Consider the following 57,476-nt stretch of genomic DNA (forward strand, 5'->3'; position numbering starts at 1 on the left):
CGCCATCGCGGCCATGAAGCGCGCCGGCTACAAGGAGCTGCCGCCCATCACCGGTCAGGACGCCGAGCTGGCCGCCGTGCAGCGCATCCTCACCGGCGAGCAGTACATGACCATCTACCTGGACATCAGGAGAGAGGCGGAGAAGGCCGCCGAACTGGCCGTCGCCCTGACCAGGGGCGAGCAGCCCGCCGCCACCTCCAAGGTGAACAACGGCATGGCCGACATCCCGGCCTTCCTCCTCGACCCCATCGCGGTCACCGCCGACAAGATCAAGGACACCATCGTGAAGGACGGGTTCTACAAGGCCGACCAGATCTGCACGGCCGAGGTCAAGGCCGCCTGCGCGAAGGCGGGCATCGAGTAGATGATCGCGGCGACCGGGATCTCCAAACGGTACGGAGCGGTGCGGGCGCTCGACGGGGCAGGGCTGGAGCTGCGTCCCGGCGAGGTCGTGGCGCTCATGGGCGACAACGGCGCGGGCAAGTCGACGCTGGTCAAGACCATCTCCGGCGCGGTCGTGCCGGACGAGGGCCAGATCACGGTGGACGGCGCGCCGGTGCGCGTCGCCACCCCGCACGACGCGCAGGCGCTCGGCATCTCGACCGTCTACCAGGACCTCGCGCTCTGCGAGAACCTCGACGTCGTGGCCAACCTGTTCCTCGGCGCCGAACGCCGCCGCTGGTCGGTGCTGCGCCACCTGAGCATGGAACGCGCGACCCGCGACCTGCTCGCCCAGCTCGACGTGCGCATCGGCGACATCAGGGTGCCGGTGTCGACGTTGTCGGGCGGCCAGCGGCAGTCGGTGGCCATCGCCAGGGCGCTGCTCGGCGAGCCCCGCCTGGTCATCCTGGACGAGCCGACCGCCGCGCTCGGCGTCGAGCAGACGGCCCAGGTGCTGGCGCTGATCCGGCGGTTGCGCGAGCGCGGGCTCGCGGTGCTGGTCATCTCGCACAACCTCGCCGACGTGCGCGAGGTGAGCGACCGGGTGGTGGTGCTGCGTCTCGGACGCAACGCCGGTGAGTTCCGTACGGCCGAGGCCTCCCGCGAGGAGATCGTGGCCGCGATCACAGGAGCGGGCGAATGACGGCGATGCCGATCACGGTGACCGGACGGCTGCGCCAGGGAGAGGCCGGCGCCTGGCCGGTGGTCGGCGGCCTGGTGGCGATCACGATCGTGTTCAGCACGCTCAACGAGCGTTTCCTGTCGCCCGAGAACCTCACCAACCTGGCGCTCCAGATGGCCGCCACGGGCACGATCGCGCTCGGCGTCATCATGGTGCTGCTGCTCGGCGAGATCGACCTGTCGGCCGGCTCGGTCAGCGGCCTGTGCGCCACGATCATGACGATCGCGCACGTCAAGCAGGGCTGGAACGCCCTGCTCGCCATCCTGCTGGCGCTGGCGGCCGGCGCGGCGATCGGGCTGCTGCACGGGCTCATGCTGACCAAGCTGCGGATGCCGTCGTTCGTGGTCACGCTGGCCGGGCTGATGGGCTGGCTCGGGCTGCTGCTCTACCTGCTGCGCCAGGGCGGGACGATCAACCTGCCGTTCAACGGGTTCATCTCGGGGCTGAGCGACACCTGGCTGCCGGGATGGCTGTCCTGGGCGCTGGTGGTCGGGCTGGCGGGCGGTCACGCCGGGATCGCCACGCTGGCCAGGCGGGCGCGGCTGGCCGCCGGGCTGCCCGTGGCGCCGGCCTGGCAGGTCCCCGTGACGGCGGGCGGGCTGGCGGTCGTGCTCGGCGCGGCGGTGGCGGTCATGTCGGCCGACCGCGGCGTGCCGCTGCTGCTGGTGCTCTTCGGCGCGCTGGTGGTCCTGCTCGACCTGGTCCTGCGGCACACCACGTTCGGCCGCCACCTGTACGCCGTCGGCGGCAACGCCGAGGCCGCCAGGCGCGCGGGCATCAACGTGACCAGGATCAGGATCCTGGCGTTCGTGCTGGCCTCGACGCTGGCGGCGGCCGGGGGCGTGCTGGCGGCCAGCCGGCTGTCGGCGGTCAACCAGGGGTCGGGCGGCAGCGACATCCTGCTCATGGCCATCGCCACGGCGGTCATCGGCGGCACGTCCCTGTTCGGCGGACGGGGCCGGGCCTACGCCGCGCTGCTCGGGGTGCTGGTCATCCAGTCGATCACCAACGGCATGTACCTGCTGAGCGTGGACTCCTCCGTCCGGTTCATGGTGACGGCCGGCGTGCTGGCCCTGGCGGTGGCGATCGACTCGCTGGCCCGCAGGGGCGCCGCGCGGTGAGCCGGGTCCTGGGCATCGACGTCGGCGGGACCAAGGTCGCGATCGGGGTCTCGGGCTCCGACGGGCCCGTGGTCGCCGGCCGCACCCGGCTGGAGACCGGGCCGGACACGCTCGTCCGGGCCCTGGCCGCCGCGCGCGCCCTGGACGGGCGGCCGGCCGCGGTCGGCTTCTCCACCTGCGGGGTGATCAGGGACGGCGTGGTGCGCCTGGCGCCGAACGTGCCCGGCTGGGAGGGGCTGGAGCTGCCCAGGCTGCTGCGCGAGGAGTTCGGCGCGACGCCGGTGGCCATCGACAACGACGTGAACGCGGCGGCGGCGGCCGAGCTGCGGTGGGGCGCGCTGCGCGGCGTCTCCACGGGCGTCTACCTCAACCTCGGCACCGGCCTGGCGGCGGCCCTGGTGGTCGGCGGCCGGGTGGTGCCCGGCGCGCACGGCGCGGCGGGCGAGATCGGCTACCTCCAGGTCACACCGGGGCAGGCGGCCTTCGCCGACGGGCGGGTGCCGCTGGAGGAGCTGGTCTCCGGCGGCGGGCTGGCGGCCAGGGGCGGCGCGCTGCTCGGCCGCGCGACCACGGCGGAGGAGGTGCTCGCCGCGCGTTCCGGGCCGCTGGCGGAGCTGGTGGCGCAGGCGCTGTCGGTGCTGACCATGACCGTGGCGAACCTGTGCGTCACCCTCGACCCCGAGGTGCTGGTCGTGGGCGGCGGCATGATGGGCGCGGCCGGGCTGATCGTGCCCAGGCTGGCCGGGGAGGTGCGGCGCGCCGTGCCGTTCCCGCCGGAGATCCGGCCCGGCCGGTTCACGGACGACGCGCCGCTGCTCGGCGCGCTCGCCCTGGCCCACGCCGCGGCGCGGGCCTGAGGGCGGCGCTACCGGGCGGAGTTCTGGGGGGCGCCGCCGTTGTCCCTGCGGTCGAGGGCGGTCTGCAGGGCCTCGGCGGCCTCGTTCTCGTTCTCTTCGGTACGGTTCCAGGCGTACATCTCGTACATGTCGCTCATCTCGTTTCGCTGGCGCGTTCCAGAAAAGGGGGCGTCGGACCCCGGTCGCGAATCCGACCGGGCCTGCTCTCGCGGGTCCGGGTCACGGACCGGGCGAAGGGAAGGGACTGACCGGCCGACGGCATCACCACTCACCGCGGCGGGTCGTCGGCCTGCCCTAACAGGCCCCGCCGCGGCAGGTAATGAGTACGAGAACCTGGCGCATTTCCACCCACGGTACCCGGCGGCTGTGTCGCTGTCTCGTTGGATGTCCTACTATCTCGCATTCTGAGACAAGAAAAGGCCGTCACCCGGAACGGTCCAGGTGACGGCCTTCCCCGCGATCGGGGGCTCAGTCCTCAGGTCGCGAGGTCAGTCCTCCAGGTCGACCGAACGGCCGCTCTCGGCGCCGATCTCGTCCGCGATCTGGTCGATCACGGCGGCCGGGATGGCCGAGTCGACGGTCAGCGCGATGAGCGCCTTGCCGCCCTTGACGTCGCGGGCCACCTGCATCGAGGCGATGTTCACGCCGGCCTCGCCGAGCAGCCGGCCGACCACGCCGACGACGCCGGGACGGTCGGTGTAGGCGAAGAACGACAGGTGGGCCGTCGGCTCGATCTCCATCTCGTAGCCGTTGACCTCGACGATCTTCGTGATCTGCCGGGGGCCGGACAGCGTGCCGGAGACCGAGATCTGGCGGCCGTCGGCGAGCACGCCGCGCACGGTCACCACGTTGCGCCAGTCGGGGCTCTCGGAGCTGGTCACCAGCTCCACGCTGATGCCCCGCTCCTTGGCCAGCAGCGGCGCGTTGACGTACGTGACCTGCTCCTCGATCACGTCGGCGAACACGCCCTTGAGCGCGGCCAGCTCGATGACCCGCACGTCCTGGGAGGCGATCTCGCCGCGGACCTCGACGTCGAGCTTGGTGGCGACCTCGCCGGCCAGGGCGGTGAACACCCGGCCCAGCTTCTCGGCCAGCGGCAGGCCCGGCTTGACGTCCTCGGCCACCGCGCCGCCCTGGACGTTGACCGCGTCGGGCACGAACTCGCCCGCCAGCGCCAGCTTCACGCTCCGCGCGACCTGCGTGCCGGCCTTCTCCTGGGCCTCGTGCGTGGAGGCGCCGAGGTGCGGCGTGGCGACGACCTGGTCCAGCTCGAACAGGGGGCTGTCGGTGCACGGCTCCTTGGCGAACACGTCGAGGCCGGCGCCCGCGACGCGGCCCTCCTTGATCGCCGAGTAGAGCGCGGCCTCGTCCACGATGCCGCCGCGGGCCACGTTGATGATCCGCACCGACGGCTTGACCTCGTGCAGCTCCTTGTCGCCGATGAGCCCGAGGGTCTCCTTCGACTTCGGCAGGTGCACGGTGATGAAGTCGGCCTGCTTGAGCACCTCTTCGAGGCTGAGCAGCTTGACGCCCATCTGCGCGGCGCGGGCCGGCGGCAGGTAGGGGTCGTAGGCAATCAGCTCGACGCCGAACGGCTGGAGCCGCTGCGCCACGAGCTGGCCGATCTTGCCCAGGCCGAGGATGCCGACGACCTTCTCGTCCAGCTCGACGCCGGTGTACTTGGAGCGCTTCCACTCCCCGTTCTTCAGCGCGGCGTGGGCCTGGGCGGTGTTGCGGGCGCTGGCCAGGATGAGCGCGATGGTCTGCTCGGCGGCGCTGGTGATGTTGGAGGTCGGCGCGTTGACGACCATGACACCGGCCTTGGTGGCGGCCTCGACATCGACGTTGTCGAGGCCGACGCCGGCGCGGGCGACCACGCGCAGCTTCGGCGCGGCGGCGATGGCCTCGGCGTCGACCTGCGTGGCGGAGCGCACGATCAGGGCGTCCACGTCGGCGAGGGCGGGCAGAAGCTGGGAACGGTCCGCTCCGTCGGTGTGGCGGACCTCGAAATCGGCGCCGAGCACGGCGAGGCCGGCCTCGGACAGCTCCTCTGCGACCAGAACGACGGGCTTGTTCACAGGCGTGGATCCTTAGGGGCATGCGGCGGGCTGGAGGGACACGTCGCTGGGCCCCTCGGATCCCTCAGAGTCTATCCGCGCTTGTGAACGCGTTCACGAGGGACCCACGATTTGAGACGGCCCCGCCCCGTGTCGCGAGGCCCTGGACGCGGCTCCGGTACCCAGGCGGCAGCAAAGTCATCCACCTTGCACACATCTTTGTCTTGATCGGGGGATTTGTTGGCCATTAGCCTGATAAGCCGTGGCCGACTACCTATGGTTCGTCATATGAGCATCGGGAATCCTGCGCTTGCCGACGTGCTCGCACAGCATGGCACGCCCCATCGCCTGCTGGCGGCCCTCGCCGACGGTGGAGTCCTGGTGGCAGTGCGACCAGATCGATCGGTCGTCCTTGGGACGACCCAGGCGGGTGACCGGGTTCTGCTCGGGTACACCAGCCCTGCTACCTACGCCAGGCACCGCGGCAGCCATTCCCTGTCGGTGTGCGACGCCGACACCATCCTGGACATCCAGCGCGTCACCGGCGTGCCGGAGATCGTGATCGACGCCGCGGGCCCCGCAGCCGCGGCCGTGCCCATCGACGATCTCCAGCGCTTCCTCACCGGCACGCGTTCGGGGCCCACACCCGTGCTGTCGGGGGCGGCGCCCGCCGCCTACGCGACCGGCGCCATGGCCACCGTCTCGCGTGTGCCCGCGCTGGCGCAGGTGGCCCCGCCCACCCCGCAGGCGCCCGCGCTGCCGTGGGTCCCCGCGCCCCGGCCCCACCTGTCGGGGCCGATGCAGCAGGTGGACCCCGGATACCGCCGGTGCACGCACCCGATCCTGCCGGCGCTGCGGCAGGCCATCGCGCAACTGCTGGGCGACTTCCCGCTCGTGCACCACGTGTGGATCTCCGAGGCCGGCACCGCGTCCGGGGCGACCGGGATCATGCTGCACGTCAAGGTGCACATGTCGGCCGCCGAGGACGTCGTCCGCGACCTGCACCGCCTGGTACGCGCCCGCCTGCCGCAGTTCGCGGCCAGCGGCGCGCCGATCCTCATGGCCAGGGTCGCCGACGCGCGCAGCGAGCGCCGGATGATCGAGATCGGCGCGCACGTGGTCTGCGCCAACGTGCGCGAGTAGCCGACGCGGGTGAGCAGTTGGGGGGCCCGGGAAACTGGGCCCTACCGAACAAGCCCTCGCTCGGCTTGAATGGGCCTCATGATCACATCGCCGGTGAGCGCGCCCACGGTCTCCAGGGGCGTGCGCCTCGGCTACGGTGTGGGCTCCTTCTGCACGGCCACGGTCAGCGCCGTGCCCGGCCTGCTCCTGCTGTACTACATGACCAACTTCCTGGCCGTGCCCGCGTGGCTGGCCGGCGTGGTGGTCACCGCGCCCAAGGTCTGGGACCTGATCATCAACCCGCTGGTCGGCCGCTGGTCGGACCGGACCGTCTCGCGGATGGGGCCGCGCCGCCCCTGGCTGCTGGCCGGGTCGCTGACGCTGCCCGTCGCGTTCTTCCTCGTCTTCGCCGGGCCGCCGCTGACCGGGGTCCCGGCCGCCCTGTACGTCGGGCTGTGCTTCATGGCGACGGCGACCGCGTACGCGCTGTACGAGGTGCCGTACAAGGCCATGCCCGGCGAGATGACCGACGACTACCACGAGCGCACGTCGCTGCTGCAGTGGCGGATGGTCTTCATCGGCGCGGCCACCGCGATCAGCGGCGTGCTGGCCCCGTTGATCGCCACCGGCCAGGGCGAGGAGGGCACGCTCGGCAGCTACCGGCTGATGGGCCTGACGATCGCCCTCATCCTGCTGGCCTCGATGCTCGGCTCGTTCTTCGGCACCGCCCGCGCCCCCATGACCGGCGCGCCGGAGGCCGACCACGGCGGGTGGCGCGAGCAGCTGGCGGCGATCAGGGGCAACCGGGCGTTCCTGTGGCTGACCGTCATGGCCTGCCTGCAGATGCTCGCCGTCAGCATGATGCTGGCCGCGGCGCCGTACTTCGCGTCGTACACGCTGGGGTCGCCGAAGAGCACGCAGACGCTCTTCGCCGCGCTGGTCGGGCCGATGCTGCTGACCATGCCGCTGTGGGTGTGGCTGGCCCGGCGCTTCGACAAGCGCGGCGCGATGATCCTGGCCGCGCTGCTGTTCGGCGGCGGCACGGCGGCGGCCATGGCGACCCCGCTGTTCGGCCCCCTGTACGCCCACCTGACCATCCTGCTCGTCGGCATCGGCATCGCCGGGGTCGAGCTCATGCTGTTCTCGATGCTGGCCGACGTGGTCGCCGCGGACGCCGCCGAGTCGGGCAAGCGGCGGGCCGGCGTGCTGACCGGGCTGTGGACGGCCATCGAGAGCGGCGTCAGCTCGTTCGGAGCGCTGATCTTCGGGGTCATCCTGTCGATCGGCGGGTTCGTCGAGTCCGACGCGAGCACGCCCGTCCGGCAGCCGGACAGCGCCGTGACCGCGGTCCTCATCGGGCAGACCGCGGTCCCGGCGCTGATCATCTTCCTGTCCGTGCTGGTGACGATGCGCTACCGGCTCAGGCCACCCGGCGGGCCAGCACCAGGCGCGTCCGGGTGAACAGCCCGGCCACCAGGGCCGCGACCAGCGGCAGGCCCAGCACGACCACGGCCAGGAACGACCAGGGGACGTCGATCGTGCCCGGCCCCTCCAGCAGCGCGTTCATGCCGCCTGAGCCCGTCCCGGTCATCGGCCAGGTCAGCGCGACACCGGCCACCGCGCCGGCGACGAGGCCGACCGCCGCGCCCAGGCCCGCGATGTAGGCGGCCTGGGCGGCCACCACCAGCCTGCGCACCCGGGGCGCCGCGCCGACCGCCGACAGGTTGTTCAGGTCGGGGCGCATGTCGGCCGCCGCCAGCCCGGTGGCCGCGAACGTGCCCCCGAGCACCAGGACCAGCGCCGCGCCGAGCAGCACCAGGAGGACGAGAGCGCGGTCCGCCGCCCTCCCCCGGTCGGCGTACAGGTACACGTTGCCGTTCACCTCACCCTGCAGGTCGGCCTCCATGCGCCGGTCGTCCTGCGGCGGGGACGCGGTGTAGAGCACCCGCTCGACCGTGCCGAGCCCGGCCTTGGCCAGCGCCTGCGGCGGGATCACGGCGCCTGCCTGCCGGGGGTCGGCGCCGCTCGACACCACGGCAGGGATCCGGATCCGCTTGCGCTCCTTGACGGTGTCGGAGTCCAAGTCGCTCACGGTCAGCTCGATCATGCCGTCGCTCACCACGTCCGTGCTGAACGCCACGGCCTTGCCCGCCGCCAGCGCGGCGGCCGCCTGCGGGTCCCGGCGCTTCTGGAGGAAGGCGAGCAGGTCCGCGCCGCCGATCGGCGGGCGGTCGTAGAACCGCTGGGCGCATGCCGGCTCGCACGTCCGCGGCACGGTCAGCCAGAGGTCCCTCCCCTTGGCGTCCGTCACCTCGTGCCCGGTGACGATGTCGGTGCCGGGGAAGCGGGCGCGGACGGCGTCCTTCAGCCGGGCCCACGTCTGGCCGTCCAACGCCGTGGCGCCGCCGATCACCGTGGTGCCCAGCGGGAACACCGTGACGTTCCGCTCCTCCTGCTGGGTGTACGCGCTGCTGCTGCCGATGCCGATCGCGACCGCCCCCATGGTCGCCGCCATGACCGCGGCGGTGGCCGAGGCCGTACGGACGCGGTGGCGCGCGGCGTCGCGCACGGACAGGCGCAGCGGCAGCGGCAGCCGGGCGGCGATCCGCGAGGTGGCCTGGACCAGCCACGGCGTCAACGCCACCATGCCGAACACGAACGGCACGAAGGCCGCGATCATCGTCACCTGGCCCCTGGTCATGGCGTATCCGATCGCGCCCAGCCCGGCCGTCACCAGCACGATCCCGAGCAGGGGGCGCCGGGCGCGGCCCCGCACCTCGGCGGCCCGGCCGGCCAGCACCTGCGCGGTGTTCTGCCGGCTCGCCTGCACCGCCGGCACGATCGCCGCGATGAGCCCGCTGACCAGGCCCAGCGCCGCCACCCCGAGCACCGGCAACCACGGCACGTCGGCCGGCCCGTGCGACCAGTCCAGTTCCCTGGCCAGGACCGACTCGACGAGCAGGCCGGGGCCGATGCCCAGGACGACGCCGAGCACGGCCGCCGCGCCGCCGAGCACCAGGCCGTCGGCCAGCACGATCAGGCGCAGGTGCCGGGGCGAGCCGCCCTGTGCGGAGATCACCGCCAGCTCCCTGCGCCGCCGCCGCAGCCCCACGGCGAACGCCGGCCCGGCCAGCAGCACGGTCTCCATGACGACGAACACGATCACCACGCCGAGCTGGGCCAGGTCGCGCGTGTCGTTCACGTTGCCTCGGGAGTCGTCCCCGCGGGCGTCGAGCACCGCGCGGGAGGTGACGCCGAGGCCCGCGTCATTGAGCTGCGCCATCTTCGACCGCATGACCGGACCGGCGGTGTCGACCAGCCAGCCGCTGCTGTTGCCGTCGTTCTGGTGGTTGAGCAGCCCCTCCGGCAGGGCGGTCAGCTCCAGGTTGCCGGGCCGGTTGGGGTTCTCGGCGACGCCGACCACCTGCACGGTCCGGTCCGGCCGCCGCACGGTGAGCGTGTCGCCCACCCGGACGCCCAGGTCGGCCATCTTCGGCGAGATCGTCACCTCGCCGGGCGCGGCGGCGTACCGGCCCTGGTGCAGGGTGCGCATCCCGGCCGTCATGGGGTCGCGCAGATCGACCTCCACGACGTCCGCCTGGTTGAAGCCGTCGGGCAGCCGGACGTTGGCCTGGCTCGTCTGGTAGCGCAGCAGGCGGCCGGGGAGCAGCGTGTTGATCTCCGCGGGCGTCCACGGCCGCTGTGAGGTGCCGCTCTTCGGCTGGTACGCGGAGTCGCCGCTGTCCTCCTGCCGGACCGGGGTGCGGTACGGGAAGGTGAGCAGGCTGGCGTCGGCCGCCCCTAAGCGCGAGACCGCCCGCTCCTTCGGGGTGAGGCTGGTCGTGGCGGCGCCGGTGAGCACCGCCGTGATCACCAGGACGGGCAGGCCGATCATCACCATGATCAGGGCGCTGCGGCCCTTGAAGCGCCACGCGTCCCTGCGGGAGATGCGCAGGGCGGCCAGGAAGGCGCTCATCGCGAGCTCTCCATCCGCACCGCCGACGCCTCGGCGATCAGGCCGTCCCGCAGGTAGACCACCCGGTCCGCCCAGGCCGCGTAGCGCGGCTCGTGGGTGACCAGCAGCACCGCCGCGCCCTCGTCGCAGCGGTTGCGCAGCAGGTGCAGGATCTCGTCGCCGGTGGCCGTGTCGAGCGCGCCGGTCGGCTCGTCGGCCAGCAGCAGCCGCCGCTCGCCGACCAGCGCCCTGGCGATGGCCACGCGCTGGCGCTGGCCGCCGGACAGCTCCTCGGGAAAGCGGTCGGCGATCTGGTCGACGCCCACGTCGGCCAGGACGGCCAGCGCCTCCCGGCGGGCCTGGGCGGCGCGCACGCCGTCCAGTTCCCTGGGCAGCATCACGTTCTCGGCGGCCGTCAGGGACGGGATCAGGTTGAGGTCCTGGAAGACGTACCCGACGCTGCCGCGTCGCAGCGCGGCCAGGTCGCGGACCCCGGCCAGGTCGCGGCCCTCGATCCGGACCGTGCCCGACGTGGGCCGGTCGAGGCCGCCGGCCAGGTTGAGCAGCGTCGACTTGCCCGAGCCCGACGGGCCCATGACCGCGACGAGCTCCCCTTGTGCCACCTCCAGGCTCACGCCGCGCAGGGCGTGCACCTGGCCGTGCTCGCGGGTCACGTCCCGCAGCTCCATCACAGTCATTGGTTCTTCTCCTTCACAACGGCCTCGCAGTGGTCGAGCCAGCGCTGCTCGGCCTCGGCCTTGAAGATCATCGATTCCAGGACGAGCCGCTGGGCGAGGCCGTCACCGGCGGCCCTCTTGGCCCTGGTCAGGTCCTGGAGCGTGCGCATGGTCGCCATTCGCTGGGCCAGGATGACCGCGCCCACGTCCACGTCGGTGGCGGCGACGGCCATCGCGATCTTGATGGCGAGTTCGTCCCGAGGCCGGTCGGAGTGGTCGACGGGGGTGCTGAACCATCGCTCCAGTTCCTCCCGACCGGCCTCGGTGATCGTGTAGACGGCCCTGCCCTGCTCGTCGGCTCCGCCCGGCGCCACCAGGCCGTCACGTTCCAGGCGGGCGAGCGTCGTGTAGACCTGGCCGATGTTGAGCGGCCAGGTCGCCCCCGTCGACGCCTCGAATTCCACCCGGAGCTGATAGCCGTAACGCGGCGTGCTGCTCAGCAGGGCGAGCAGTCCGTGTCTGATCGACATGGATACTGAGTATGCATACTGAGTATGGCCCTCGCAACTGATCCGCGTATTCTGGACACGGCACGCCGTTCAGGCCGATACTCGGGACATGAGCTCCACCCAACCGCCGTTCCGCGCCTCCGACGGGGAACGCGACCGCGCGATCGACGAGCTCAAGCACCGGGCCGTGGAGGGCCGGATCTCCCACGACACCTTCGTCGGCCGGGTCGACCAGGCACTGCGGGCACGCAGTCAGCACGAGCTCGACGAGCTGGTCGCTGACCTGCCGCGCCGGCCCACGATCAGGCAGCGGCTGACGGACGCGGTCTCGTCGGTGTCGGAACTCACCACCCGGCTGCAGGCGGCCTGGCGGCGGCCGCGGCTGCCGCGGCTGGCGCTGCCGGACGACGACCGGCTGCGTTACGTCGTCGGCCGGGGGTCGGCCTGCGACCTCGTCCTGTCGGACCTGACGGTCTCGCGCGTGCACGCCGAGCTGCGGCGGGAGGGCGACGGCGGCTGGATGCTGATCGATCTCGGCTCGCTCAACGGCACCCGGCTCAACGGGTGGCGGCTGGTGGGGCCCGTCCGGGTCAAGTCGGGCGACGAGATCTCCTTCGGCGACTGCGGCTTCCTCCTCGCCTCAGGCCACCCCTCCTCCTGACGCCCTTCTCCCACCGCCCCGCCCCGAGCTGGCTCCAGAAATACGGATATTTGCGGATTACACGGCGACTGCGCTGATTCATGCTCACATGCGATCCCCCAGTCCCTTGGAGACCACATGCGGCGCACCTCAGCCTCCCTCCTCGCGGGCACGCTCGTCGCGGCACTCGCGTGGGCGTCCGGCCCCTCCACACCGGCGGTCGCCCTCGACCCCTCGCCCGGCGTGGCCGACCTGACCCAGGACATCAACCAGATCCTCGGCGACTCCCGGCTCACGATCGCCAGGGCGGGCGTCGTCGTGAAGAGCGCCGCGAACGGCGAGCAGCTCTACGCCACCGACGCCGGCAAGCTGCTGACCCCGGCGTCCAACACCAAGCTGTTCACCTCGGCGGCGGCGGTGGAGACGCTCGGCCTGGACTACCGCTTCCCGACCACCGTGCTGAACGCCGGCCGCAAGGTCGGCTCGGTGCTCACCGGCGACCTCGTGCTGCGCGGCACCGGCGACCCGACCATGCTCGCCGAGGACTACGACGCGCTGGCGGCCAAGGTCGCGGCGGCCGGCGTCAAGGTCGTCACCGGCAAGCTGATCGCCGACGACACCTGGTTCGACGGCCAGCGGCTCGGCACCGACTGGGCCTGGGACGACGAGACCGCCTACTACGCGGCGCCGATCTCCGCGCTGACCGCCTCCCCCGACCGCGACTACGACGCCGGCTCGGTGATCGTCTCGGTCGAGGCGGACGGCGGCCAGGTCAAGGTCTCGACGACCCCGGCGACCGACTACCTGAAGATCGTCAACAAGGCCACCGTGGGCGCCGAGACCGACGTCCTCATCGAGCGGCAGCACGGCACGCGGACGGTGGTGATCACCGGCACGGTCGCCGACCCGTACCAGGAGTGGGTGGCGGTGGACGACCCCACGGCCTACGTGTCCTCGCTGTTCCGCAAGGCGCTGGCCGCGCACGGCGTACGCGTGCTCGGCCCGACGGCGACGGGCGCGGCCCCCGCCGGGGCGGCCGAGCTGGCCAGGCACGACTCGATGCCCCTGAGCGAGCTGCTGGTGCCGTTCCTGAAGCTGAGCAACAACATGCACGCCGAGATCCTCACCAAGGCCATGGGCCGCAAGGCCGCCAACCAGGGCAGCTGGTCCGCCGGGCTGAAGGTCGCCACGGACTTCGCGAAGGCCAACGGCGTCCAGGTGATCAACATGCGGGACGGCTCGGGCCTGTCGCGCCGCGACGGCTTCTCGCCGGGCTCGATCGTCCAGCTCCTGACCGCCGTGCGGGCCAAGCCGTGGTTCAGCACCTGGTACGAGGCCCTGCCGATCGCCGGCAACGCCGACCGTCTCACCGGCGGCACGCTGCGCAGCCGGATGCGGAACACCCCCGCGGCGAACAACGTGCACGCCAAGACGGGCTCGCTGACCGGCGTGACCTCGCTGTCCGGCTACGTCACCAGCGCCGAGGGCGAGCCGCTGGTCTTCTCGATCATGCTGAACCAGTACCTGTCCGGCTCGCCGAAGGACATCGAGGACAAGATCGCCGTACGGCTCGCCCAGTTTTCGCGGGCGACGGCGACCGACGTCACCGCCCAGCTCAAGGCCGCCGACCAGGGCCCGGCGGGCGACCTGGAGTGCTCGTGGCTGAAGCCGGCCCAGTGCTGACGAACCGGTGAACCCCCGCGGCGGCCTCCGGAAGCCCGTGGGCCGCCGCGGGTGACCCGGCTCGACAGGATGGTCATCACGATCTGATCACCTGGAGCTCCAGATATAGTCCACATTTTCACTACATAGCCGACATGGGCGCGCCAGAATGCGGATTCAACGCCGTGGCGAACCCCTGACCCCGGGAGCGCCGGGCCGTCGCCGGCCCCCACCCCCAAGCCGGTCGTCCCACCACACGCCCGGCACGCTCCCCTCCCGGCGGGCCCGCGCCGCACGTCCCCCCGCACACCGGACCGCGGCCGGGCCCGCCCCCCCTCCGCTGAGGACAACCCGAACCTTCGGCTTTCGGGGACCCGAACAAGGGCATGACAAAGGGGCCTGCCCCGGTGGGCAGGCCCCTTAGTCACGCAGTTCAGCCGCTGAGGAATTACTTCAGCTGACGGCGCACTTCGTGTCTTTGCTCTTGATCCCGAGGATCTGGCTCAGGATGTCGCCGGTCTCGAGGACGAGCACGCCGCTGGTGCTGTTGTCGACCTCGCCACGGGCGAAGATGTTCTCGTCACCGCAGACGAAGAGAACCCGGCCCGGGTCCTCGTCGGAGTGAGGGACGAAGGCCATGTGAGGGGTCGCCGCTAGAGCGGAGCCGCCGACCATGACCATCCCGCCGACGAGCCCGGCCAGGATGAGCCCTTGTCTGAACATATCGATTCTCCTTGATACCTATCGACTACTCTCCGTAGCTATCGGGAGGAGATTTGCCCTAGGCCCTCTTTCAACAAACGCCGCTATTTCTGTCTTTACCAGCGCAAATACGCGGCTTGGGGGAAGGGGTGACCCAGCTCGCCCTTCTTGACCGATCGGTGTACGCGCCAGAGGAATATCCGGCCCGGCTGTTACCGCGCGCTGACAGGAGGCGTCAGGGGACGGTGAGAACCACCGGGCCGTCAGCGGTGATGGCCACCGTGTGCTCGACGTGGGCACTCCTGCTGCCGTCGCCGGAGCACACCGACCACCCGTCCTCGGCCATGACGTACTCGTCGTCGCCGCCCGCCATCAGGCTCGGCTCGATGGCGATCACCAGTCCGGGGCGCAGCCGCAGGCCACGACCGGGGCGGGCCTCGTTGGGCACGAACGGCGACTCGTGCATGGCCCGGCCGATGCCGTGGCCGCCGAAGTCGTTCTGCATGCCGTAGCCGGCGCCCCGGCCGACCAGCGACATCGCGTGCCCGATGTCGCCCATCCGGCCGCCCGGCACGGCGGCCGCGATGCCCGCCGCCAGCGTCTCCTCGGCCACCCGGATGAGCTTGAGGTCCTCGGCGCGGCCGGGCCCGACGGTGAAGGTGACCGCGCCGTCGGCGTGCCAGCCGTCGATGTGCGCGCCGAAGTCCACGCTCAGCACGTCGCCCTCGCGCAGCCGGTACGGCGTGGGCAACCCGTGCAGCATGACCCCGTTCACGGACGTGCACACCACCCCCGGGTACGGCATGGCCCCGAACGACGGGTGGTAGCCGAGGAACGACGACCGCGCCCCGGCCTCATGCATGACCTCGCGGGCCACCTCGTCGAGCTGCAGCAGCGACACCCCCACGGCGGCCCGCTCCTTGACGGCGGCGTGCACGTTGGCCACGACGCGGCCCGCCTCCCGCATGGCGTCGATCTCCCCGGCGGTCTTGAGCGTGATCACAGTGGCCTCCCAGCCCTCGGCGCGATAACTATACCGGTATTATTATCACGCTTCCCGCGAGCTCGCAGCTGCGCCGCCACCCCGTTGACCAATCACCCAGAGTAATCGTTATAGTGCTCAGAGTATGCGTTTCGGACGGTTCTCCATGCTTGCTCTGGCGCTCGCGGCGGGGGCCGTCGACGCGCTGAGCTTTCTCGCGCTCGGACAGGTGTTCACCGCGAACATGACCGGCAACATCGTCCTGCTCGGCCTGGCGCTCGGCACCGGCGACGCCTCGCACGTCATCCGCTCGGGAATCGCCCTGGCCGCGTTCTGCCTGGGTCTGGCGATCGGCTTCACCCTGCTGGGCGGCACCACCCCCGCGGGACGCGCTCCCCCGCGGGAGCGGGAGCCCGCGGAGGGGCCGGCGGGAGGGCCGGTGGGAGGGCCGGCGGGGGTGCCGATCGGGGTGCCCGTGCGGCCGCTGGTGGTGCTGGTCGCGGAGCTGGCGCTGCTGCTGGTGGTGGCGGCCGGCTGGGCGGCGCGCGTGCTGCCGCACCCGGCGCTGATCGCCGCCTCGGGAACGGCGATGGGCCTGCAGAGCGCGGTCACGCGCTGGGCGGGCGGCCCCGGGCTGTCCACGACCTACGTCACGGGCACGCTGACCAGCCTGGCGGGCCGGGCGGTCGGCCCGCGCTCGGGGGTGCTGCGCCCGCTGGGTGTGGTGCTCTGCGTGGTCTCGGGCGCCGTCGTCGCGGCCTCGGCGCTGCGCGTGCACGCCGCCGTCACGCCGTTCATCGCCCCGGCCACGGTCGCGGCGGCCACCGCCGCCTGGGCCCTCACCGCGACCCACCGCACAGGACCGCGCCCCCGCGGCCGGCCAGCCCTGTAGCGGGACGGCGGGCGCCTTACGGCAGGTGAGCGCCGCCACGCCTCGCGACAGGTCAGCCCGGAAGCCTCGGGCCGGCGGGTTTGCGGTAGGTCAGGAGGTAGCGCCAGAAGAGCAGCCTGCGCAGGGAGAAGCCGGGCAACAGGGACGCCGCTTCCCGCCGTACCTCCTCGAAGGACATGTCCGGCGGCCGCACCGGCGCGGGCACGGACCCGGCACGCGTCCCGCCCATGCGCTCCCCCGCCGCCACCGCCACCCGGGCCGCCGCGTTCACCGGTATGGCGGCCAGGCTCCACGCGAAGTCGGCGGCCGTCCGCTCCGCGTAGCACCCGAGGACGGCCAGCACCCCGCCGGGCGCCAGCGCGTCCCGGAAGGCGGCCACGGTCCCGAACGGCATGTGGTGCAGGCTGGCCAGGCAGGAGATGTAGTCGTAGCGCCCCGCGGGCAGCTCCATGCGCGTGACGTCGGCGCACAGGAACCGCACCCCGCTCACCGGCGCCGACGAGGCGGCCTCGATCACCTCGGGCGCCGGGTCGACCGCGTCGACCTCGATCCCGAGCCCCGCCAGCCGCCGCGCGAACCGCCCGGTGCCGCAGCCGACGTCGAGCGCCGTCCGGGCCCCTTCGGGCACGAGCCGCGCCATCGCCCGGTGGTAGTGATCATTGTGATCGAAAGGCATCCCGGCATCATGCCATCGCCTTGCCGGAGAACCCCGGAAAACGGGCGAAAAGCATCGCCCGCCCGCTGACCGTGCAGCGGGCGGGCGACGTACGGCGGAAGGTCAGCCCTTCAGCCAGCTCATCATCGGACGCAGCTTCGCGCCCGTCTTCTCGATCGGGTTCTCGGCCAGCTCCTCGCGGTGACGCGTGAACTCCTTCTGGCCGCCGTCGAACTCCTCGACGAGCTGCCGGGCGAAGGTGCCGTCCTGGATCTCGCCGAGGATGCGGCGCATCTCCTGACGGGTCTCGTCGGTGATGACGCGCGGGCCGCGGGTGTAGCCGCCGTACTCGGCGGTGTCGGAGACCGACCAGTACATCTTGGAGATGCCGCCCTCGTACATGAGGTCGACGATGAGCTTCATCTCGTGGAGGCACTCGAAGTAGGCGACCTCGGGCTGGTAGCCGGCCTCGATGAGGGTCTCGAAGCCCGCCTTGATCAGCTCGGAGACGCCGCCGCACAGCACGGCCTGCTCGCCGAACAGGTCGGTCTCGGTCTCCTCGGTGAAGGTGGTGCGCAGCGCGCCGGCGCGGGTGCCGCCGATGCCCTTGGCGTACGACAGCGCCAGGTCGAGGGCCTTGCCGGAGGCGTCCTTCTCGACCGCGACGAGACACGGGACGCCGCGGCCGGCCTCGAACTGGCGGCGGACCAGGTGGCCCGGGCCCTTCGGGGCGACCATGCAGACGTCGACGCCCTCGGGCGCCTCGATGAGGCCGTAGCGGATGTTGAGGCCGTGGCCGAAGAAGAGCGCGTCGCCCTCGACGAGGTTGGGGGCGACGTGCTCGGCGTACAGGTGGCGCTGGATGTGGTCCGGCGCGAGGATCATGGTGAGGTTGGCCTCCTCCACCGCCTCGGCCGGGGTGACGACCCGCAGCCCGTCGTTCTCCGCCTTCTCGCGGCTCTTGGAGCCCTCGGGAAGGCCGACGCGCACGTCGACGCCGGAGTCACGCAGGGAGAGCGCGTGGGCGTGGCCCTGGCTGCCGTACCCCAGCACGGCCACGTGACGCCCCTGGATGATCGACAGGTCGGCCTGGTCGTCGTAGTAGATCTCGGTCACTTGAATAAAACCTTTCAGGCGGTACGGTCCAGTGCCCTGAGGGACCGGTCTGTGATGGAACGGGCGCCGCGGCCGATGGCCACCATGCCCGACTGGACGAGTTCTTTGATCCCGAACGGCTCAAGGACCTTGACGAAGGCCTCAAGCTTGTCGGGAGTGCCGGTGACCTCGATGGTCACCGCGTCGGCCGCGACGTCCACGCAGCGGGCACGGAAGAGGTTGACGAGTTCGAGGACGTGCGACCGGTTCTCGGCGTCCGCCTTGACCTTGATCAGCATGAGTTCGCGCTGGACCGACTGTGACGGGTCCAGTTCGACGATCTTCAGGACGTTGACCAGCTTGTTGAGCTGCTTGGTGACCTGCTCAAGAGGCAGCTCCTCCACGCTCACCACGATCGTGATGCGCGAGATGTCGTCATGCTCGGTGGGCCCGACGGCGAGCGAGTCGATGTTGAACCCCCGCCTGCTGAACAGCGCGGAGACCCGAGCGAGAACACCCGGCTTGTTCTCGACGAGCACGGACAGCGTGTGCCTGCTCATTGGTCGCTCACCGCTCCTCCTTCGCTCCGCGGGCGCTCCTTCGTCGCGACCGCTGCACTCAGTGCGTCGGGTTCGCTCCTACTCATCCTCGTTCTCCCACTTCGGCGCCATGTCACGGGCGATCTTGATGTCGTCGTTGCTGGTGCCGGCCGCGACCATGGGCCAGACCATGGCGTCCTGGTGGACGACGAAGTCGATCACGACCGGCACGTCGTTGATCTCCATGGCCTTCCTGATGGTCGCGTCGACGTCCTCGGCGCGCTCGCACCTCAGGCCCACACAACCATAGGCCTCCGCCAGCTTGACGAAGTCGGGGATGCGACGCGCGGTCTGCAGGTTGGTGTTGGAGTACCGCTCCTCGTAGAAGAGCGTCTGCCACTGGCGGACCATGCCGAGGTTGCCGTTGTTGATGACGGCGATCTTGACCGGCACGCCCTCCAGGGCGCAGGTGGCCAGCTCCTGGTTGGTCATCTGGAAGCAGCCGTCGCCGTCGATGGCCCACACCGTGGCCTCCGGCCGGCCCATCTTCGCGCCCATGGCGGCCGGGACGGCGAAGCCCATCGTGCCGAGGCCGCCGGAGTTGATGAACGTCCCGGGGTTCTCGTAGTCGATGAACTGCGCGGCCCACATCTGGTGCTGGCCGACCCCGGACACGTAGTAGGCGTCGGGCCCGGCGATGGCGCTCAGCCGCTCCATCACGTACTGGGGGGCCAGCGTGCCGTCCTCGAAGGTCTCGTAGCCCAGCGGGTAGGTCTCCTTGTAGCCGTTCAGGACGGTCCACCAGTCGGTGTAGTCACCCTTCTGGCCGGAGGCCTGGATCGCGCCGACGAGGTCGCTGATGACCTCCTTGCAGTCGCCCACGATGGGCACGTCGGCGTGCCGGTTCTTGGAGATCTCGGCGGGGTCGATGTCGGCGTGCACGACCTTGGCCTGCGGCGCGAACGAGGCCAGGTTGCCGGTGACCCGGTCGTCGAAGCGCACGCCCAGCCCGATGATCAGGTCGGATCTCTGCAGCGCGCCCACGGCCGAGACGCTACCGTGCATGCCCGGCATGCCCATGTGCTGGGGGTGGCTGTCCGGGAACGTGCCACGGGCCATCAGGGTGGTGACGACCGGGATGCCGGTCAGCTCGGCGAGCTGCAGCAGCTCGGCCGACGCGCCGGCCTTGTGCACGCCGCCGCCGACGTACAGAACCGGCCGCTGGGACTCGGCGATCAGCTTGGCCGCCTCGCGGATCTGCTTGGAGTGCGGCCTGGTGACCGGGCGGTAGCCCGGCAGCTGCATGACAGGCGGCCAGCTGAAGGTGGTCTGGGCCTGCAACGCGTCCTTGGAGATGTCCACCAGCACCGGCCCCGGACGGCCGGTCGAGGCGATGTGGAAGGCCTCCATGATCGTGCGCGGGATGTCCGCGGGATCGGTGATCAGGAAGTTGTGCTTCGTGATCGGCATGGTGATGCCGGAGATGTCGGCTTCCTGGAACGCGTCCGTGCCGATCATCGGCGCGGCGACCTGGCCGGTGATCGCCACGATCGGCACCGAGTCCATGAAGGCGTCGGCGATCGGCGTCACCAGGTTGGTGGCCCCGGGGCCGCTGGTCGCCATGCAGACCCCGACCTTGCCGGTGGCCTGCGCGTAACCCTCGGCCGCGTGGCCGGCGCCCTGCTCGTGCCGTACAAGCACGTGCCGGACCTTGGTCGAGTCGTAGAGGGGATCGTAGGCGGGCAGAATCGCGCCGCCCGGGATCCCGAACACGGTGTCGACTCCCACGTGCTCCAGCGCCCTGACCAGGGCCTGTGCACCTGTCATCCGTTCGGTCATCGGCTCGTTCCTTGCGTGGCTACTCACTTAAGGACATAAAAAATGCCCCTTCCCACCGGCGAGGGTGGGACTGGGGCGGCGCGCAGGTCGGAGTGCTTCGCTATCGGCCTGCGCGCCGGCGAAGTACTACGAGAATCTCACTGCGAAGCATGCCTTACACCATAGCCGCTCAGAACGCCCCGATGTCAACTTGGCGGGACGCGAGTCTCACACGGTGAGACTCGTGCGCATGAGACTGTCCACGCCGCGGGCCGCCATGGGACGCGCCACCAGGAATCCCTGACCCCTGGTGCAGCCCATCTCGCGCAGCAGCTCCAGCTGCTCGGGCCGTTCGATGCCCTCGGCCACCACGGTGAGCCCGAGGTCGTGGCCGAGCCGCACGATCGTCCGGGTGAGCAGGGTCAGCGTGTCGTCCCTGCCGAGCCCGGACACGAACGAGGGGTCGATCTTGATCATGTCGACCGGGAGCTGCCTGAGGAAGGCCAGCGAGGCGTAGCCGGTGCCGAAGTCGTCGATCGCCAGCCGCACGCCCAGCGCGCGCAGCTCCGACAGCCGCCTGATGGTCTCCTCGGCGTCCTCGACGAGCATCTCCTCGATCACCTCAAGGGTGAGCGCGGAGGCGGGCAGGCCGCTCTCGGCCAGCGCCTGCTCGACGGTCTCGACGAAGCGCGGCGCGGTGATCTGCCGGGCCGACAGGTTGAGCGACAGCCCGATGTCCCAGGACGAGGCCCGCCAGGACGCCACCTCGCGGCACGCCTCGCGCAGGATCCACTCGCTCAGCGGCACGATCAGCCCGGTGTCCTCGGCCGGGCCGAGGAACTGCTCGGGCGGCACGAACACCGAGCCGCGCCACCACCGCACCAGCGCCTCGACCGCGGTCACCCGGGACGTGGCCAGGTCGACCACGGGCTGGTACTCGATGGCGAACTGCTGCTCGATGAGCGCCCGCTGCAGGTCGGCGGCCAGCTCCAGGCGGCGCACCACGTCGGCGTGCATCTGCGCGGCGAACACCTCGACCCGCCGCCCGCCCAGCTCCTTGGAACGCGCCATCGCCACATCGGCGTTGCGCATGAGGTCGCCGGCGGGCAGGCCGTCCTCGGTGAAGGCCACGCCCACGCTCGCGGTCAGCGCCACGTCGCGGTCGGCGACCCGGAACGGCTCCTGGGAGACCGCGCGTACCAGGCGCTCGGCCATGTCCACGGCCATCTGGGCGTCGCCGCCGGTCTCCACGAGCACGGCGAACTCGTCGCCGCCCCACCGGGCCAGCGTGTCGTCGGCGCGTACGGCCCCGCGCAGCCGGCGGGCGGCCTGGCCGAGCAGGTAGTCGCCGCTGGCGTGCCCCACCGAGTCGTTGACCGAGGTGAACCCGTCGAGGTCGAGGAAGATCACCGCGACGTTGCCGGACGTGCGGCCGGACAGCACCTCGCGGGTGCGCTCCTCGAAGTAGGCGCGGTTGGGCAGCCCGGTGACGCCGTCGTGGAAGGTGAGGTGGGCGACCTGGTTGCGCAGGGCCTCCTCGTCGCTGACGTCGCGGGTGGTGACGAGCATGAGGTCGTCGCCGCCGATGTGGCGGGTGGCGACGGACTCGGTGGGCCGCCAGGTGCCGTCGGCGGCGCGTACCCGGCAGGCGATCATGCAGGCGCCCGGCGCGGCGCCCTCCTCGTCGGTGGTCATGGCGCGCATCGCGGCCTGGATGCCCGGGACGTCCTCGGGGTGGATGTAGTCGAAGATCGAGCCGCCGACCAGGTCCTCGGGCGGGTAGCCGTACGTGACCTCGACGCCGGCGCCGATCTCGTGGACGACGCCCTCGTAGTCGCACAGCAGCACCACGTCGCCGGTGCTCTCGGCCAGCTCCCTGAGCTGCCGCTCGCCCAGCGAGACCAGGCCGCGCAGCCGGATGGACGCCGCCGAGAGCACGAACAGGCGTACGAGCAGGAGCAGCACCACCGAGACCGCGACCACCACGACGCCGGTCACCGGCTGCGCGGCCCGGGATCCGGCCAGGTGGGCGAGCAGCGTGCAGGCGGCCACGGCGACGAGCGCGAGCGGCATCATCGCGACCACGTTGCGCACGACGGGACCGCCGACCGGCCGGGCCCGCGGCCCCCAGGGCACGGCGGCCAGCAGCAGCAGCGCGACGGGCACGAGCATGACGGTCCACATGGGCGGCGCGTCGCCGGCCAGGCGTGCCATGGCGGCCGACAGGCCGCCCACGGTCATGGTGGCCAGCACGCCCACCCCGGCCAGGCCGAGCAGCCAGGAGCCGGCCCGGCTGGTGAGCACCGAGGGGATCACCCCGCAGGTGACGAGCAACGCGATCATCGGCGGCACCATGGCGAAGGTGAACGTGGGCGCGTCGCCCGCGTCCTCGTAGTAGTGGCGCAGCGCCACCACCCAGCCGATGAGGAAGAGCGAGGCCGCGCACAGGTAGGCGTCCGTGAGATGCCGTAACACGACCTTGGCCGGGAACCTGCGGTCGGCGGCGATCAGCGCGCCGCCCGCGATGATCACGATGCCGAGCAGGACGAACAGGTCGGCGAAGCTGACGACGAAGCTGGTGGCGACCGCGCGGAGCGCCACGCCGGCGAGCCACACGACGGCGCCGCCGCCCATCCAGCGCGCGGCCATCGCCATCGAGCGGTGTTCGGCCGACCTGACCGAGGCGACCAGCAGCGAGGCGGCGGCGACCAGGGCCGCCACGCCGCCCGCCACGGCACCGGTCAGCACGGCCGGCCCGCCCGCGAGGAGCGCGGCGGCGAACGCCACCACTCCGGCCGCCCCTGCGGCGGCCAGCGGCGCCCGTGGATCACGCCAGCGGATCACAGTCGTTGCCCATCCTGTCTTGAACCCTGCACCAGTGACCGCCGAAGCCCGGCGCTCACATCGCCAGTGTGTGCGGTCACGGATGCGCGGGTGGTGACAACGCCGATGTCGTCACCGATCTGATAACCACACAGACCAATTTCCGCCAAGAGTTCCTTGACAGCGAGTCAGGAACTCCCTGCAGACGCCACGGTACGCACGAAAGGTCACGGACCAGCCACGTTCCGGGATCCTCTCAATACGAGTCGGTAATGACGTTCATCAACTCTTCACCTGCGAGGTAACGCCCGAGCTGCGCGCGGATCAGCCGGAGCGTGCGCCGCACGGAGGCGGGGGTGCTGCCCGCGATGTGCGGCGTGATCAGCACGCCCGGAGCGCTCCAAAGGGGGTGGCCCTCCGGCAGCGGCTCGGGCGCGGTGACGTCGAGCGCGGCGCGTAGCCTACCGGTTTTGAGCTCGGCGATCAGGGCTTCGGTGTCGACCACGCCGCCCCTGGCCGCGTTGACCAGGACGGCGCCGTCCTTCATCCGGGCCAGGAAGGCGGCGTCCACCATGCCGGCGGTGTCGGGCGTGGCGGGCACGAGCAGGACCACGACGTCGGCCGACGGCAGCAGCGCGGGCAGTTCCTCCATCGCGTGCACGCCCTCGCGCGCGCTCCTGGCCACCCGGACGACCTCGACCTCGAAGCCGCTCAGCCGCCGCTCGACCGCCGCGCCGATGGACCCGTGGCCGACGATGAGCACGGTGGAGTCGGCCAGCACGCCGGTGTGGTGGTACGTCCACTCGCCGCGGCGCTGGGCGTCGGTGAACCCGGGGAACTCCCGGAGCACCGCGATCATCGCGCCGACCGCCCACTCGGCGGTGCCGGCGTCGTGCACGCCGCGGGCGTTGCACAGCACCACCCCTTCGGGCAGGTGCGGCCGGTACGGCTCCACCCCCGCGGTGACGGTCTGCACCAGCCGCAGCGAGCGCATCCGCGCCAGCGTCCCCGGCACGTCGGGCACCACGACCAGCGGCGGGATCCAGACCTCGACGTCCTCGATGCCGTCCGGCATGGCCGAACCATCGTAGACAGCGCATTCGACGCCTGGAATGTCAGACAGGACATCCGCCGCCGCTTCGGACGGAACCCAGATCTTCATGCCGAGAACCTTACGACCCGCGGGGAAGTATGGAACACATGAGGAAGCTCTGGACGATCGTGCTCCTGGCCGCGCTCGCCGCCTGCTCGCCCGGCGGCGAGGCGCCGACGGCCGCGGACCCGGCGGCCTCCACCCCCACGACCTCCCCGACGGCCTCCACCCCCACGACCGGGGCCCCGACGGCCAAGGCTCCGACGGCCAGGGCGCCCCGCGCTCCCAAGGACGTGGCGACCGGTCTGGCCGTGCCGTGGGCGATCGCGTTCCTGCCCGGCGGGGACGCCCTGGTCACCGAGCGGGACACGGCCAGGCTGCTGCGCGTCACCCCCACGGGCAAGGTCACCGAGGTCGCCCGGATCGGCGACGCGCGGCCCGGCGGCGAGGGCGGCCTGCTGGGCGTGGCGGTCAAGGACCGGCAGGTCTTCCTCTACTACACCGCCGAGCGGGACAACCGGATCGTCCGCTACCGGCTCGGCGACGACGGCCTCGGCGACGAGCGGCTCCTCGTCCAGGGCATCCCCAAGGGCGGCATCCACAACGGCGGCCGGCTCGCCTTCGGCCCCGACGGCTACCTGTACGCCACCACCGGCGAGACCGGCGACCGCGGCCTGGCCCAGCGGCGCGACTCGCTCGGCGGCAAGATCCTGCGCATGACCGTGGACGGCGCCCCCGCCCCCGGCAACCCGTTCGGCACGCTCGTCTACAGCTACGGCCACCGCAACGTCCAGGGCCTGGCCTGGGACACCGCGGGCCGCCTGTACGCCTCCGAGTTCGGCGCCAACACCTACGACGAGATCAACCTGGTCCGGCCGGGCGCCAACTACGGCTGGCCGGTGGTCGAGGGCAAGGGGAAGGACGCCCGGTTCGTCAACCCCATCGTCACCTGGTCCACCGGCGAGGCGTCGCCGTCCGGCATGGCGTACGCGGACGGCGCGCTGTGGGTGGGCACGCTGCGCGGCCAGCGGCTGTGGCAGGTGCCGCTGGCCCGGGACGGCTCGCCGGGCGCGCCCGTGGCCCACTACACCGGCCGCTACGGCAGGCTGCGCGCGGTCACCGCGGCGCCCGGCGGCGGCCTGTGGGTGAGCACCAGCAACAAGGACGGCCGCGGCTCACCGCGTCCGGGCGACGACCGGATCCTGGCGGTCGCCACGTCCTAGCCGGCCGTGCCGCAGGTGAGCGCGGTCTGCGGCCGGTACTTGGTGACCAGCTTCTTGTCCTTCTTCACGATCTCGCCGTCCTTGTGGAACACGCGGGTGACGTCGATCGTGAAGCCCTGCTGGCCGGCGGCGGGCACGCAGCCCGGCTCGCTGCTGGTCGCCCGGCCGAACGGCTTGAAGTCGCGCCGCTCGGACTCGACCGCCTCGACCTTGTCGTACCGCTTGGTGCTCCACAGGGTGACGCTGACCGTCGTGGCGGTGGTGGCGGTCTTGATCAGCACGCCGTACTCGGAGTCGTTGCGCCACTTGAGGTCGCGGTCGGGGTAGAGCAGCGCCACGTCGCGCCCGGCCGGGTAGGAGGGCGCGTAGTAGTCCATGGGCTCGTGCTCGACCAGGTCGAAGCCGCCGAGGAAGGCCGCGTTGTACATGGTGGTGGCGACCTGGGAGACGCCGCCGCCGACGATGTCGACCATCCGGCCGCCGACGATCTGGCCGGCCCGGACGTAGCCGTCCTCGACCGTGCGCTCGCCGGTCGCCTCGTTGAGCGAGAGCGTCTCGCCCGGCTTGACCAGCCTGCCGTCCAGTTCCTGGGCCATGCGGCGGATGTTGGTGACGCGCGGCGGGCAGCAGTCGAAGGACGTGCTGAAGCTGCCGACGTTCTCCTTGATGCCGAGGCCGCGGATCTGGCTCGTGGTGACCTCCGGGGTGACCACGCCCAGCTTGACCTCCACGGTCCGCGGGCCCGCGGAGGCGAGCAGCTTCTCGACGTCGCGGGCCAGCAGCTTGGCGTTCACGCCCCGGCCCTTGCGCGCGGGCACCAGCACCGGCTTGTCGCCGACGATCTGGTACGTCGCGTCGCGCGGCTGCTGGGCGGCGTCCACGAGGCTGTTCTCCACCGGCGCGAGCGCGGCCTCCGCGTCGAACTCGGGGACGAGCGCGCCGTCGCCGTCCGGCACGTAGGTCAGGTGGGCGGCGATCACGGCCGGGGTGAGCTGGGCCTGCTTGCCGGCGAGGGTCAGCGTGACGGGCGCGGAGACGGCCTTCCTGGCCGCGGCCAGGGCCGACTCGACGCTCTCGGTGGAGGTGGCGGGCTTGGCCGGGCGCATGGAGAGCACCACGGCGCCGCCGCCGCGCAGGAACGCCTCGCCGATCCGGCGCACGGCGTCGTCGCGGTCGAGGAGCACGCCGTCCTCGGGCATGCGGGCCTTGGGCTCCAGCCCCGAGAACGTCACCCTGCCCTCGCGGGCCTGCTTGTCCACGCCTTCGGCCAGGCCCTCGACGGTCCTGGTGAGCTGGGAGGAGTCGATGGTGATCTTCGGCGGGACGTCGGTCGTGCCGGTCAGGCCGCGCCAGACCTCGACCGGGCCGGGGAAGCCGCTGGGGGCCTGCCCGATGGTGCCGACCACGTCGAGTTCGAGACCGGCCTCGTCGGGCTGGACGGTGTCCTTCTTGCCGTTGATGTTCACCGTGACCGGCCGGCTGAGCCTGGGCCCCAGCTCGGTGCGCAGCTTGTCGGCCGCCTGGGTGACGGTCAGGCCGCCGATCTCCACGCCGCCCACCCGGGTGCCGCGCAGCACGGCCCCCGACATCATCACGGCCGGCACCACGTACGCCAGCGTGGCCAGGACGAGCACCAGCACCAGCACCCCGGGCAGCAGGCGGCGCCGGCGGACGGGCTCCGGCTCGAAGGCGGGCGGCCGGTCGCCGCTCCCCCCGAACACGGGGGCGGGCCCGGCGGGGTCCTTGTCCTTCATGGGCCACGGCTGCGCGGGCGGCGCCTTCGGTGGCAGCGCGCCGCCGGTCTGACCGCCGGGCGCGCTCGGTCCTGGGGCCGGCCGGGGCTCCTGCTGGTCCTGCGGGCCGAAGATGTCACGGGACACGCCCGGAGGTAATCCTTCGATCCGCGGCTTCTTGGAGACACCCGACGTGGGCATCGGCACCGAGGCGAACGGGTCGGTCGGTGATTCGATCGGTCCGGCGTTTCGCACGCCTCAATCTCCTCCCGGTCCGCAGCCAAGTCTCAGGCAACAGTAAGGCACGAGTATCCGACTATGTCACCAGAAACGAATACGGAAGTGTGTCAACCTAGCCACCGGTAGCGATGTTCCGGCCGTCCGGCGGTGCCGTACCTGGGGTGGAGCTCGGCCCGGCCGGAGGCGCACAGGTGCTCCAGGTACCGGCGCGCGCTCACCCTCGACAGGCCCGTGAGCTCGGCCGTCTCGGCGGCCGACAGGTCGCGTCCGGCCTCGCGCAGCGCCTGCGCCACCAGCGCGCAGGTGGCCGGCGACAGGCCCTTGGGCACCGGGACGGGCTGCTTGGGCGCGCCGAACAGCCGGTCCACGTCGTCCTGGCGGGCCTGGGGGCCGATGGCGGTGAGCCGCCTGCGGGTGTCGGCGTACTGGCGCAGGCGTTCGGTGAGCGCGGCGGCGGTGAACGGCTTGATCAGGTAGTTGACCGCGCCGCCGCGCATGGCCTCCCTGACCGTGGCGACGTCGCGGGCGGCGCTGATCATCAGGACGTCCACGTCGTCGATGACCTTGAGCACCTCCAGGCCGGACATGTCGGGCAGGTAGATGTCGAGCAGGACCAGGTCGGGCCGGAGCTCGGCCACGGCGGCGAGCGCGTCGGCCCCCGTGTGCGCCACGGCGACGACCTCGAAGCCGGGCACGCGCGAGACATAGCCGCCGTGGATCCGGGCGACCATGAAGTCGTCGTCCACCACCAGGACCCGGACGTCGTTCACGCGCTGGCCTCGGCGGGCAGCAGGGCGGTGAAGACGGCGCCGCCGGCGTTGCGCACCCGGACCCAGCCGCCCCGGCGCAGGCACGCCTGCCGGGTCAGCGCCAGGCCCAGGCCGCGCGGCCCCGACAGGGCGGCCTTCGTCGTGAACCCCTCCCTGAAGACCTCCTCCACCAGCTCGGGGGTGATGCCCGGCCCTGAGTCGCCGACGCGGACGTGCAGGCCCTCGGCGTCGGCCACGACCGAGACCTCGATCGTGCCGCCCGCGCCGTCGAGCGCGTCGATCGCGTTGGCGACCAGGTTCCCGACCACCAGGACGGCGTCCTGCGGGTCGCCGAGCGCCCCCTCCGGCACGGCGGAGTCCTCGGCCAGCACCAGCCGCGCCCCGCGCTCGGCCGCCTCCGCCGACTTGGCCAGCAGCAGCGCGGCCAGCGTGGGGTCCTGGACGCGTTCGCGCAGCCCGGTGGTGTACGCGCCGGCCGTGGTGCGGGTGATGAAGCCGATCGCGGCCTCGTGCTCGCCGAGCTCCAGCAGTCCGACGACGGTGTGCATGCGGTTGGCGAACTCGTGGGCCTGGGCGCGCAGGGCCTCGGTCGCGCTGCTGGTGTCGTCCAGCTCGCGGGCCAGGCGGACCAGCTCGGTGCGGTCGCGCAGGGTGACGACCCAGCCGCGGTGCCGGCCGCGTACCGCGACCGGGGTCCTGTTGAGCACCAGCACGCGCTCGCCGTGCAGCACCACGCGGTCCTCGCCCGGGTCGGCGCCGGTCAGCACGTCGCGCATGCGCTCGGAGACCGGCATGCGCGTCACGTCGGTCCCGAGGTCGCCGAGCAGGTCGCGGGCGGCGTCGTTGACCAGCGTGACCCGCCCGGCCAGGTCGAGGGCCAGCACGCCCTCCTTCACGCCGTGCAGCACGCCCTCGCGCTGCTCCAGCAGCGCGGCGATCTCGCGCGGCTCCAGCCCGAACGTCTGCCTGCGCACCCGGGCGGTGATCAGCGCGGCCAGCGCCAGGCCGGCCAGCAGCACGGCCAGCGCGGTCCAGATCAGCGGCGGCAGCGCGCCGCCGAGCTGGCCGGTGACCGTGGTCTGGAGCACGCCGACCGACACCAGGCCGATGACGTTGCCGTATTCGTCGCGGATGGGGGTCTTGCCGCGGACCGTGGTGCCGATCGTGCCCGTCTCGGTGCCGACCCAGCTGCGGCCCGTCCGCAGGACCGCGGTGCCGTCGGTGGACAGCCGCTTGCCGATCAGGGCGGCGTTGGGATGGGCGTAGCGCTTCTGCTCGACGTTGGCGATGACCACGTAGTCGGCTCCGGTCTCGTGCTGGACGCTGAGCGCCAGCGGTTGCAGCACCGACTCCGGGTTCTCCAGCCTGAAGGCGTCGCGGACCTGCGGAAGGGCGGCCACCGACTGGGCGATGGCCAGGGCGCGCTGCTGGTGCAGCGCGTCGAGCTGCTCCCTGGTGTGCCCCGCCCACACGCCTGCCGTGCCCCCGACGGCGAGCAGCACGATCACCATCTGGAGCACGAACAACTGGGTGCCGAGGGGGGCGTCGGTAACCCTGCGCACGCCCACATGGAAACAAAGCCAGGTCACGGCCAGGTCGCGACCAATACGACCACTATGACGGCAACCGCCCAAAGCCTCGACCGGGCGGGGGACGGGCATCACCATCGCAGCCCAACGATTGTGCGAATCCCCCCTTGGAGTGATCATGCGCTTGCGCGTATTCGCCGCCGCTCTGGCGGCACTCTCCGTCGCCGCCCTGTCCGGCTGCGGCGAGACCGGCGCCTCCGGCGGCGACGGCTCCCTGCGGATCATGGCCCCCGCGGCGGCCGGCGGCGGCTGGGACCAGACCGCCCGCACGGCCGAACAGGCGCTCAAGACGGCCGACCCCAAGCGCAAGGTCGAGGTCTACAACGTGCCGGGCGCGGGCGGCACGATCGGCCTGGCCCAGCTCGCCGGCGAGAAGGGCAACGGCAACCTGCTGATGACCATGGGCCTGGTCATGGTGGGCGCGATCGAGCAGAACAAGTCGAAGGTCACCCTGGCCGAGACCACCCCGATCGCCAAGCTGACCGAGGAGTACGAGATCGTCGTGGTCCCGGCCGACTCCCCGTTCAAGACGCTGGCCGACATGGTCGCCGCGTGGAAGGCCGACCCGGCGAAGGTCTCCGTCGCGGGCGGCTCGGCGGGCGGCACCGACCACATCGTGGCCGGGCTGATGGCCAAGGCCGCGGGCGTGGACCCCAAGCAGGTCAACTACATCGCCCACTCCGGCGGCGGCGAGGCGCTCAACGCGCTGCTGGGCAGCAAGGTCAGCGCGGGCATCTCGGGCGTCGGCGAGTTCGCCGAGCACGTGAAGTCCGGCAAGCTGCGGGCGCTGGCCGTCAGCAGCGGCTCGCGCGTCGCCGGCCTCGACGCGCCGACGCTGAAGGAGGGCGGCCTGGACGTCGAGCTGGCCAACTGGCGCGGCTTCGTCGCCCCCGGCGGCCTGGACGAGGCCGCCAAGAAGTCCCTCACCGACCTGGTCACCAAGATGCACGACTCCCAGCCCTGGAAGGACGCCGTCGCCAAGAACGGCTGGATCGACTCCTTCCAGACCGGGCAGCAGTTCGCCGACTACCTGAAGTCCGAGGAGACCAAGGTCAAGGGCATCATCGCCGAAATGGGGCTCGTGTCCTGATGGCTCGCCGGTGGCGGCCCGAACTCGGGCTGGCGGTCGTGGTGCTCGGGCTGGGCGTGTTCGTGATGGTCGGCACGCTCGACGTCTCGGCCGCGGCCTCCCAGCTCGGCCTCGGGCCGCGCTTCTTCCCCATGCTGGTCGGCGCGGCCATGGTGCTGATCGGCCTGTTCTACGTGATCGACGTCCTGCGCGGCGGCGCCGGCGACCCCGAGGAGAGCGAGGACGTGGACGCGGACGCGCCCACCGACTGGCGCAGCGTCGGCCTGGTCAGCGGCGTCTTCCTGGCCTTCGCCGCGCTCCTCGACGTGCTCGGCTGGGTCATCGGCGCGAGCCTGCTGTTCTTCGGCCTGTCGGTCGTGCTCGGGGCCGAGCACAAGGTGCGGGCCGCCGTGGTGGCCGTGGTGCTCGGCGTGACGACGTACCTGCTGTTCGTCAAGGGCCTCGGCGTCTCGCTGCCGGCCGGCCCGCTCGGCGGGGTGATCTGAGATGGGCTCGCTCCAGCTCCTCATGGACGGCTTCGCCGCCGCCCTCACCCCCGTCAACCTGCTGTACGCCCTGATCGGCGTCACCCTCGGCACCCTGGTCGGCGTGCTGCCCGGCATCGGGCCCGCGATGACCGTGGCGCTGCTGCTGCCGATCACCTTCACCGTGCCGCCGGCCAGCGCGTTCATCATGTTCGCCGGCATCTACTACGGCGGCATGTACGGCGGTTCGACCACCTCCATCCTGCTCAACACGCCCGGCGAGTCGTCCTCCATGATCACCGCCCTGGAGGGCAACAAGATGGCCAGGCGCGGGCGGGCGGCGCAGGCCCTGGCCACGGCGGCCGTCGGGTCGTTCGTGGCGGGCACGATCGCCACCGCGCTGCTGGTGGTGGCCGCGCCCGCCGTGGTGAGCTTCGCGATCTCGTTCGGCCCCGAGGACTACTTCGCGCTGGCGATCCTGGCCTTCACCGCCGTGTCGTCGGTGTTGTCCCGCTCGGTCGTGCGCGGGCTGGCCTCGCTGGGGCTGGGGCTGGTGATCGGGCTGATCGGCATCGACCAGCAGACCGGTCAGGCGCGGCTCACGCTGGGCGTCCCGCAACTGCTCGACGGCATCGACGTGGTGATCGTCGCGGTCGGCCTGTTCGCGGTCGGCGAGGCCCTGTACGTGGCCTCCCGGCTGCGGCACGCCACGCCCGAGGTGGTGCCCGTGGGCCGGGCGTGGATGGGCCGCGCCGACTGGCGGCGCTCGTGGCTGCCGTGGCTGCGCGGGACCGCGCTCGGGTTCCCGTTCGGCGCGCTGCCCGGCGGGGGCGCGGAGATCCCCACGTTCCTGTCGTACGCGGCCGAGAAGCGCCTGGCCAAGGGCGTGGCCAAGGAGGAGTACGGCAAGGGCGCCATCGAGGGCGTCGCGGGCCCGGAGGCGGCCAACAACGCCTCGGCCGCCGGGACCCTGGTCCCGCTGCTCACGCTGGGCCTGCCCACATCGGCCACGGCCGCCATCCTGCTGGCCGCCTTCCAGCAGTACGGCCTGCAGCCCGGCCCGCAGCTCTTCGACCACAACCCGGCCCTGGTGTGGGCGATGATCGCCTCGCTGTTCGTCGGCAACACGATGCTGCTGGTGCTGAACCTGCCGCTGGCTCCCCTGTGGGCGCGCGTCCTGCGCATCCCCCGGCCGTACCTGTACGCCGGGATCGTGCTGTTCGCCGCGCTCGGCGTCTACGCCCTGAACGGCACCGTCGTGGACCTGTTCGTCCTGTACGTCCTCGGCCTGCTCGGGTTCTCCATGCGCCGCTTCGGCCTGCCCGTCGCGCCCGCGGTGATCGGCATGATCCTCGGGCCGATGGCCGAGATCCAGCTCCGCCGCGCGCTCGCCATCGGCGCGGGCGACGTCAGCGTGCTGGTCCGCAGCCCGATCGCGGCCGTGCTCCTCGCCCTGGCCCTGCTCGCGCTGCTCACGCCGGTGTTGCGGCGGCTGATGGCACGCCGGGGCGTCGATGCGGTCACACCCGTGTCACGCGAGGACTGACCGGCCCGCCCGCCGGGAACGTCGCCCGGTGGTTCTTGGGACCCGCCTTCCGGCTGGACGCGCGGAAGGCACGGCGCCCGCGAGCGCACCCCCTCGGTGGCCCCGCCGATATGTCCGGATCGGCGGGACCACCGAGGGTCCCGCCGACGGTATGGGAGCGGCGGGACCCGCCAAGGGCCCGCCGATGCGAACGGATCCACAGGACCGCCACGGGCCCCGCCGATGTGCATGCATCCGCGGGACCACCACGGGCCCCGCGGATGTGCCGGACCTACTCCGAGACGCCCAGCTTCTCCAGGATGAGCTGCCGGGCGCGGGCCGCGTCGGCCTTGCCGCGGCTGGCCTTCATCACGCCGCCCACCAGCGCGCCGGCGGCGGCGACCTTGCCGGACCGCACCTTCTCGGCCGCGTCCGCGTTGTCGGCCAGCACCTGGTCGATGATCGCCGACAGCTCGCCCTCGTCGTTGACGATCTGCAGGCCGCGCGCCTCGACCACCTCGTCGGGCGTGCCCTCACCGGCCAGCACGCCTTCGAGCACCTCCCGGGCGAGCTTGTCGTTGAGCGCGCCCGAGGCCACCAGCTCGGTGACCCTGGCGATCTGGGCCGGCGTGATGGGCAGCTCGGCCAGCGCGACGCCGCTCTCGTTGGCGCGCCGCGCCAGCTCGCCCATCCACCACTTGCGCGCGTCGGCCGCCGGGGCGCCGGCCGCGACCGTGGCCTCGACCAGGTCGATCGCGTCGGCGTTGTGCATGGCCTGCATGTCGAGGTCGGACAGACCCCACTCGGCCTGCAGCCGCTTGCGCTTGACCGACGGCAGCTCGGGCAGCGCCGCCTTCAGCTCGGCCACCCACGCCGGGTCGGGCTCGATCGGCACCAGGTCGGGCTCCGGGAAGTACCGGTAGTCCTGGGCCTCCTCCTTGGACCGGCCGGACGTGGTGGTGCCGGTGTCCTCGTGGAAGTGCCGCGTCTCCTGGATGATCTTGCCGCCCGCGGCGAGGACCGCCGCCTGGCGCTCGATCTCGCTGCGCACCGCCCGCTCGACGCTGCGCAGCGAGTTGACGTTCTTGGTCTCGGTGCGGGTGCCCCACTCCGACGACCCGCGCGGCATGAGCGAGACGTTGACGTCGCAGCGCAGCGAGCCCTCCTCCATGCGCACGTCGGACACGCCGAGCGAGCGCATGATCTCGCGCAGCTCGGTGACGTACGCCTTGGCGACCTCCGGCGCGAGCCGGTCGGTGCCCGGGATGGGCTTGGTGACGATCTCCACCAGCGGGATGCCCGCGCGGTTGTAGTCGACGATCGAGTAGTCGGCCCCGTGGATGCGGCCGGTCGCGCCGCCCACGTGGGTGGACTTGCCGGTGTCCTCCTCCAGGTGCACGCGCTCGATCTCGATGCGCACGGTCTCGCCGTTGACCTCGACGTCGACGTAGCCGTCGAAGCAGAGCGGCTCGTCGTACTGGGAGATCTGGTAGTTCTTCGGCATGTCCGGATAGAAGTAGTTCTTCCGGGCGAAGCGGCACCATTCGGCGATCGAGCAGTTCAGCGCCAGGCCGATGCGGATCGTCGACTCGATGGCCATGGCGTTGGCCACGGGCAGCGAGCCGGGCAGCGCCAGGCAGGTCGGGCAGACCTGGGTGTTGGCCGGGGCGCCGAAGGTGGTCTTGCAACCGCAGAACATCTTCGACTTGGTGCCGAGCTCGACGTGCGTCTCCAGCCCGAGCACCGGCTCGAACCTGTCGAGCGCTTCGTCATAGACCATGGTCATAGCGACGGGGCCTCCTTCAGCAGCGGGCCGCCCCAGCGGCTCTCCAGGGCCTTCTCGACGGCGGCGCCGACGCGGTAACAACGGTCGTCGGCCAGAACCGGGGCCATGATCTGCAGGCCGACCGGCAGGTTGTCCTCGTCGGCCAGGCCGCACGGCACCGAGATGGCCGCGTTGCCCGCGAGGTTGGACGGGATGGTGCACAGGTCGGCGAGGTACATCGCCATCGGGTCGTCGGTGCGCTCGCCCAGCCGGAACGCCGTGGTCGGCGTGGTCGGCGAGACCAGCACGTCGACCTGCTCGTAGGCCGCCTCGAACTCGCGCGAGATGACCGTGCGCACCTTCTGCGCCTGGCCGTAGTAGGCGTCGTAGTAGCCGCTGGACAGCGCGTACGTGCCCAGCATGATGCGCCGCTTGACCTCGGGGCCGAACCCGGCCGCCCTGGTCAGCGCCATGACCTCCTCGGCGCTGCGGGTGCCGTCGTCGCCGACGCGCAGGCCGTAACGCATGGCGTCGAAGCGGGCCAGGTTGGACGAGCACTCCGACGGCGCGATCAGGTAGTACGCCGGCAGCGCGGTCGTGAACGACGGGCAGGACACCTCGACGACCGTGGCGCCCAGCGACTCCAGCAGCTTGACGACCTCGTGGTAGCGGGCCAGCACGCCCGGCTGGTAGCCCTCGCCGGCGAACTCCTTGACCACGCCGATGCGCATGCCGGACACGTCGGGGTTCCTGGCCGCCTCGACGACGCTCGGGACCGGCGCGTCGACCGACGTGGAGTCCATCGGGTCGTGCCCGGAGAACGCCTCCTGCAGCAGCGCCGCGTCGAGCACGTTCCGCGCGAACGGCCCAGGCGTGTCGAGCGAGCTCGCGAACGCGATCAGCCCGTACCGGGACGAACCGCCATAGGTGGGCTTCATGCCCACGATGCCGGTGACGGCGGCGGGCTGCCGGATCGAGCCGCCGGTGTCGGTGCCGGTGGACAGCGGCGCCTCGTACGCGGCGACGGCCGCGCTGGACCCGCCGGACGAGCCGCCCGGGATCCTGTCCAGGTCCCACGGGTTGCGGGTCGGGTGGTAGGCGGAGTTCTCCGTGGAGGAGCCCATGGCGAACTCGTCGAGGTTCGTCTTGCCGAGGATGACCAGCCCGGCCTCGCGCAGGCGCGCGGTCACGGTCGCGTCGTACGGCGGCCGCCACCCTTCGAGGATCCTGGACCCGGCCGTGGTCGGCATGTCACGGGTGGCGAAGATGTCCTTGTGCGCGACCGGCACCCCGGCCAGCGGCCCGAGCTTCTCGCCCGCCCGCAGCCGGGCGTCGACCGCCCGCGCCTGCTCAAGGGTCGTCTCCCGGTCGACGTGCAGGAACGCCTGAACCTTGGGCTCCACCTCGGCCATGCGGTCGAGGTGCGCCTCGGCCACCTCGGCGGCCGACACCTCGCCCGCGGCGATCATCGCGCCCAGCTCGGCGGCGGTCTTGCGGATCAGACTCATGCCTCCTCCCCGAGGATGCGCGGCACACGGAAGCGGTCGTCCTCGACGGCGGGAGCGCCGGAAAGGGCCTGCTCCGGCGTCAGGGACTGTCGCACCTCGTCGGCACGGAAGACATTGGTCAGCGGAAGCGCGTGCGACGAAGGCGGCACGTCCTCGGCGGCGACCTCGGCCACCTTCGCGACCGACTCGATGATGGCATCGAGCTGGGTGGCGTAGTGGTCGAGCTCGTCGTCGGTGAGCGCCAGCCTGGACAACCGGGCCAGGTGCGCGACCTCGTCGCGGGTTATGGCGGACATGAGTCGTTGAACCCGTTTCGTGGATGGAGTTTGGGACACTGCCATCCTAGGGGGCTTGACGCCGCAGGCCCGAACCCTTAACCCGGCGGAAACACTCTCATCCGTAGAGCTGGTCCAGGCCGATCGCCAGCACGTCGCTCTCCTGGGCCAGCCCGGCCTCGAATCCGGCTCCGCCGTAGCAGACCAGTTTGGCGTCCCGCACGTCGAATCCCTTGGCGTCGAGCAGGTCGCGTGCCCTCCTGAGCCGGGCGACGTGCCGGGGCCCCATGACCTTGCCCCATTTCGCCTCGCCCAGCGACAACACCCGCTTGCGCTCGCCGCGCATCGCGGGCGCGAAGACCGCGACGTCGATCTGGATCTGCTCGTGCCGTACGGGATCGACGACGATCCCGGCCCCGATCTCGCCCGGAGACTCCCTCAGGACCTCGAGTTCCAGCAGGTGGAACTGACGGCACATCTCCTCGAAGTGCGGGCCGAGCACCTGGTCGCTGAAGCCGGCCCGGCCGTCCTGCCACACGAACTCGGCCCGGCCGCTCTCCAGCGGCCCCCACTGGGGTCGCATCACAACCTCGTAGAAATGGATGAGCGGCTCGCACACGCGGTAGACCGACCGCGAGGAGCGGAAGACGTCCACCTCCCTGCGAAGCAGGTTGCTGTCCTCCAGCACGTTGAGGTGATGCCCGATGTCGGCCGCCTTGCGCCCCACATAGCTCGCGATGCCGCCCCGGGTGCCGTTCCCGGTGGCCACGGCCGCCAGCACGGACTTGTACATGGCGCTGTCCCGCACCTCCGCCTCCTCTTCGAGGAGGTAGCGGGCCTCCTTGAAGAGCGGGGTCAAGGGCGAGAGCACCGTGCGCTGCACCCAGGCGTCGAAGTCCTCCAAGCCCTCCGGCCTGTCGTCGTTGGCCAGGGGCAGATACGCGGGGGTGCCGCCGACGATCGCGTGCACCTTCACGGCCAACTGCGGATCGGTGATCTCCCAGTACCGTGCGGCGAGGCGGTAGTCGAACGGCCGGACCGCGAGTTCCATGGAAGCCCGCCCCCTCAACGGCGCGTTGCCCGCCAGGAGCCGGCCCATCACGGACATCGCCGAGCCGCACAACAACAGGGACACCGGCACTTCGTCGAAGACGGCCCGGTCGATGGCCTGCTGGATGATCGAGGGCAGGGCCGGCGACGCCTTACTGAGGTAGGGGAACTCGTCGATCACCATGAGAGCGCGGCGCTCGGCGCTGACGGCGAAGAGCTGGCCGATCGCCTCGTCCCAGGTCGTGAAACGGAACGGCGCCGAAGCCCCCACGTACCGGGCCAGAGCGGCGGCGAAGAGGTTGAGCGACTCCGTCGGGGTGCCCTCTGTCGCGCCGAAATAGAAGCCGCCCGTCTTGCGCGCGAGCGACTCGACCAGGAACGTCTTGCCCTGGCGGCGCCTGCCGCTGACGACGCCGAGCCGGGGCCGGGGCCGGGGACCGGAACGCTCGACGAAGGCGGTCAGAGCCTCCCACTCGAAGTCGCGCGCGAAGATCCGTTCAGGCTTCGGGATCAAGAGGCCCCCAGAGACATCGAACTGTACTTCGTCGAAGTATACTTCGACGAAGTACAGTCCTGTAATCGTTCAGGCCGTCTGGGTGACCTCGGACTGGTAGCCGAACTCGATGGCGGGCGCCACCTCGCAGCGGCCCCTGAGCCAGGCGGTGGCTTCGGTGGCCGGCATGGGCTGGCAGAACAGCCAGCCCTGGCCCAGGTCGCAGCCCATCTCGGCCAGCCGCAGCGCGACGTCGTCGGACTCCACGCCCTCGGCCACCGAGCGCAGGCCGAGCGAGCGCACCAGGTCGACGATCGAGCGGACGATGCGGTCATCGTCCTCGGACTCGGCGATACGGCTGACGAATGAGGCGTCGATCTTGACCTCGGAGACCGCCAGGCGCTGGAGCCTGATCAGCGAGGAGTAGCCGGTGCCGAAGTCGTCGAGGGACAGCGGGACGCCGAGCGTGGCCAGCGCCTTGATGGTCTCCTGGGTGTAGGCCTGGTCGCCGGTCAGGATGCGCTCGGTGACCTCCAGCTGGATGGCGGCGGGCGGCAGGCCGTACCGGGTCAGGCCGACCTCCAGCTGCTCGGGCAGCGCCGCGTCGAGCAGGTCGCGGGCGGAGATGTTGACCGAGATCTGCACCTGCAGGCCGGTGTGCCACCAGCGGGCGGCCTGCTCCAGCGCGGCCTCGATGACGTACTCGGTGAGCTGGCGCATCAGGTACGTCTGCTCGGCCAGCGGGACGAAGTCGGACGGCGGGATCGGCCCGTGCACCGGATGGCACCAGCGCAGCAGGGCCTCCACCCCGGTCACCGCGCCGCCGGCCAGGCTGACCTTGGGCTGGTAGTGCAGCTGCAGCTCGCGGTTGTCGATGGCGCGGCGCAGATCGCCCAGCAGGTTGAGCCGTTCGGGCGAGTTGCGGTCTTTGTCGGGCTGGTAGAGCTCTACCCCGGTACGCCCTTCCTTGGCCAGGTACATGGCCACGTCGGCGCGTTGCAGCAGCAGCTCGAAGTCGGGGGCGTGGTCGGGGAAGAGCGCGATGCCGACCGAGCCGTCGAGGTCGAAGCTCATGCCCTCCAGGCGTACGGGCTCGGTCAGGGCGGCCCGCAGCCTGGCGGCCACCTCCCTGGCGGCGTTGGCGTCCCGGATCGAGGGCAGCAGCACGGCGAACTCGTCGCCGCCCAGCCTGGCCACCACGTCGCCCGGACGCACGGAGTGGGTCAGCCGGTGGGCCACCATCTGCAGCAGGCGGTCGCCCACCGGATGGCCCATCGTGTCATTGACCTCCTTGAACCGGTCGAGGTCGAGGAGGAACAGCCCGACCCGCTCGTCCTGGCGGGACTCGGCCAGCGCCTCCTCCGTGCTGACGATGAGCATCTTGCGGTTGGGCAGGCCGGTCAGCTCGTCGTGCAGGGCCTGGTGGTCGCGGCGCATGGACAGCGTGGCGGTGAAGTAGACGGCGGCGAGGGGGGCGACGAAGAGCGGCACGAGGCCGGGCGAATGGTCCATCACCACGACGACCAGCGGCGCGAGGCCCAGCAGCGCCGCGTAGACGAGCCCCTGCGGCCCGGCGGTGACCCGCAGCACGCGGACGATCGAACGCCGCTCGTGCAGGGCGACCGCCCCGGACACGAGCGCGGCCCTGGTGGCGAAGTAGGCCACCCCGGCCAGCGCGATCGCCGGCAGGTCGGCCCCGCTGGGCGTCCACGGCACGGCCGGGCCCGGCACGACGCCGAACAGCCCGAGCACCACGGCCGCGGCGGTGAGCGCGAGGGTGGACTGGGCGACGTTGAACATGACCCGGTGCCACGCCTTGCGCGTCACGACGCCGTTCATGGCGATCGCGACGGCCTGCATGAGCACGGCGGTGGACAGCCCGAAGTGCAGCAGCACCGCGAAGGTGAACATGGTCGACGGGTAGGTGCCGCCGACCGCGGTCGCCGAGGACACCATGACGGGCCGCAGCTCGCCCAGCATCACCAGCACCGCCAGCACCCAGAACAACGGGGTACGGGCGAGCTCCGCCAGCGCGGCCGGGTCCAGCCTGAGCATAGCCACGACCAGCGCGGTGAAGCCGATCACGGTGATGCCCGCGAGGAACGCCCAGAGCGGCGTGCCGACGCGTGGACCGGTGTCACGGGTGTCGGTTGGGTCAGTCATCGGTAACAGAACCCCCATTAGGTCACTATGGGAGGGTACGACCTTCACCCCACTTCGCGAAACCAAGCGCGTACGTTCCGTCACTTCTCCTTTCCGACATATACCCAAAAAACACTATGGGTAGCGCGGTCATCGACAGTCCGTACACGGATCTGATCCCCAGCCCGCCGAAGGCGCATCCGTGGGGCCACCGAACACCAGCCCCGCCGCAAGGGCGGAGCCGGGCTCCGCTACGTCTCCTCGACGACCGCCACGCGCGCCGCGGCCTCCGGCCCCTCCTTCAGCAGCAGCTCGAACCCCTGCTCGTCGAGGATCGGCACCTTCAGGCTGACCGCCTTGTCATACTTCGACCCGGCGTTCTCCCCCGCCACCAGGAACGACGTCTTCTTCGACACCGAGCCGGCCACCTTCCCGCCCCGGCTGGTCAGCGCCTCGGACGCGGTGTCGCGGGTGTACGCCTCCAGCGTCCCGGTGACCACGAACGTCAGCCCCTCCAGGATCTGGGGCTCCGTCTTCTCCGGGGCGGGGCCGTCGTCCATCCGCACCCCGGCCCGCCGCCACCGCTCGACGATCTCCCGGTGCCAGTCGACCTCGAACCACTCCCGGATCGTCGCCGCCACCCGCGGCCCGATGCCCTTGACCGAGGCCAGCTCCTCCTCCGAGGCGTTCATGATGGCGTCGATCGACCGCATGGAGTCGGCGAGGTCGCGCGCCGTCGGCGGCCCGACGTGCCGGATCGACAGCGCGACCAGCACCTGCGCGAGCGGCGCCGACCTGGCACGGGCGAGCTCGTCGACCAGCGTGCGGGCGGCCTGGCTGGGCCCGCCGTCGAGATTGGAGAACAGCGAGACGACCTTCTGCTCGCCCGTCTCGGGGTCGAGCTTGGGCAGGCCGGTGTCCTGGTCGCGGACGACCGACCGGATGGGCATGAGCTGCTCGATCGTCAGGTCGAACAGGTCGGCCTCGGTGCGCAGGACGGGCTCCTGCGGCGGCACCGGCTGGGTGAGCGCGGTCGCCGCCACGTAACCCAGCCCGTCGATGTCGAGCGCGCGCCGGCCGGCCGCGAAGTAGAGGCGCTCGCGGATCTGGGCGGGGCAGCTGCGGGCGTTGGGGCAGCGCAGGTCGGCGTCGCCCTCCTTCTCGTAGGCCAGCTCGGTGCCGCACTCCGGGCAGTGGGTCGGCATGACGAACTCCCGCTCGGAGCCGTCGCGCAACGCCGTGACCGCCCCGACGATCTCGGGGATGACGTCGCCCGCCTTGCGCAGCACCACGGTGTCGCCGATCAGCACGCCCTTCTTGATCACCGTGGCCGCGTTGTGCAGGGTGGCCCGCTCGACGGTCGAGCCCGCGACCACGATGGGCTCCATCACCGCGTACGGCGTGACCCGGCCGGTGCGGCCCACCCCCACCTGGATGTCGAGCAGCTTGGTGTTGACCTCCTCCGGCGGGTATTTGTAGGCGATCGCCCAGCGCGGGGCCCGCGAGGTGGACCCGAGCTCCCGCTGCGTGCGGAAGTCGTCGACCTTGACCACGACCCCGTCGATCTCGTAAGCCGGATCGTGCCGGTGCACCCGGTAGTGCTCGATGAACTCGTCGACCTCGGTGAGGCCGGGCACCACCTTGAACAGGTCGCTGACCGGCAGCCCGAACTCCCGCAGCCGCTCGTAGACCTCCGACTGGGCGCGCGGCACGGCCGAGCCCTCCCAGACGCCGATGCCGTGGACGAGCATGCGCAGCGGGCGCTGGGCGGTGACGCGCGCGTCCTTCTGCCGCAGCGTGCCCGCCGCCGAGTTGCGCGGGTTGGCGAACGGCGGCTTGCCCTGCTCCACGAGCTGCTCGTTGAGCTGCTTGAAGCCCTCGACCGGGATGTAGACCTCGCCGCGCACCTCGACCAGGCTCGGCACGCCCTCGCCCTTGAGCCGGTGGGGCACCCCCTTGATCGTGCGCACGTTGGCCGTGACGTCGTCGCCGACCCGGCCGTCGCCGCGGGTCGCGCCGCGCTCCAGCTTGCCGTCGCGGTAGACGAGCGCGATGGCCAGCCCGTCGATCTTCAGCTCGCACAGGTAGGGCCCCGGGTCGCGCTCGGCCAGCCGCTCGACGCGGGCCATCCAGGCGGCCATGTCGGCCTGGTTGAAGGCGTTGTCGAGGCTCTCCATGCGGTTGAGGTGGCTGACCTTGGCGAAGTCGCCCGAGGCCGGCGCGCCCACCTTCTGGGTGGGCGAGTCGGGCGTCTGCAACTCGGGATGGGCCTGCTCCAGCGTGAGCAGCTCGCGGAACCACTCGTCGAACTGCGCGTCGCTGACCGTGGGCTGGTCGAGCACGTAGTAGCGCCAGCGCGCGTCCTCGACCAGCTCGCTCAGCTCCGCATGCCGCTTGAGCGCGGCCACGGGCACGCCCCCGACCTCGGTGTCACGCTCGCTCACGCTGGGTCTCCTTCCACGTCGGACACGCTGAGGAAACGCTACCGCCGGGCCCCGACAGGAACGACTCCCCCGGTCATCCGCCCTGGGCCCAGACGCCTTCCCAGACCGAGCAGTTACCGGTGATCTTCCTTGCCGTGCCCCGGCAGACCCTGCCCTCGATGGAGAGCATGTAGCCGGTCTTGAGCGAGAACTCCAGCGGCTTGGTGCCCGAGCAGTTGCGGTACGTCTTGTGCCCGTCGCCGCCGCCGTCCTTGACCCAGCGCAGCTGCAGCCACGAGCAGCCGGTACGGCCGGGGAAGTCGTACAGCCTGCCGCTGACCACGAACCCCGGCCGGTCGAGCAGGACCTTGCCCTTGGCCTTCCCGGCCCGGTCGGCGGAGTAGATCGCCCCCCAGCTCCAGATCTCCGGGTTGGCCGAGGCCCCGGCGGGGACGGCGATCGAGGCGGACGCGATCAGCATGGCGGCACCGACGGCCAGAACGCGAGCAATCATGGCAAGGACGCTACTCAGCCGCCTTGCATCCCGCTTGCCGGATCGTCCTTGAGCACCTGGGCGGCCTTCCTGCACGCCGCCAGCGCCGCCCGCGCGTAGCGGGGCGAGGCTCCGGCCAGGCCGCAGGCGGGCGTCAGCGTGACCTTGGCGGCCAGCCCGTCGGGGGCGAACCCGAGCCGCCGCCACAGCTCCACCGCGGGCCTGGCGACCACCCCGGTGTCCGGCAGCGCGACGTCCCTGCCCGGCACGACGCCGAGCAGCAGGCCGACTCCGGCCTCGAAGAGCTCGCCGAGCTGGTCGTCGTCCCTGCGGCGCAGCAGCGACGCGTCGACCGACACCGCGCGCGCCCCGGCCCGCCGCAGCAGCGCGTAGGGCACCCCGGGCGCGCAGCAGTGGACCACCGCGCCGGGGAACAGCCGCAGCGACTCCTCCACCCGCCACTCCTCGACCGCCGCCAGCCGCCCGAACCCGGACGCGGTCGGGACCGTGCCCGCCAGCACGCCCGGCAGCCCCGGCTCGTCGAGCTGCAGCACGATCTCGGTGACCCCCGGCAGCCGCCGCCGCACCTCGGCGCAGTGGTCGGCGACCCCCTGGGCCAGCGACGCGACCAGGTCGCGCACGGCGCCCGCGTCGGAGAGCATCTTGTCGCCGAACTTCAGCTCAATGGCCGCGGCCAGCGTCCACGGCCCGCACACCTGCAGCTTGAGCGGCCCGGAGTAGTCGTGCGCGACCTCCTCCAGCCCGTCGAGGTCGCGGCGCAGGTGATCGACGGCCCGCTGATGGTCGCGGCCCGGCCGGTCGGCCAGCCGCCACCCGGACGGCTGCACCTCGACCGGCAGGTCGATCAGCAGCCCGGCCGTCCTGCCGATCATGTCGGCGCCGACCCCGCGGGCCGGCAGCTCCGGCAGGTACGGCAGGCCGGGCAACTCGCCGAACACGACACGGATCGCCTCAAGATGATCCTCACCCGGATGTGACCCGACCCCGGTGGCTTCCCACGTAGACATGGGCACAAGCGTAGGCTCTGCCGGATGGAGCTCACCAAACTCACGCACGCCTGCGTACGCCTTGAGAAGAACGGCAAGGTCCTGGTCATCGATCCGGGCACCTTCTCGCAGGAGCCGGTCCTCGACGGGGTCGACGCGGTCCTGATCACCCACCAGCACTTCGACCACTTCGACATCGAGAAGCTGAAGGCCGCCCCCGCCGGGGTCGAGGTCTGGACGTGCGAGGGCGTCGCGGCCCAGCTGACCGACGTGCCGGTCAAGGTCCAGGTGGTCCGGCACGGCGACGCCTTCGACGCGGCCGGTTTCCGGGTGCGGGCGTTCGGCGAGTGGCACAGCAAGAACCACCCCGATGCACCCGTCGTACAGAATGTCGGTTTCATGCTCGACGACGAGGTGTTCTACCCCGGCGACGCGCTCACCTTGCCCGGCGTCGAGGTGCCCACCCTCCTCGCGCCGACCAACGCCCCCTGGATGAAGCTCAGCGAGATGGTCGAGTACCTGCGCACGGTGCGCCCGGCCCGCGCGTTCTCCACGCACGACGGCCTGCTCAACGACATCGGCCTGTCGCTGGTGGACACCTACCTGGAGCTGGAGTCGGAGAAGCAGGGCGCCGACATGCGCCGGCTCAAGGTCGGCGAGTCGGTGACGCTGCCCTAGGCGGCCGAGACGATGGTGGCCGAGCCGATGACCGTGTCGCCGGAGTAGAGCACGGCCGCCTGGCCCGCCGCGACGCCGGTGGCCGGACGGTCGAGGTCGATGCGCAGCCCACCGCCCGCCTCCTCCTCGAAGCGGCAGCCGTAGACCTCGCCGTGGGCCCTGAGCTGCACGGTCAGGTCGTCGAGGCGGGACGGGCCGTTCCAGACCGGGCGGACGCAGGAGATCGAGGTGACCTCCAGCGCCGAGCGCGGGCCGACCGTGACCGTGTTGGAGACCGGCTCGATCGACAACACGTAGCGCGGCCTGCCGTCGGCGGCCGGACGGTCGATGCGCAGGCCCTTGCGCTGGCCGACCGTGAAGCCGTGGGCGCCCTGGTGGGTGCCCACCACCGCGCCCTCCTGGTCGACGATCGGGCCCTCCTCGGCGCCGAGCCGGCCGGCCAGGAAGCCGCGGGTGTCGCCGTCGGCGATGAAGCAGATGTCGTGGCTGTCGGGCTTGTCGGCGACGGTCAGGCCGCGCCGGGCGGCCTCCTCGCGCACCTCGGCCTTGGTGGAGCCGCCGAGCGGGAAGATCGCGTGGCTGAGCTGCTCACGGGTGAGCACCCCCAGCACGTACGACTGATCCTTGCCCTGGTCGACGCTCCTGGACAGCACGCCGTCGGACAGCTTGGCGTGGTGGCCGGTGGCGACGGCGTCGAAGCCGAGGGCGAGCGCCCGGTCGAGCACCGCCTCGAACTTGATCTTCTCGTTGCACCGCAGGCACGGGTTGGGTGTGCGGCCCGCGGCGTACTCGGCCACGAAGTCCTCCACCACGTCGCGCTGGAACCGCTCGGCCATGTCCCAGATGTAGAACGGGATGCCGATCACGTCGGCGGCCCGCCGCGCGTCGCGGGAGTCCTCGATCGTGCAGCAACCCCGCGCGCCCGTGCGGTGGGATTGAGGGTTGGCCGACAGGGCCAGATGCACACCAGTGACGTCGTGACCGGCCTCGGCGATCCGGGCGGCGGCCACGGCGGAATCGACGCCGCCCGACATGGCGGCAAGCACACGCAGTCCCATGACCGTTCCAGCGTACTGTCCGGCGGGGAGTGCGCGGCCATCGGCTCCGTCTGGAAGGATTCAGCGCATGCGACTGTTCGGGCGCAAGGACGAAGACGAAGAGGCCGACCGGCCAGGCGACGGCGTGGCCGCGTTCTGGGCGTGGTGGCAGGAGGCCAGGCCGCGGCTCGACTCGCTGGTGGCGGCGGGCACGGCCGACGGCATCGAGGAGCTGGTCGCCCCCGCCGTGGCCGCGATCGACCCCGGCCTGGTCTGGGAGGTGGCGCCCGGCAGGAACGCCGCGCACGCCCTGGTGGTGACCGCGGCCGGCGACGCCGAGCTGCGCTCGCTCGCCCACCGCTGGGCCAGGGCCGCCCCGCCGGCCGACCTGCTGTGGGAGTTCCATCCGTCCCGGCAGGCCAACCCGCAGGCGCTGGAGCTGACGCTCGACGTGGGCGGGTTCGAGTTCGCGCTCGACAAGCTGGTCTTCGGGCTGCGCGTGCCGCGTGACCAGCCGCGCGTCGACGTGACCGCCCACCACCCGATCTTCGGCGAGCTCGACGAGGAGACCCGCCTGGAGGCGACGCTGCTCGCCCTCGACTGGCTGCTGGGCGAGGACGACGTCGCCAGGTGGGTGGGCGAGATCACACCCGCCACGTTCCAGCCGATCGACGCGGTCGCCGCCGTCCACCTGCCCGCCGTGGTCGCCGACCTGGCCTCGGGTCATGAGGGCGAGGAGTGGCTGCTGCTCGAAGGGCAGACCGGCGAGGGCGCGCCGCTGGTGGCCACCGCGCGCTTCCCGCTGCGGCCCGTCGACCACCCGCTGCTCGACCAGCACATCGAGATCACGCTTCCGTACGCCCACCGCGACGCCGACGGCCTGCCCGCCGGCGATTCGCTGAAGGCGTTGCGCGACTTCGAGGAGCGCCTGGCCGCCCGTCTGCTCAAGCTGCGCGACGACGCCCTGCTGGCCGCGCACCTGAGCGCCGCCGGCCATCGGGTCATCCACGTCTACGCCGACCCGGCCTCCGACGCGGCGATCCACGCCAAGGAGCTGATCGTGAGCTGGGAGGAGGGCGAGCCGCGGGTCGACGTGGGCCACGACCCCGCCTGGGCCGCGGTCTCCCCCTTCCTCAGCTGAGCCCGGCCCTGCGGGCCCGCTCGACGGCCGCGGGCAGCACCTCGATCAGGCGGTCGACGTCGGCCGCGGTCGAGGTGTGGCCCAGGGTGAACCTGAGCGAGCCGCGCGCGGCCGCCGCGTCGGCGCCCATCGCGAGCAGCACGTGCGAGGGCTGCGCCACGCCCGCCGAGCAGGCCGAGCCGGTCGAGCACTCCACGCCCTTGGCGTCGAGCAGCATGAGCAGCGCGTCGCCCTCGCAGCCGGGGAAGGAGAAGTGGGCGTTGCCGGGCAGCCGGCCGGTCGGGTCGCCGTTGAGCACGACGTCGGGGACGGCCTGGCGGACGCGCTGGATGAGCTCGTCGCGCAGCGCCGTCAGGCGGCGGCCCAGGGCCTCCTGCTCCTTCACGGCGGTCCGCACGGCGGCGGCCAGGCCCGCGATGGCGGGGGCGTCGAGCGTGCCGGAGCGCACGTCGCGCTCCTGACCTCCGCCGTGCTGCACCGACACCGGGGTCAGCCCCCTGGTCAGCAGCAGCGCGCCCACGCCCATCGGGCCGCCGACCTTGTGGCCGGTCAGCGTGAGGGCGTCGGCGCCGGAGTCGGCGAACGACACCGGGAGCTGCCCGATCGCCTGCACCGCGTCGGTGTGGAACGGGACGCCGTGGTCGTGGGCGACGGCCGCCAGCACGTGGACCGGCTGGACCGTGCCCACCTCGTTGTTGGCCCACATGACGCTGATCATGGCGACGTCGTCGGGGTCGCGTTCGATGGCGGCGCGCAGCGTGTCGGGATGGACCCGGCCGTGTTCGTCGACGTCGAGCAGCTCGACCTCGGCGCCCTGGCTCTCGGCCAGCCACGCGGCCGGGTCGAGCGCGGCGTGGTGCTCGACGGAGCTGAGCAGGATGCGCCGCCGGGGCCTGCGCGCCCAGTAGAGGCCCTTGATGGCGAGGTTGTCGGCCTCGGTGCCGCCCGAGGTGAACACGACCTCGCTCGGCCGGGCCCCCAGGGCGTCGGCGATGCTCTCGCGGGACTCCTCGACGACCCTGCGCACCTGACGGCCCGCGGCGTGCAGCGACGAGGCGTTGCCGACGCGTTTGAGTTGCTCCGTCATGGCCTCGATCGCTTCGGGCAGCATGGGCGTGGTCGCCGCATGATCAAGATAGGCCGACGGTCGTGTCACCCGATCAGGGTATCTCGTTTGCCACTGTACCGTCCGGACGGTACAGTTGAGGCATGCGAAGGGACGAGCTGTTGGACGCGGCGGAAGACCTCCTGTGCGACCAGGGGTCGGCCGCGCTGACGCTGTCCGCCGTGGCCGACCGGGCCGGGGTGAGCAAGGGCGGTCTTCTTTACCACTTCGGCACCAAAGAGGCCCTGATCAAGGCCATGGTCGAACGGCTGATCGAAGAGTTCGACGACCTGATGGCCGCGCAGCCGGACGGCACGTACACCGAGCGCTACCTCGGCGCCACGCTGATCGCCGTGCGTTCGGGGCGGCTGCGACGATGGGCGGTCGTGACGGGCGCGTCCGGGAACCTCTTCCTGCTCGCGCCGCTGCGCGAGGCGATGTCGCGATGGCACCGGGAGGGGTTGGGCGACGAGCCCGACCCGCTGGCCGCGCAGATCGTGCGCCTGGCGTGCGAAGGGTTGTGGGACGTGGCCAGCCATGACCCGCAGCTCAACTCGGAGGCGGACCTGCGTGCCCTCGAAGCCCGGCTGAGAGCGCTGCTCAAACCCGGCTGACCCGCCCGGCTCGGGTGTGTCGGGAGTCACCGTGGTCCCGGGAATGTGCCGGGGTCACTCGTGGTTCAGGTGTCGGAGCTTCGATCACGGAGCTTTCCGCGGTTCTCCGCGGTTTCCTGCTGTGTCGGACCGGAACGGATGGGAGGGCGGTCTCGCGATGACGATCCCGTGCTCCCACGACCCCTGTCCCAGGGCCTTCGCCCGCTTCCCGTCCAGACCGAGCGCCCCGGCGGCGCCCGCCGTCCCGGTCGGACCGGCCCGTACGGGCTGGGCAGGCCGGACGCGCAGGCCCCCGTCAGGCAGACGGTAGGCCGGAGGGCGCGGGCGGCGGTCGAGCGGCGGGAACCGACCGGCCTGGCCGTCAGCCCGACAGGGCCGACGGTCCGGTCATGACGCGGGCCACGATCGAGCGCCCGGGTCGCTCACCGAGCAGCACGAGCTGACCCCGGCCGGCGCCGGCCGGCCCCCCGCTCACCGACACCACCCGCTCGGCACCGACCCACGCCCTCAGCCGCGCCTCACCCCGCCCAAGGGCCCCGAACCACGTCAACCCACCCGACGCGCCAACCCACCCGACCGTCTCAACCCACCCAAGGGCGCCTCAACCCGCCCAAGGGCCGAGGCCGGTCGGCCGACCTCGGCCCGCCAACGCCCTCCCAGCAGCCCCGTCAACAGCTTGAGTCGCCCTGCCTCCGCACAGCCGGGCACTCGGGAGGCGGCCCGCCCGAACGCCGGGCGAGCCGGAGCGGCGGGCCGGAGCGGCGGGCCGGAGGCCGGCTCGGGGCCGGGCCAGGGGATCGCGCCGGGCGGCGGGCCTGGCGGGTGTTGGTGGGCGGTTCTGTCCCTTCGAGTATTCATCCCCTGGTTTTTCCTGGGCGCTCCCACAAGGGAGCGCCCGATTTGTGGCGAAATAACGAGTTTCTGAGAGGTGTGCCTTATGACCCGCGACCTGAGGACGGCCCGCTACGGGGCGATCCTCACCTTCGTCCTCGGCGGCCTGATGGTGGGCACGATGACCGTGCGCATCCCCGCCCTGACCGACAAACTCGGCCTGTCCGAGTCCACGGTCGGCGCGGTGCTCCTCGCATGGGGCCTCGGGGCCCTCGTGACCATGCAGTCCATGCGACGGATCATGGCCCGCGCGGGCAGCAGGGCGGTTCTGCGGATCGGCGCCCCACTCACCGCGGTCGGCCTGCTGGCCGTCGCCTTCGCCCCGAACCTGCCCCTCCTGATCGTGGCCGCCACGTTCTTCGGCATGGCCTTCGGCACCGTGGACGTCGCCATGAACGCCCAGGGCTCCACCGTCGAGCAGGCGTACGGCCGCCCGCTGATGAACGGCATGCACGCCGGCTGGTGCGTGGGCGCCATCTCGGCGGGGGCGCTGGGCAGCCTGTCGATCGCCGCCGGCCTGTCGTTCACCGCCAACCTGGCGCTGGTCGCCCTGGTCTCGCTGCCGGTCGCGCTGCTGATCGGCCGTACGTACCTGCCGGAGACCCCGGCGACGGGGGCGGCGCGCACGGCCCGGCACCGCATGCCGGCGATCGTCTACCTGCTCGGCGCCATCATGTTCTTCGCCTTCATGGTCGAGGGCGTGGTCGCCGACTGGAACGGCCTGTACATGCGCAACGAGCTCGGCGCGCCCGAGGCGCTGGCCGCGCTCGGCTACCCGGTGTTCGAGGCCGGCATGCTGCTGGCCAGGCTCACCGGCGACCGGCTGCGCTCCCGGTTCGGGGTGCGCGGCATGCTGGGCGTGTCCGGCGTGGCCACGGCCGGGTTCTTCACGGTCGTGCTGATGGCTCCGGCGGCGCTGGTGGCGGTGCTGGCGATGTTCTTCGTCGGGCTCGGCGTGGCGACGATCGCGCCGCTGACGCTGTCCCTGGCGGGCACCGCGACCGACGCGCCCGGACCGGCCATCGCCCAGGCGGGCGCCATGGGCTACGCGGGCCTGCTGCTCGGCCCGGTGGTGATCGGCTTCCTGTCGGACGCCACCTCGCTGCGCGGCGCGCTCGGCATCGCGGTCCTCCTGGGCGTGCTGATCGCCGTGGCGTCGCGGTTCCTGCCCAGGCGGGAGGCGCCGGTGTTCGGGGCCGTTCCGGTGCGGGAGCCGGTGAAGGTCGCCGCGTAGGACATTTGTCATGCCAAGCCTCGTACATCCACCCATGTCCGATTCATGGAGGGCGTGCGAGGCTTGGGCGTCCGGCACGGTCGGCGTCGTGCTCATGGTCGTCCTGGCCGGAACCGGCTTCCAGCTCGTGCCGGACCGCGACCGGGTTCCCGCCCCGCTGTTCCCCGCGGTCGCCGCGGTGGCCGCCGTCGTCCTGTGCGCGCTGCTGGACCTGCACGGCTTCGCCCTGCTGGCGGGCGTGCTCGCCGGAGGGGCGCTGAAGGCGGCCGGCGCCCGGACCGCGCCCGCCGCGTCAGCTTGAGACGGCGGAGGCGGCGCCGCACGTCGTGCGGCGCCGCCTCCGACCGGCGCTGTGCGCGCCCGCTGATCCCGGACGCTACTTGCGCTTGCTGATCTCTTCGGTGAGCTGCGGGACGACCTGGTGCAGGTCACCCACGACCCCGTAGTCGGCGAGCTCGAAGATCGGCGCCTCGGGGTCCTTGTTGATCGCGACGATGGTCTTCGCGGTCTGCATGCCGGCCCGGTGCTGGATGGCGCCGGAGATCCCGGCCGCGATGTAGAGCTGCGGCGAGACCGTCTTGCCCGTCTGGCCCACCTGGAACTGGTGGGGGTACCAGCCGGCGTCCGTGGCGGCTCGCGAGGCGCCGACGGCCGCGCCCAGCGTGTCGGCCAGGCTCTCGATGACGGAGAAGTTCTCGGCGGAGCCCACGCCCCGGCCGCCGGAGACCACGATCGCGGCCTCGGTCAGCTCGGGCCTGGCGCCCTTCTCCTGCTTGACGCGCTCGACGATGCGGGCGGCCTTCGCCGCCTCGCTCAGCGCGACCGACACCTCCTCGACGGCGCCGGCGCCCGCGGCGGCCTGCGGGGCCGTCGAGTTCGGGCGTACGGCGACGATCGGGGTGCCCCTGCGCACCTTGGAGTGCACGTTGACGCCGCCACCGAAGATCGACTGGTCGGCCACGAAGCCCTCGGACAGGCCCACGGCGTCGGTGATGACACCGGAGTCGGTCTTGACGGCCAGGCGACCGGCGACCTCCTTGCCCTCGGCCGTGGCGGCCACGAGCACCGCGGCGGGCGACTTCTCGGCGACGAGCTGGGCCAGCAGCTCGGCCTTGGGCGCCACCACATGGTCGACGATGTCGGCGGACCCGGCGTTGTAGATCGTCTCGGCGCCGTACTCGGCCAGCTTGGCCTTGGCGGCGTCGCCGAGGCCGGGGCCGGCCCAGACGGCGGCGGGCGTGCCGAGCGAGCGGGCCAGGGTCAGCAGTTCGAGCGTGACCTTCTTGACCTCGCCGTCGACCTGCTCCACGAGAACGAGAATCTCCGACATATCAGTAAAACCCCCGTTCTCAGATGAACTTCTTGGAGGCGAGGAAGTCGGCGGCCTTCGAGCCTCCGTCGCCCTCGTCCTTGACGATCGTGCCGGCGGCGCGCGGCGGCGCGGCGGCGAAGTCGACCACCTCGGACCAGGCGGCGCCCAGGCCCACCTGGGCGGCGTCGATCTCGGCGTCGGCGATGGCCAGCGTCTCGACCGGCTTCTTCTTGGCCGCCATGATGCCCTTGAAGGACGGGTAACGCGGCTCGTTGATCTTCTCGACCACGGACACGACGGCCGGCAGCGTGGCCTGGACCTTGTCGAAGCCGTAGTCGGTGATGCGCTGGACGCTGATCGAGGAGCCCTCGATCTCGACCTTGTTGGCCAGGGTGAGCTGGGCCGTGCCCAGACGCTCGGCCAGCATCGCGGCCAGCACGCCGGTGCGGGCGTCGGTCGACTCCGAGCCCAGGACGACCAGGTCGAACCCGATCTTCTTGAGCACCTGGGCCATCGCGTACGAGGTGGACAGCGCGTCGGAGCCGTGCAGCGCGTCGTCGCTCAGGTGGACCGCCTTGTCGGCGCCCATCGCCAGGGCCTTGCGGATGGTCTCGGTGGCCTTGCCCGGGCCCATGGTGAGCACGGTGACCTCGCCACCATGCGCCTCCTTGAGCTTCAGCGCCTCCTCGACCGCGTACTCGTCAAGCTCGTTGACCACGCCGTCGACGGCGTCACGATCGAGCGTGTTGTCATCGGACCGCAGCTTGCGCTCGGTCGCCGTATCGGGGACCTGCTTCACGCAGACGACGATGTTCATGGCCGGTGGCCGACCTCCCGTGTTCGCGTGCGCCCACCGCGTCGCTGCGATAGGCGCCGAATGCAATGCTGACCAGACTGCCAGGTTCCCGACGGGCTCCTGACACGGGGTGGGTCAGAGTCGTGCCCTGGCTCCCGCGGTCATGTTACCCATGGGTAGCTTACGCGCAAACCGGCGGTTCCCGCGTCAAGCCCCTACCCTTCCCACCATACCGAACTTTATTCGGTACGTTCCGATCGCCCCCGGGGAAATCAGGCGGACAACAGGAACACGATGCCCACCACCAGGGCCGTACCCGCGAACAGGGCCAGTGTGAACGTGCTGAACACCGCGGCGAGCCCGAAGCACAGCCCCACCGCCCCCGCCACGCTCACCAGGTCGGCCACCATCCGGCTGCGCCGGTAGGGCCCGCGCGAGAGCAGCGCCACCCCCGCGTCGCTCACCACCGCCAGCACGTAGGCGGCCAGCAGGAACAGCGCCACCTCGGGCAGCGGCTCGCGGGCGGCCGCCGCCAGCAGCGACACGAACAGGCCCGAGCCGATCAGCCACCGCCTGCGCACCTTCTCCCGGTGCCGCGCCCTGGACTCCTCGACCGGCCTGCGACGCCCGTCGCCCGGCCGCCACTCTCTCGTGCTCATGTCGTCGGCCGGCCGGGGACGCGCCACCGGGGCCGAGGGACGGGGGCCGGTCTGCCGTACGTGCGGGACGGGGGCGACGCCCAGCCGGGCGCAGATCTGCGCGGCCGTGGGCCGCGCGGCGGGGTCGGTGGACAGGCACTCGCGTAACAGCGGCGCCAGCCAGTCCGGCACGCCCTCCAGGTCGGGCGGGTGGTGCACGACCCGGTAGGCCACCGCCGAGGCCGGCCCCTGCCCGTACGGCTGCCGCCCGGTCGCGGCGTAGGCGAGCGTCGCGCCGAAGGAGAACACGTCGGCCTCGACACCCGCGCTGCCGCCTTCGAGGATCTCCGGAGCCAGGTAGCCGGGCGTGCCGACCACCGCGCCAGACGCGGTGACCGACAACGAGTCGAGCGCGCTGGCGATGCCGAAGTCGATGACGACCGGGCCGTCCTCGCTCATCATCACGTTGGCCGGCTTGAGGTCGCGGTGGACCACCCCGGACTCGTGCATGGCCAGCAGCGCGTCGGCCAGCCCCGAGGCCAGGGGGCCCAGCTCGGCGACGGGCACGGGCACGGCGCTGAGCGGGCGGCCCTGGACGTAGCGGGTCACCAGGTAGGGTCTGGGGCCCTCCAGCGAGGCGTCGAGCACCTCGGCGACGTGCGGCCCGCCCACCCGGCGCATCGTCTCCACCTCGCGGTCGAGCCTGCCCAGCGCGAGGGCGTCGGCCGCGACGTGCGGATGCAGCACCTTGACCGCGACCGTGCGCCCCTGGGCGTCGAGCGCCAGATGGACCTCGCCGAAGCCGCCCGCGCCGAGCCTGGAGAGAAGCTCATAGGGGCCGAGGCGCTCGCTCATACCTCATCTCTCCCCCGCCGGGCCCAGGGGGACACTCACGACCACGGAGTCAGGAAGCCCAACCCCAGCCCGTCGAGCAGACTTTCGATCAGGCCGGTGATCAGTCCGATCGTGCTCTGCCTGGCGTCGCTCGCCAGGTCGTCGATCACGCTCTGCGGGGCTCGCCAGGGCGTCCAGACCGGGTCCTGGCCGAGCGCGAACATCGCCGCGAACAGCGCCGCCGTGCCCACCGCGACGACCGCGACCAGCGCGGCGCCGGGGCTGCGCAGCACGCCGGTGAGCGTGCGGGTCACGGCCTTGCGCGGCGCGCCGCCGCCCGGCAGCACGAACAGGCCCCCGGCGAACGCGCCGGCCGCGAAGGCGGCGGCCTGGTTGGTGCCCATGCCGCCGGCCCAGTGGAGCGCCCCCCACACGCACGCGCCGAACAGCAGCGCGAGCGGCACGTGCACCAGCGTCACCAGCGCGGCCTTGACCAGCGCCCACGGCGTGCCGACCAGCGCGAGCAGCGGGTCGGCCGAGCTGCTGCCGCGGATCTGGCGCCGCTTGACCATGTCGCCGAAGAGGTATTCGCCCACGCGCAGCACCACCGCGAGCGCGACGGCCACCGCCCCCATGACGACGGGCATCATGACGGTCAGCGCCACCAGCGTGACCAGCAGCAGCAACCCGGTCACCTGGGCGCCGAACAGGTACCTCTTCCGCTCCGCCGGCGGCACGTGGCCGCGCGGCTGGGGCGGCGGCGTGTACGGGCGCGGTTGCGGCGGCGGCGCCGGGTAGCCGGCCACCCGCTGGTCGGTGCGCGGCACCGGGCGCGCCGACGTCGGCGCGGGCACGTAGGGCGGCGGTCGCTCCTCCCGCCGCGCGGGCGGCGGCGGGGGCGCGGCCTTGCGGTACTCGACCGGCGGCAGCAGGTCGGAGAACGTGTCCATGGCGCGCGTGCCGCTGCCGATGCGCTTGGTGCCGGTCGGCCCCTCGAACTCGTTGAACGTCGTCACCGACGGGTCGAGCTCCCTGGCCATCCGCAGCAGCTCCTGCGCGCCCGGCCGGGCGGCGGGATCGACCCGCAGCGCGCGCGACAACCAGCCGCGCAGCCACGCGGGCGCCCGGTCGAGCTGGGCCCGCCCCTCCATGATGTTGAAGCAGACCGCCTCGAACGTCCCGGTGCCGAACGGCGGCGCGCCCGTGGCGGCGAAGAACACCGTCGAGGCCAGCGCGTGCACGTCGGCCGCCTGGGTGATGTCGGAGTCGCGGATGATCTCGGGCGCCAGGTAGCCGGGCGTGCCGACGAACATGCCGGTCTGGGTCAGCCGGGTCGCGTTCACCAGGTGGGCGATGCCGAAGTCGATGACCAGCGGCTCGCCGTCGACCAGCATGACGTTGGACGGCTTGAAGTCGCGGTGGATCACGTCGGCCGCGTGGATGGCGACCAGCGCCTGGCACAGCCCCTGGGCCAGCCTGATGACCTGCCGCGCCTCCAGGGCGCCCTCGGTCAGCACGGTCTCCTCCAGCGTGCGCCCCGGGGCGAAGCGGGTCACGACGTAGGGCTGGCCCCCCACCAGCTCGGCGTCGATGACCTCGGCGACGTACGGGCTGCGCACCCGGCGCATGGTCTCGACCTCGCGGGTGAGCCGGTCGCGGGCCTTGAGGTCGGCGGCCACGTGCGGGTGGAGCACCTTGATGGCGACCTCGCGGCCCTCACCGTCGAGACCCAGATGGACGACCCCCATGCCACCCTCGCCGATCTTCCTGACGATGCGGTAGGGGCCGAGGCGTTCCGGCGCTTGGATGCTCATCGCCACCTTCCTCGGCTCAGCCGCCGCCCTTCAGGCCGCTGAGTTGCTCTGTCACGGGTGTGACGTCCAGTGGACTCCATACACTCCCCCTTGGCGTGTCCCCGAACGTGCCGTAGGCGAGGATCAGCGAGAGCGCGGCGCCCGCCGCCAGGACTCCCGCCATCGCCATGGCCGCTGTTCTAGAGGGTACGAGCGATGAGAGCGTTCTGCGCATCTGCCGCCCCGGGCCCTCGACGCCCGGCCCCGCGCAGAGGGTCCAGAGCGCGACCGCGGCCCCCCACGCGAGGGCGTTGGCCGAGTTCATCTTGACCACCACGCTGAGCAGCAGCGTCACCGGCAGGCCGAGGATCAGGGCGTACAGGACGAGCGCGACCGTGATGCCCACCGACTTGGCCAGCGCCTGCGGCTGGGCGAAGACCCTGAGCACGTCGAGGGCGGCGGACCCGGCGGGCCTGCGGCCGCTGAGCGCCGGCTGGGCGAGATCGGCGGCGCGCAGCAGCACGGCGATCGGGATCGCCACCACCGCCACCAGGACGGGGGCCGTCACCGCCGCCACGATCATGAGGATGAGCAGCATGGCGCTGGCCACCCCGTACGCCTTCGAGCGCTGCAGCGCCTGCGCCGGACGCCCGCCCTGGTGGTACGGCTCGCGAGCGGCCTGCGGGTCTTGTGGCGGGTATTGCGGCGGCGCCGGGATGTAGGGCGGCGGCTGCACCGGCACCGGGCCGTAGTTCGCCGCTTCCTGGCCGGAGTTGAACCGGCCGTGGTCCACCGGCTGGGCGCCGGACCCGAGCCGGCCGTGGTCGACCGGCTGAGGGCCGGAGCTGAGCCGGCCGAACTCGGCCGAGTCCGGGCGCACGCGCCGGGTGGGCACGTCGGCCTCGTGCGGGTTGACCTGCGGCAGCGACTGCGACTGCGGCAGCGGCTGTGACTGGGGCTGTGACTGCGGCTGGGGGTGGAGCGGGGGCTGCTGCTGCGGCCAGGGCTGGCTGGGCATGGCCTCGCGCTGGATCTGGCGCAGCTCCTCCGGCGAGACCCGGCGGGTCGGCCACGGGTCGCCCGCGCCCTGGTCGGCCGGCGCCGCACCCTGGTCGGGCAGACCGGCGCCAGGCAGTCCGGCCCCAGGCAGCCCGGCGCCGGGCAGCGGAGCCGCCTGGCTGGGCAGCCCGGCCGCCTGGTTGGGCAGCAGCGAGACGAAGTGCGGGTCGGCGGGCGGCGCGACCGGCTGCTCCTGGCCGTCGATCAGCCGGCGGGGCGTCATCGGCGGCGT

At 72.1% G+C, this 57,476-nt stretch carries 49 protein-coding genes (2 of these 49 running past the window's edge); 18 read left to right on the plus strand and 31 right to left on the minus strand.

Translation table 11 applies throughout. The features are described 5' to 3' along the window. The 4 genes in view from ABT158_RS08935 to ABT158_RS08950 are tightly spaced (each overlapping or abutting the next) and all read left to right on the plus strand, a layout consistent with a single transcriptional unit that may run on beyond the window. On the plus strand, positions 1-364 hold the end of the coding sequence (locus ABT158_RS08935; RefSeq protein ID WP_352352200.1) for a sugar ABC transporter substrate-binding protein. The gene continues 731 nt to the left of window position 1, outside the view; only the last 364 of its 1,095 coding nucleotides appear in the window; its start codon lies beyond the left edge, outside the window; the stop codon is at positions 362-364. Next, complete coding sequence (locus tag ABT158_RS08940; RefSeq protein WP_352352201.1) at positions 365-1,084, plus strand: ATP-binding cassette domain-containing protein; 720 nt, start codon at positions 365-367, stop codon at positions 1,082-1,084. It abuts the gene before it with no gap. Further along, complete coding sequence (locus ABT158_RS08945; protein ID WP_352352202.1) at positions 1,081-2,244, plus strand: sugar ABC transporter permease; 1,164 nt, start codon at positions 1,081-1,083, stop codon at positions 2,242-2,244. Before ABT158_RS08940 ends, ABT158_RS08945 begins: the two co-directional genes overlap by 4 nt. Further along, the gene (locus ABT158_RS08950) at positions 2,241-3,101 is read left to right on the plus strand and encodes an ROK family protein (RefSeq protein WP_352352203.1); all 861 of its coding nucleotides are present in this window, start codon (positions 2,241-2,243) and stop codon (positions 3,099-3,101) included. Before ABT158_RS08945 ends, ABT158_RS08950 begins: the two co-directional genes overlap by 4 nt. Positions 3,102-3,109: 8 nt before the next feature. Here the strand turns inward: ABT158_RS08950 and ABT158_RS08955 are convergent, their stop codons facing one another. Next, positions 3,110-3,238 (minus strand): hypothetical protein, encoded by a 129-nt coding sequence (locus ABT158_RS08955; RefSeq protein ID WP_352318996.1) that lies wholly within the window; start codon positions 3,236-3,238, stop codon positions 3,110-3,112. 351 nt (positions 3,239-3,589) lie between these two features. After that, positions 3,590-5,179, minus strand: a complete 1,590-nt coding sequence (gene serA, locus ABT158_RS08960; RefSeq protein ID WP_352352204.1) for a phosphoglycerate dehydrogenase — start codon at positions 5,177-5,179, stop codon at positions 3,590-3,592. A gap of 297 nt (positions 5,180-5,476) precedes the next feature. Here serA and ABT158_RS08965 point away from each other — a divergent pair, with 297 nt between their 5' ends. Both ABT158_RS08965 and ABT158_RS08970 read left to right on the plus strand, forming a co-directional pair. Further along, the gene (locus tag ABT158_RS08965; RefSeq protein ID WP_352318993.1) at positions 5,477-6,301 is read left to right on the plus strand and encodes a hypothetical protein; all 825 of its coding nucleotides are present in this window, start codon (positions 5,477-5,479) and stop codon (positions 6,299-6,301) included. 78 nt (positions 6,302-6,379) lie between these two features. Next, positions 6,380-7,741: an MFS transporter gene (locus ABT158_RS08970; RefSeq protein WP_352352205.1), complete on the plus strand. Its 1,362-nt coding sequence runs from the start codon at positions 6,380-6,382 to the stop codon at positions 7,739-7,741. Here ABT158_RS08970 and ABT158_RS08975 read toward each other — a convergent pair. From ABT158_RS08975 to ABT158_RS08985, 3 genes are read right to left on the minus strand one after another with little or no spacing between them, the layout of a single operon-like run. Further along, positions 7,701-10,256, minus strand: a complete 2,556-nt coding sequence (locus ABT158_RS08975) for an ABC transporter permease (protein WP_352352206.1) — start codon at positions 10,254-10,256, stop codon at positions 7,701-7,703. The two genes, ABT158_RS08970 and ABT158_RS08975, sit on opposite strands and share 41 nt — an antisense overlap. After that, positions 10,253-10,933: an ABC transporter ATP-binding protein gene (locus ABT158_RS08980; protein WP_352352207.1), complete on the minus strand. Its 681-nt coding sequence runs from the start codon at positions 10,931-10,933 to the stop codon at positions 10,253-10,255. The genes ABT158_RS08975 and ABT158_RS08980 overlap by 4 nt, the downstream gene beginning before the upstream one ends. Beyond that, complete coding sequence (locus tag ABT158_RS08985; RefSeq protein ID WP_352352208.1) at positions 10,930-11,442, minus strand: PadR family transcriptional regulator; 513 nt, start codon at positions 11,440-11,442, stop codon at positions 10,930-10,932. Before ABT158_RS08985 ends, ABT158_RS08980 begins: the two co-directional genes overlap by 4 nt. An 88-nt stretch (positions 11,443-11,530) precedes the next feature. Here ABT158_RS08985 and ABT158_RS08990 point away from each other — a divergent pair, with 88 nt between their 5' ends. Beyond that, a complete protein-coding gene (locus tag ABT158_RS08990; RefSeq protein ID WP_352352209.1) occupies positions 11,531-12,082 on the plus strand; it encodes an FHA domain-containing protein in 552 nt (183 codons plus the stop codon). A gap of 117 nt (positions 12,083-12,199) precedes the next feature. After that, positions 12,200-13,744, plus strand: a complete 1,545-nt coding sequence (dacB, locus tag ABT158_RS08995; protein WP_352352210.1) for a D-alanyl-D-alanine carboxypeptidase/D-alanyl-D-alanine endopeptidase — start codon at positions 12,200-12,202, stop codon at positions 13,742-13,744. 432 nt (positions 13,745-14,176) lie between these two features. Here dacB and ABT158_RS09000 read toward each other — a convergent pair whose 3' ends face one another. Together ABT158_RS09000 and map are read right to left on the minus strand one after the other, a co-directional pair. Then, the gene (locus ABT158_RS09000) at positions 14,177-14,446 is read right to left on the minus strand and encodes a hypothetical protein (protein WP_352318980.1); all 270 of its coding nucleotides are present in this window, start codon (positions 14,444-14,446) and stop codon (positions 14,177-14,179) included. 214 nt (positions 14,447-14,660) lie between these two features. Next, positions 14,661-15,428, minus strand: a complete 768-nt coding sequence (gene map / locus ABT158_RS09005) for a type I methionyl aminopeptidase (RefSeq protein ID WP_352352211.1) — start codon at positions 15,426-15,428, stop codon at positions 14,661-14,663. Between the two features lie 124 nt (positions 15,429-15,552). Here map and ABT158_RS09010 point away from each other — a divergent pair, with 124 nt between their 5' ends. After that, positions 15,553-16,299 carry a YoaK family protein gene (locus tag ABT158_RS09010; protein WP_352352212.1) on the plus strand — a complete coding sequence of 249 codons (747 nt, stop codon included), beginning with the start codon at positions 15,553-15,555 and terminating at the stop codon, positions 16,297-16,299. Positions 16,300-16,351: 52 nt separating this feature from the next. Here ABT158_RS09010 and ABT158_RS09015 read toward each other — a convergent pair whose 3' ends face one another. The 6 genes from ABT158_RS09015 to ABT158_RS09040 form a co-directional block, all read right to left on the minus strand. After that, the gene (locus ABT158_RS09015) at positions 16,352-16,975 is read right to left on the minus strand and encodes a class I SAM-dependent methyltransferase (protein ID WP_352352213.1); all 624 of its coding nucleotides are present in this window, start codon (positions 16,973-16,975) and stop codon (positions 16,352-16,354) included. Positions 16,976-17,077: 102 nt separating this feature from the next. Then, on the minus strand, positions 17,078-18,061 hold the full coding sequence (gene ilvC, locus ABT158_RS09020) for a ketol-acid reductoisomerase (protein WP_352319077.1): 984 nt from the start codon (positions 18,059-18,061) through the stop codon (positions 17,078-17,080). Positions 18,062-18,084: 23 nt separating this feature from the next. Further along, positions 18,085-18,609, minus strand: coding sequence for an acetolactate synthase small subunit (gene ilvN, locus ABT158_RS09025; protein ID WP_352318972.1), 525 nt, complete (start codon positions 18,607-18,609; stop codon positions 18,085-18,087). Positions 18,610-18,687: 78 nt separating this feature from the next. Next, positions 18,688-20,454, minus strand: coding sequence for an acetolactate synthase large subunit (locus tag ABT158_RS09030; protein WP_352352214.1), 1,767 nt, complete (start codon positions 20,452-20,454; stop codon positions 18,688-18,690). 180 nt (positions 20,455-20,634) lie between these two features. Beyond that, complete coding sequence (locus tag ABT158_RS09035) at positions 20,635-23,250, minus strand: putative bifunctional diguanylate cyclase/phosphodiesterase (RefSeq protein WP_352352215.1); 2,616 nt, start codon at positions 23,248-23,250, stop codon at positions 20,635-20,637. Between the two features lie 235 nt (positions 23,251-23,485). Beyond that, positions 23,486-24,304 (minus strand): 2-hydroxyacid dehydrogenase, encoded by an 819-nt coding sequence (locus ABT158_RS09040; RefSeq protein ID WP_352352216.1) that lies wholly within the window; start codon positions 24,302-24,304, stop codon positions 23,486-23,488. Positions 24,305-24,420: 116 nt separating this feature from the next. Between ABT158_RS09040 and ABT158_RS09045 the strand changes: the two genes are divergently transcribed. Then, entirely contained in the window at positions 24,421-25,545 is a 1,125-nt protein-coding gene (locus ABT158_RS09045) for a PQQ-dependent sugar dehydrogenase (RefSeq protein ID WP_502911497.1), read from the plus strand. Here ABT158_RS09045 and ABT158_RS09050 read toward each other — a convergent pair. The 3 genes from ABT158_RS09050 to ABT158_RS09060 all read right to left on the minus strand — a co-directional run bounded on the left by ABT158_RS09050 (position 25,542) and on the right by ABT158_RS09060 (position 29,850). Next, positions 25,542-27,533 (minus strand): VanW family protein, encoded by a 1,992-nt coding sequence (locus ABT158_RS09050; protein WP_352352218.1) that lies wholly within the window; start codon positions 27,531-27,533, stop codon positions 25,542-25,544. The genes ABT158_RS09045 and ABT158_RS09050 overlap by 4 nt on opposite strands. A gap of 92 nt (positions 27,534-27,625) precedes the next feature. Further along, complete coding sequence (locus ABT158_RS09055; RefSeq protein WP_352352219.1) at positions 27,626-28,288, minus strand: response regulator; 663 nt, start codon at positions 28,286-28,288, stop codon at positions 27,626-27,628. Then, the gene (locus tag ABT158_RS09060; RefSeq protein ID WP_352352220.1) at positions 28,285-29,850 is read right to left on the minus strand and encodes an ATP-binding protein; all 1,566 of its coding nucleotides are present in this window, start codon (positions 29,848-29,850) and stop codon (positions 28,285-28,287) included. Before ABT158_RS09060 ends, ABT158_RS09055 begins: the two co-directional genes overlap by 4 nt. Before the next feature lie 145 nt (positions 29,851-29,995). On the opposite strand from ABT158_RS09060, the gene ABT158_RS09065 reads away from it, so the two are divergent. The 3 genes from ABT158_RS09065 to ABT158_RS09075 are packed head-to-tail and all read left to right on the plus strand — an operon-like array spanning position 29,996 to position 32,977. Beyond that, the gene (locus ABT158_RS09065) at positions 29,996-30,967 is read left to right on the plus strand and encodes a tripartite tricarboxylate transporter substrate binding protein (protein WP_352352221.1); all 972 of its coding nucleotides are present in this window, start codon (positions 29,996-29,998) and stop codon (positions 30,965-30,967) included. Continuing rightward, positions 30,967-31,452: a tripartite tricarboxylate transporter TctB family protein gene (locus ABT158_RS09070; protein ID WP_352352222.1), complete on the plus strand. Its 486-nt coding sequence runs from the start codon at positions 30,967-30,969 to the stop codon at positions 31,450-31,452. Before ABT158_RS09065 ends, ABT158_RS09070 begins: the two co-directional genes overlap by 1 nt. A gap of 1 nt (position 31,453) precedes the next feature. Next, positions 31,454-32,977 carry a tripartite tricarboxylate transporter permease gene (locus ABT158_RS09075; protein WP_352352223.1) on the plus strand — a complete coding sequence of 508 codons (1,524 nt, stop codon included), beginning with the start codon at positions 31,454-31,456 and terminating at the stop codon, positions 32,975-32,977. Positions 32,978-33,248: 271 nt separating this feature from the next. Here the strand turns inward: ABT158_RS09075 and gatB are convergent, their stop codons facing one another. From gatB to ABT158_RS09115, 8 genes are all read right to left on the minus strand, one after another. Beyond that, positions 33,249-34,736 (minus strand): Asp-tRNA(Asn)/Glu-tRNA(Gln) amidotransferase subunit GatB, encoded by a 1,488-nt coding sequence (gatB, locus tag ABT158_RS09080; protein WP_352352350.1) that lies wholly within the window; start codon positions 34,734-34,736, stop codon positions 33,249-33,251. Between the two features lie 2 nt (positions 34,737-34,738). Beyond that, positions 34,739-36,229: an Asp-tRNA(Asn)/Glu-tRNA(Gln) amidotransferase subunit GatA gene (gene gatA / locus ABT158_RS09085; protein ID WP_352352224.1), complete on the minus strand. Its 1,491-nt coding sequence runs from the start codon at positions 36,227-36,229 to the stop codon at positions 34,739-34,741. Continuing rightward, on the minus strand, positions 36,226-36,525 hold the full coding sequence (gatC, locus tag ABT158_RS09090; protein WP_101787882.1) for an Asp-tRNA(Asn)/Glu-tRNA(Gln) amidotransferase subunit GatC: 300 nt from the start codon (positions 36,523-36,525) through the stop codon (positions 36,226-36,228). Before gatC ends, gatA begins: the two co-directional genes overlap by 4 nt. A 97-nt stretch (positions 36,526-36,622) precedes the next feature. Further along, positions 36,623-38,068 carry an ATP-binding protein gene (locus ABT158_RS09095; protein ID WP_352352225.1) on the minus strand — a complete coding sequence of 482 codons (1,446 nt, stop codon included), beginning with the start codon at positions 38,066-38,068 and terminating at the stop codon, positions 36,623-36,625. A 69-nt stretch (positions 38,069-38,137) separates the two neighbouring features. After that, entirely contained in the window at positions 38,138-40,210 is a 2,073-nt protein-coding gene (locus ABT158_RS09100; protein ID WP_352352226.1) for a putative bifunctional diguanylate cyclase/phosphodiesterase, read from the minus strand. 230 nt (positions 40,211-40,440) lie between these two features. Continuing rightward, entirely contained in the window at positions 40,441-42,633 is a 2,193-nt protein-coding gene (gene ligA, locus ABT158_RS09105) for an NAD-dependent DNA ligase LigA (RefSeq protein ID WP_352352227.1), read from the minus strand. Between the two features lie 73 nt (positions 42,634-42,706). Continuing rightward, a complete protein-coding gene (locus ABT158_RS09110) occupies positions 42,707-43,126 on the minus strand; it encodes a hypothetical protein (protein ID WP_352352228.1) in 420 nt (139 codons plus the stop codon). 14 nt (positions 43,127-43,140) lie between these two features. Next, positions 43,141-44,133, minus strand: coding sequence for a methionine synthase (locus ABT158_RS09115; RefSeq protein ID WP_352352229.1), 993 nt, complete (start codon positions 44,131-44,133; stop codon positions 43,141-43,143). 24 nt (positions 44,134-44,157) lie between these two features. On the opposite strand from ABT158_RS09115, the gene ABT158_RS09120 reads away from it, so the two are divergent. Continuing rightward, complete coding sequence (locus ABT158_RS09120) at positions 44,158-44,790, plus strand: MBL fold metallo-hydrolase (RefSeq protein ID WP_352352230.1); 633 nt, start codon at positions 44,158-44,160, stop codon at positions 44,788-44,790. Here the strand turns inward: ABT158_RS09120 and mnmA are convergent. Further along, positions 44,787-45,848 (minus strand): tRNA 2-thiouridine(34) synthase MnmA, encoded by a 1,062-nt coding sequence (gene mnmA, locus ABT158_RS09125; RefSeq protein ID WP_352318938.1) that lies wholly within the window; start codon positions 45,846-45,848, stop codon positions 44,787-44,789. The genes ABT158_RS09120 and mnmA overlap by 4 nt on opposite strands. A 67-nt stretch (positions 45,849-45,915) precedes the next feature. Here mnmA and ABT158_RS09130 point away from each other — a divergent pair, with 67 nt between their 5' ends. Continuing rightward, positions 45,916-46,968, plus strand: a complete 1,053-nt coding sequence (locus ABT158_RS09130) for a DUF695 domain-containing protein (protein ID WP_352352231.1) — start codon at positions 45,916-45,918, stop codon at positions 46,966-46,968. On the opposite strand, the gene ABT158_RS09135 is transcribed toward ABT158_RS09130, so the two are convergent. Further along, positions 46,961-48,124, minus strand: coding sequence for a cysteine desulfurase family protein (locus ABT158_RS09135; RefSeq protein WP_352352232.1), 1,164 nt, complete (start codon positions 48,122-48,124; stop codon positions 46,961-46,963). The genes ABT158_RS09130 and ABT158_RS09135 overlap by 8 nt on opposite strands. Positions 48,125-48,177: 53 nt before the next feature. On the opposite strand from ABT158_RS09135, the gene ABT158_RS09140 reads away from it, so the two are divergent. The 3 genes from ABT158_RS09140 to ABT158_RS09150 all read left to right on the plus strand — a co-directional run bounded on the left by ABT158_RS09140 (position 48,178) and on the right by ABT158_RS09150 (position 51,113). Then, positions 48,178-48,687, plus strand: a complete 510-nt coding sequence (locus tag ABT158_RS09140) for a TetR/AcrR family transcriptional regulator (protein WP_352352233.1) — start codon at positions 48,178-48,180, stop codon at positions 48,685-48,687. 937 nt (positions 48,688-49,624) lie between these two features. Then, positions 49,625-50,812 carry an MFS transporter gene (locus tag ABT158_RS09145; protein WP_352352234.1) on the plus strand — a complete coding sequence of 396 codons (1,188 nt, stop codon included), beginning with the start codon at positions 49,625-49,627 and terminating at the stop codon, positions 50,810-50,812. A gap of 34 nt (positions 50,813-50,846) precedes the next feature. After that, positions 50,847-51,113, plus strand: a complete 267-nt coding sequence (locus ABT158_RS09150) for a hypothetical protein (RefSeq protein ID WP_352352235.1) — start codon at positions 50,847-50,849, stop codon at positions 51,111-51,113. A 75-nt stretch (positions 51,114-51,188) separates the two neighbouring features. On the opposite strand, the gene ABT158_RS09155 is transcribed toward ABT158_RS09150, so the two are convergent. From ABT158_RS09155 to ABT158_RS09175, 5 genes are all read right to left on the minus strand, one after another. Next, on the minus strand, positions 51,189-52,142 hold the full coding sequence (locus ABT158_RS09155) for an electron transfer flavoprotein subunit alpha/FixB family protein (protein ID WP_352352236.1): 954 nt from the start codon (positions 52,140-52,142) through the stop codon (positions 51,189-51,191). A 19-nt stretch (positions 52,143-52,161) separates the two neighbouring features. Then, positions 52,162-52,941 carry an electron transfer flavoprotein subunit beta/FixA family protein gene (locus ABT158_RS09160; protein ID WP_352352237.1) on the minus strand — a complete coding sequence of 260 codons (780 nt, stop codon included), beginning with the start codon at positions 52,939-52,941 and terminating at the stop codon, positions 52,162-52,164. Between the two features lie 251 nt (positions 52,942-53,192). Next, positions 53,193-54,413 (minus strand): serine/threonine-protein kinase, encoded by a 1,221-nt coding sequence (locus ABT158_RS09165; protein WP_352352238.1) that lies wholly within the window; start codon positions 54,411-54,413, stop codon positions 53,193-53,195. 35 nt (positions 54,414-54,448) lie between these two features. Further along, complete coding sequence (locus ABT158_RS09170) at positions 54,449-56,206, minus strand: serine/threonine-protein kinase (RefSeq protein WP_352352239.1); 1,758 nt, start codon at positions 56,204-56,206, stop codon at positions 54,449-54,451. Between the two features lie 16 nt (positions 56,207-56,222). Beyond that, positions 56,223-57,476 carry the 3' portion of a serine/threonine-protein kinase gene (locus tag ABT158_RS09175; protein WP_352352240.1) on the minus strand. 918 nt of this gene lie beyond the right edge of the window, so 1,254 of the gene's 2,172 nt are visible here — the last part of the coding sequence; its start codon lies off the right edge, out of view — the gene reads right to left on this strand; it ends in the stop codon at positions 56,223-56,225.

This window comes from Nonomuraea sp. NPDC001636, from assembly GCF_040298265.1.
Taxonomy (GTDB): Bacteria; Actinomycetota; Actinomycetes; order Streptosporangiales; family Streptosporangiaceae; genus Nonomuraea.

Bases quoted from the DNA above. Each gene is read 5' to 3' on its own strand.
- ABT158_RS08940 (WP_352352201.1), top strand. From the start codon at position 365: ATGATCGCGGCGACCGGGATCTCCAAACGGTACGGAGCGGTGCGGGCG.
- ABT158_RS08945 (WP_352352202.1), top strand. From the start codon at position 1,081: ATGACGGCGATGCCGATCACGGTGACCGGACGGCTGCGCCAGGGAGAG.
- ABT158_RS08955 (WP_352318996.1), bottom strand. From the start codon at position 3,238: ATGAGCGACATGTACGAGATGTACGCCTGGAACCGTACCGAAGAGAAC.
- ABT158_RS08970 (WP_352352205.1), top strand. From the start codon at position 6,380: ATGATCACATCGCCGGTGAGCGCGCCCACGGTCTCCAGGGGCGTGCGC.
- ABT158_RS08975 (WP_352352206.1), bottom strand. From the start codon at position 10,256: ATGAGCGCCTTCCTGGCCGCCCTGCGCATCTCCCGCAGGGACGCGTGG.
- ABT158_RS08980 (WP_352352207.1), bottom strand. From the start codon at position 10,933: ATGACTGTGATGGAGCTGCGGGACGTGACCCGCGAGCACGGCCAGGTG.
- ABT158_RS08985 (WP_352352208.1), bottom strand. From the start codon at position 11,442: ATGTCGATCAGACACGGACTGCTCGCCCTGCTGAGCAGCACGCCGCGT.
- ABT158_RS08990 (WP_352352209.1), top strand. From the start codon at position 11,531: ATGAGCTCCACCCAACCGCCGTTCCGCGCCTCCGACGGGGAACGCGAC.
- dacB (WP_352352210.1), top strand. From the start codon at position 12,200: ATGCGGCGCACCTCAGCCTCCCTCCTCGCGGGCACGCTCGTCGCGGCA.
- ABT158_RS09000 (WP_352318980.1), bottom strand. From the start codon at position 14,446: ATGTTCAGACAAGGGCTCATCCTGGCCGGGCTCGTCGGCGGGATGGTC.
- ABT158_RS09010 (WP_352352212.1), top strand. From the start codon at position 15,553: ATGCGTTTCGGACGGTTCTCCATGCTTGCTCTGGCGCTCGCGGCGGGG.
- ABT158_RS09015 (WP_352352213.1), bottom strand. From the start codon at position 16,975: ATGCCTTTCGATCACAATGATCACTACCACCGGGCGATGGCGCGGCTC.
- ilvN (WP_352318972.1), bottom strand. From the start codon at position 18,609: ATGAGCAGGCACACGCTGTCCGTGCTCGTCGAGAACAAGCCGGGTGTT.
- ABT158_RS09040 (WP_352352216.1), bottom strand. From the start codon at position 24,304: ATGCCGGACGGCATCGAGGACGTCGAGGTCTGGATCCCGCCGCTGGTC.
- ABT158_RS09045 (WP_502911497.1), top strand. From the start codon at position 24,421: ATGGAACACATGAGGAAGCTCTGGACGATCGTGCTCCTGGCCGCGCTC.
- ABT158_RS09065 (WP_352352221.1), top strand. From the start codon at position 29,996: ATGCGCTTGCGCGTATTCGCCGCCGCTCTGGCGGCACTCTCCGTCGCC.
- ABT158_RS09070 (WP_352352222.1), top strand. From the start codon at position 30,967: ATGGCTCGCCGGTGGCGGCCCGAACTCGGGCTGGCGGTCGTGGTGCTC.
- ABT158_RS09075 (WP_352352223.1), top strand. From the start codon at position 31,454: ATGGGCTCGCTCCAGCTCCTCATGGACGGCTTCGCCGCCGCCCTCACC.
- gatB (WP_352352350.1), bottom strand. From the start codon at position 34,736: ATGGTCTATGACGAAGCGCTCGACAGGTTCGAGCCGGTGCTCGGGCTG.
- gatA (WP_352352224.1), bottom strand. From the start codon at position 36,229: ATGAGTCTGATCCGCAAGACCGCCGCCGAGCTGGGCGCGATGATCGCC.
- gatC (WP_101787882.1), bottom strand. From the start codon at position 36,525: ATGTCCGCCATAACCCGCGACGAGGTCGCGCACCTGGCCCGGTTGTCC.
- ABT158_RS09100 (WP_352352226.1), bottom strand. From the start codon at position 40,210: ATGACTGACCCAACCGACACCCGTGACACCGGTCCACGCGTCGGCACG.
- ABT158_RS09110 (WP_352352228.1), bottom strand. From the start codon at position 43,126: ATGATTGCTCGCGTTCTGGCCGTCGGTGCCGCCATGCTGATCGCGTCC.
- ABT158_RS09115 (WP_352352229.1), bottom strand. From the start codon at position 44,133: ATGTCTACGTGGGAAGCCACCGGGGTCGGGTCACATCCGGGTGAGGAT.
- ABT158_RS09120 (WP_352352230.1), top strand. From the start codon at position 44,158: ATGGAGCTCACCAAACTCACGCACGCCTGCGTACGCCTTGAGAAGAAC.
- mnmA (WP_352318938.1), bottom strand. From the start codon at position 45,848: ATGGGACTGCGTGTGCTTGCCGCCATGTCGGGCGGCGTCGATTCCGCC.
- ABT158_RS09130 (WP_352352231.1), top strand. From the start codon at position 45,916: ATGCGACTGTTCGGGCGCAAGGACGAAGACGAAGAGGCCGACCGGCCA.
- ABT158_RS09140 (WP_352352233.1), top strand. From the start codon at position 48,178: ATGCGAAGGGACGAGCTGTTGGACGCGGCGGAAGACCTCCTGTGCGAC.
- ABT158_RS09145 (WP_352352234.1), top strand. From the start codon at position 49,625: ATGACCCGCGACCTGAGGACGGCCCGCTACGGGGCGATCCTCACCTTC.
- ABT158_RS09150 (WP_352352235.1), top strand. From the start codon at position 50,847: ATGTCCGATTCATGGAGGGCGTGCGAGGCTTGGGCGTCCGGCACGGTC.
- ABT158_RS09155 (WP_352352236.1), bottom strand. From the start codon at position 52,142: ATGTCGGAGATTCTCGTTCTCGTGGAGCAGGTCGACGGCGAGGTCAAG.
- ABT158_RS09160 (WP_352352237.1), bottom strand. From the start codon at position 52,941: ATGAACATCGTCGTCTGCGTGAAGCAGGTCCCCGATACGGCGACCGAG.
- ABT158_RS09165 (WP_352352238.1), bottom strand. From the start codon at position 54,413: ATGAGCGAGCGCCTCGGCCCCTATGAGCTTCTCTCCAGGCTCGGCGCG.
- ABT158_RS09170 (WP_352352239.1), bottom strand. From the start codon at position 56,206: ATGAGCATCCAAGCGCCGGAACGCCTCGGCCCCTACCGCATCGTCAGG.